This window comes from Mannheimia sp. E30BD (assembly GCF_041807785.1).
Classification (GTDB): Bacteria; Pseudomonadota; Gammaproteobacteria; order Enterobacterales; family Pasteurellaceae; genus Mannheimia.
The window spans coordinates 1-50,884 of the sequence record NZ_JBGTYX010000013.1 but is presented as its reverse complement, the minus strand read 5'-3'; the positions used below and the strand labels follow the sequence as shown (position 1 = coordinate 50,884).

43 protein-coding genes, 4 pseudogenes and 1 riboswitch are annotated in these 50,884 nt (G+C 38.6%); of the genes and pseudogenes, 28 read left to right on the top strand and 19 right to left on the bottom strand.

All coding sequences use genetic code 11. From position 1 onward, the window contains the following. Positions 1–69, bottom strand: a pseudogene (locus ACERCG_RS08405) (IS1595 family transposase); the annotation flags it as partial. 34 nt (positions 70–103) lie between these two features. Next, positions 104–278: riboswitch (Lysine riboswitch) on the bottom strand. A 230-nt stretch (positions 279–508) separates the two neighbouring features. On the opposite strand from ACERCG_RS08405, the pseudogene nagE reads away from it, so the two are divergent. Next, positions 509–1,957: pseudogene (nagE, locus tag ACERCG_RS08400) on the top strand (N-acetylglucosamine-specific PTS transporter subunit IIBC). A 68-nt stretch (positions 1,958–2,025) separates the two neighbouring features. On the opposite strand, the gene ACERCG_RS08395 reads toward nagE, so the two are convergent. Continuing rightward, positions 2,026–2,355 carry a DUF496 family protein gene (locus ACERCG_RS08395; protein ID WP_373611585.1) on the bottom strand — a complete coding sequence of 110 codons (330 nt, stop codon included), beginning with the start codon at positions 2,353–2,355 and terminating at the stop codon, positions 2,026–2,028. A 190-nt stretch (positions 2,356–2,545) separates the two neighbouring features. On the opposite strand from ACERCG_RS08395, the gene ppx reads away from it, so the two are divergent. The 6 genes from ppx (at position 2,546) to ACERCG_RS08365 (ending at position 8,067) form a co-directional block, all read left to right on the top strand. After that, on the top strand, positions 2,546–4,048 hold the full coding sequence (gene ppx, locus ACERCG_RS08390) for an exopolyphosphatase (protein ID WP_373611584.1): 1,503 nt from the start codon (positions 2,546–2,548) through the stop codon (positions 4,046–4,048). Between the two features lie 215 nt (positions 4,049–4,263). Beyond that, positions 4,264–4,728, top strand: a complete 465-nt coding sequence (gene nanQ / locus ACERCG_RS08385) for an N-acetylneuraminate anomerase (RefSeq protein WP_373611583.1) — start codon at positions 4,264–4,266, stop codon at positions 4,726–4,728. 9 nt (positions 4,729–4,737) lie between these two features. Next, positions 4,738–5,607, top strand: coding sequence for a MurR/RpiR family transcriptional regulator (locus tag ACERCG_RS08380; RefSeq protein ID WP_373611582.1), 870 nt, complete (start codon positions 4,738–4,740; stop codon positions 5,605–5,607). Between the two features lie 232 nt (positions 5,608–5,839). Continuing rightward, entirely contained in the window at positions 5,840–6,478 is a 639-nt protein-coding gene (locus ACERCG_RS08375) for a nucleoside recognition domain-containing protein (RefSeq protein WP_373611581.1), read from the top strand. Continuing rightward, positions 6,475–6,933, top strand: a complete 459-nt coding sequence (locus tag ACERCG_RS08370) for a YjiG family protein (RefSeq protein ID WP_373611580.1) — start codon at positions 6,475–6,477, stop codon at positions 6,931–6,933. Before ACERCG_RS08375 ends, ACERCG_RS08370 begins: the two co-directional genes overlap by 4 nt. A gap of 9 nt (positions 6,934–6,942) precedes the next feature. After that, entirely contained in the window at positions 6,943–8,067 is a 1,125-nt protein-coding gene (locus ACERCG_RS08365) for a M20/M25/M40 family metallo-hydrolase (protein ID WP_373611579.1), read from the top strand. Positions 8,068–8,139: 72 nt separating this feature from the next. On the opposite strand, the gene ACERCG_RS08360 is transcribed toward ACERCG_RS08365, so the two are convergent. Continuing rightward, positions 8,140–9,030: a LysR family transcriptional regulator gene (locus ACERCG_RS08360; protein ID WP_373611578.1), complete on the bottom strand. Its 891-nt coding sequence runs from the start codon at positions 9,028–9,030 to the stop codon at positions 8,140–8,142. A 129-nt stretch (positions 9,031–9,159) separates the two neighbouring features. Between ACERCG_RS08360 and topA the strand changes: the two genes are divergently transcribed. Further along, entirely contained in the window at positions 9,160–11,766 is a 2,607-nt protein-coding gene (topA, locus tag ACERCG_RS08355) for a type I DNA topoisomerase (RefSeq protein ID WP_373611577.1), read from the top strand. A gap of 83 nt (positions 11,767–11,849) precedes the next feature. Here topA and yvcK read toward each other — a convergent pair whose 3' ends face one another. From yvcK to ACERCG_RS08340, 3 genes are read right to left on the bottom strand one after another with little or no spacing between them, the layout of a single operon-like run. Beyond that, complete coding sequence (gene yvcK, locus ACERCG_RS08350; protein WP_373611576.1) at positions 11,850–12,785, bottom strand: uridine diphosphate-N-acetylglucosamine-binding protein YvcK; 936 nt, start codon at positions 12,783–12,785, stop codon at positions 11,850–11,852. Between the two features lie 15 nt (positions 12,786–12,800). Next, positions 12,801–13,877, bottom strand: a complete 1,077-nt coding sequence (locus ACERCG_RS08345; RefSeq protein WP_373611575.1) for an AI-2E family transporter — start codon at positions 13,875–13,877, stop codon at positions 12,801–12,803. 32 nt (positions 13,878–13,909) lie between these two features. Further along, complete coding sequence (locus tag ACERCG_RS08340) at positions 13,910–14,665, bottom strand: methyltransferase domain-containing protein (protein WP_373611573.1); 756 nt, start codon at positions 14,663–14,665, stop codon at positions 13,910–13,912. A gap of 140 nt (positions 14,666–14,805) precedes the next feature. Here ACERCG_RS08340 and ACERCG_RS08335 point away from each other — a divergent pair, with 140 nt between their 5' ends. Beyond that, the gene (locus ACERCG_RS08335) at positions 14,806–15,015 is read left to right on the top strand and encodes an alternative ribosome-rescue factor A (protein WP_373611572.1); all 210 of its coding nucleotides are present in this window, start codon (positions 14,806–14,808) and stop codon (positions 15,013–15,015) included. Between the two features lie 20 nt (positions 15,016–15,035). On the opposite strand, the gene bioD is transcribed toward ACERCG_RS08335, so the two are convergent. Together bioD and ACERCG_RS08325 are read right to left on the bottom strand one after the other, a co-directional pair. Next, positions 15,036–15,755 carry a dethiobiotin synthase gene (gene bioD, locus ACERCG_RS08330; protein WP_373611571.1) on the bottom strand — a complete coding sequence of 240 codons (720 nt, stop codon included), beginning with the start codon at positions 15,753–15,755 and terminating at the stop codon, positions 15,036–15,038. 52 nt (positions 15,756–15,807) lie between these two features. Further along, a complete protein-coding gene (locus ACERCG_RS08325) occupies positions 15,808–16,995 on the bottom strand; it encodes an ROK family protein (RefSeq protein WP_373611570.1) in 1,188 nt (395 codons plus the stop codon). A 133-nt stretch (positions 16,996–17,128) separates the two neighbouring features. Between ACERCG_RS08325 and rnd the strand changes: the two genes are divergently transcribed. The 6 genes from rnd (at position 17,129) to tsaB (ending at position 24,402) form a co-directional block, all read left to right on the top strand. Continuing rightward, positions 17,129–18,247, top strand: a complete 1,119-nt coding sequence (rnd, locus tag ACERCG_RS08320; RefSeq protein WP_373611569.1) for a ribonuclease D — start codon at positions 17,129–17,131, stop codon at positions 18,245–18,247. A 56-nt stretch (positions 18,248–18,303) separates the two neighbouring features. Continuing rightward, a complete protein-coding gene (gene lrp, locus ACERCG_RS08315) occupies positions 18,304–18,786 on the top strand; it encodes a leucine-responsive transcriptional regulator Lrp (protein WP_025236006.1) in 483 nt (160 codons plus the stop codon). 10 nt (positions 18,787–18,796) lie between these two features. Further along, the gene (locus ACERCG_RS08310; RefSeq protein ID WP_373611568.1) at positions 18,797–21,460 is read left to right on the top strand and encodes a DNA translocase FtsK; all 2,664 of its coding nucleotides are present in this window, start codon (positions 18,797–18,799) and stop codon (positions 21,458–21,460) included. Between the two features lie 162 nt (positions 21,461–21,622). Beyond that, the gene (locus tag ACERCG_RS08305; protein WP_373611567.1) at positions 21,623–22,462 is read left to right on the top strand and encodes a neutral zinc metallopeptidase; all 840 of its coding nucleotides are present in this window, start codon (positions 21,623–21,625) and stop codon (positions 22,460–22,462) included. Positions 22,463–22,544: 82 nt separating this feature from the next. Further along, entirely contained in the window at positions 22,545–23,633 is a 1,089-nt protein-coding gene (aroG, locus tag ACERCG_RS08300; RefSeq protein WP_373611566.1) for a 3-deoxy-7-phosphoheptulonate synthase AroG, read from the top strand. 70 nt (positions 23,634–23,703) lie between these two features. Continuing rightward, positions 23,704–24,402, top strand: a complete 699-nt coding sequence (tsaB, locus tag ACERCG_RS08295; RefSeq protein ID WP_373611586.1) for a tRNA (adenosine(37)-N6)-threonylcarbamoyltransferase complex dimerization subunit type 1 TsaB — start codon at positions 23,704–23,706, stop codon at positions 24,400–24,402. Here the strand turns inward: tsaB and ACERCG_RS08290 are convergent. After that, positions 24,379–25,194: a sulfite exporter TauE/SafE family protein gene (locus ACERCG_RS08290; RefSeq protein ID WP_159630227.1), complete on the bottom strand. Its 816-nt coding sequence runs from the start codon at positions 25,192–25,194 to the stop codon at positions 24,379–24,381. The genes tsaB and ACERCG_RS08290 overlap by 24 nt on opposite strands. Before the next feature lie 101 nt (positions 25,195–25,295). On the opposite strand from ACERCG_RS08290, the gene ACERCG_RS08285 reads away from it, so the two are divergent. The 4 genes from ACERCG_RS08285 (at position 25,296) to ACERCG_RS08270 (ending at position 30,578) form a co-directional block, all read left to right on the top strand. Continuing rightward, on the top strand, positions 25,296–25,847 hold the full coding sequence (locus tag ACERCG_RS08285) for a Crp/Fnr family transcriptional regulator (RefSeq protein WP_373611565.1): 552 nt from the start codon (positions 25,296–25,298) through the stop codon (positions 25,845–25,847). 141 nt (positions 25,848–25,988) lie between these two features. Beyond that, positions 25,989–27,680 (top strand): solute:sodium symporter family transporter, encoded by a 1,692-nt coding sequence (locus tag ACERCG_RS08280; RefSeq protein WP_373611564.1) that lies wholly within the window; start codon positions 25,989–25,991, stop codon positions 27,678–27,680. Between the two features lie 277 nt (positions 27,681–27,957). Then, positions 27,958–29,406 (top strand): sulfatase-like hydrolase/transferase, encoded by a 1,449-nt coding sequence (locus ACERCG_RS08275; protein ID WP_373611563.1) that lies wholly within the window; start codon positions 27,958–27,960, stop codon positions 29,404–29,406. Positions 29,407–29,459: 53 nt separating this feature from the next. Then, the gene (locus tag ACERCG_RS08270; RefSeq protein WP_373611562.1) at positions 29,460–30,578 is read left to right on the top strand and encodes an anaerobic sulfatase maturase; all 1,119 of its coding nucleotides are present in this window, start codon (positions 29,460–29,462) and stop codon (positions 30,576–30,578) included. Positions 30,579–30,691: 113 nt separating this feature from the next. Here the strand turns inward: ACERCG_RS08270 and ACERCG_RS08265 are convergent, their stop codons facing one another. Both ACERCG_RS08265 and zapB read right to left on the bottom strand, forming a co-directional pair. Further along, entirely contained in the window at positions 30,692–31,273 is a 582-nt protein-coding gene (locus tag ACERCG_RS08265; RefSeq protein ID WP_373611561.1) for a thymidine kinase, read from the bottom strand. Between the two features lie 53 nt (positions 31,274–31,326). Next, on the bottom strand, positions 31,327–31,545 hold the full coding sequence (zapB, locus tag ACERCG_RS08260; protein ID WP_188156326.1) for a cell division protein ZapB: 219 nt from the start codon (positions 31,543–31,545) through the stop codon (positions 31,327–31,329). A 195-nt stretch (positions 31,546–31,740) separates the two neighbouring features. Here zapB and glpX point away from each other — a divergent pair, with 195 nt between their 5' ends. Further along, on the top strand, positions 31,741–32,760 hold the full coding sequence (gene glpX, locus ACERCG_RS08255; RefSeq protein ID WP_373611560.1) for a class II fructose-bisphosphatase: 1,020 nt from the start codon (positions 31,741–31,743) through the stop codon (positions 32,758–32,760). A gap of 63 nt (positions 32,761–32,823) precedes the next feature. On the opposite strand, the gene ACERCG_RS08250 is transcribed toward glpX, so the two are convergent. After that, a complete protein-coding gene (locus tag ACERCG_RS08250; RefSeq protein WP_373611559.1) occupies positions 32,824–33,147 on the bottom strand; it encodes a transcriptional regulator in 324 nt (107 codons plus the stop codon). A gap of 220 nt (positions 33,148–33,367) precedes the next feature. Here ACERCG_RS08250 and pepP point away from each other — a divergent pair, with 220 nt between their 5' ends. From pepP to argA, 3 genes are all read left to right on the top strand, one after another. Continuing rightward, positions 33,368–34,690: a Xaa-Pro aminopeptidase gene (gene pepP / locus ACERCG_RS08245; RefSeq protein ID WP_373611558.1), complete on the top strand. Its 1,323-nt coding sequence runs from the start codon at positions 33,368–33,370 to the stop codon at positions 34,688–34,690. 194 nt (positions 34,691–34,884) lie between these two features. Beyond that, a complete protein-coding gene (locus ACERCG_RS08240) occupies positions 34,885–35,070 on the top strand; it encodes a DUF1508 domain-containing protein (protein WP_025217281.1) in 186 nt (61 codons plus the stop codon). A 130-nt stretch (positions 35,071–35,200) separates the two neighbouring features. Continuing rightward, on the top strand, positions 35,201–36,514 hold the full coding sequence (gene argA / locus ACERCG_RS08235) for an amino-acid N-acetyltransferase (protein WP_373611557.1): 1,314 nt from the start codon (positions 35,201–35,203) through the stop codon (positions 36,512–36,514). A gap of 49 nt (positions 36,515–36,563) precedes the next feature. Here the strand turns inward: argA and ACERCG_RS08230 are convergent. The 6 genes and pseudogenes from ACERCG_RS08230 to ACERCG_RS08205 form a co-directional block, all read right to left on the bottom strand. Then, positions 36,564–37,543: pseudogene (locus ACERCG_RS08230) on the bottom strand (IS3 family transposase). A gap of 102 nt (positions 37,544–37,645) precedes the next feature. After that, positions 37,646–38,137, bottom strand: a complete 492-nt coding sequence (gene ilvN, locus ACERCG_RS08225; protein WP_373611556.1) for an acetolactate synthase small subunit — start codon at positions 38,135–38,137, stop codon at positions 37,646–37,648. Next, positions 38,130–39,851: an acetolactate synthase 3 large subunit gene (locus tag ACERCG_RS08220; RefSeq protein ID WP_373611555.1), complete on the bottom strand. Its 1,722-nt coding sequence runs from the start codon at positions 39,849–39,851 to the stop codon at positions 38,130–38,132. Before ACERCG_RS08220 ends, ilvN begins: the two co-directional genes overlap by 8 nt. Positions 39,852–40,166: 315 nt before the next feature. Further along, entirely contained in the window at positions 40,167–40,847 is a 681-nt protein-coding gene (can, locus tag ACERCG_RS08215) for a carbonate dehydratase (RefSeq protein WP_373611554.1), read from the bottom strand. 124 nt (positions 40,848–40,971) lie between these two features. Then, complete coding sequence (pta, locus tag ACERCG_RS08210; protein WP_373611553.1) at positions 40,972–43,107, bottom strand: phosphate acetyltransferase; 2,136 nt, start codon at positions 43,105–43,107, stop codon at positions 40,972–40,974. 50 nt (positions 43,108–43,157) lie between these two features. Next, the gene (locus ACERCG_RS08205; protein ID WP_373611552.1) at positions 43,158–44,366 is read right to left on the bottom strand and encodes an acetate kinase; all 1,209 of its coding nucleotides are present in this window, start codon (positions 44,364–44,366) and stop codon (positions 43,158–43,160) included. Positions 44,367–44,606: 240 nt separating this feature from the next. Here ACERCG_RS08205 and cpdB point away from each other — a divergent pair, with 240 nt between their 5' ends. Next, on the top strand, positions 44,607–46,583 hold the full coding sequence (gene cpdB / locus ACERCG_RS08200) for a 2',3'-cyclic-nucleotide 2'-phosphodiesterase (RefSeq protein ID WP_373611551.1): 1,977 nt from the start codon (positions 44,607–44,609) through the stop codon (positions 46,581–46,583). Between the two features lie 72 nt (positions 46,584–46,655). Here cpdB and ACERCG_RS08195 read toward each other — a convergent pair whose 3' ends face one another. After that, complete coding sequence (locus ACERCG_RS08195) at positions 46,656–48,134, bottom strand: nicotinate phosphoribosyltransferase (protein ID WP_373611550.1); 1,479 nt, start codon at positions 48,132–48,134, stop codon at positions 46,656–46,658. 218 nt (positions 48,135–48,352) lie between these two features. On the opposite strand from ACERCG_RS08195, the gene ACERCG_RS08190 reads away from it, so the two are divergent. The 4 genes and pseudogenes from ACERCG_RS08190 (at position 48,353) to ACERCG_RS08175 (ending at position 50,742) form a co-directional block, all read left to right on the top strand. Further along, positions 48,353–48,640, top strand: a complete 288-nt coding sequence (locus ACERCG_RS08190) for a hypothetical protein (RefSeq protein WP_173632047.1) — start codon at positions 48,353–48,355, stop codon at positions 48,638–48,640. Between the two features lie 57 nt (positions 48,641–48,697). After that, positions 48,698–49,921: pseudogene (locus tag ACERCG_RS08185) on the top strand (phage/plasmid replication protein, II/X family); the annotation flags it as partial. Positions 49,922–49,950: 29 nt separating this feature from the next. Continuing rightward, positions 49,951–50,247 carry a single-stranded DNA-binding protein gene (locus ACERCG_RS08180; protein ID WP_005821707.1) on the top strand — a complete coding sequence of 99 codons (297 nt, stop codon included), beginning with the start codon at positions 49,951–49,953 and terminating at the stop codon, positions 50,245–50,247. A gap of 210 nt (positions 50,248–50,457) precedes the next feature. Further along, positions 50,458–50,742 carry a hypothetical protein gene (locus ACERCG_RS08175; protein WP_020824063.1) on the top strand — a complete coding sequence of 95 codons (285 nt, stop codon included), beginning with the start codon at positions 50,458–50,460 and terminating at the stop codon, positions 50,740–50,742. The last annotated feature ends 142 nt before the right edge of the window (positions 50,743–50,884 follow it).

Here is a 50,884-nt window from a genome sequence, read left to right as displayed (position 1 = left end):
GGTTACGCCTGCTACAAACAGCTCTATGAGTTTATGTTGTTTGTACTGACTTAGACGACTTTTTCTCATAAGGTTATCTTAACCTAAATGGAAGTTTTAGTCGTTATCTAGGACAGCCCCAAATATTAAATGACAGCTGACAGGATTCAACCTATGCAGCCGATGTTAATTCCATTCTAGTGAATTCACACCTCGGCAAGCACTCCCATCACTTAATTCTCAAACAGCCCTAGTTGCCTCAAATTAAGTTGCCTGAGTGTTGCGCCTCTCCCGTAGCAGAAGAGTCTGCTACTATTTTTCAATGTTTGAAAAACTTATATAGAAATACCTTCTTGTCGATGATTTGTCAATGAATATTTACAATATTGATATAGAGTTATTTGAACGAAATAATACTCCTAAATTATTTTTTGAAATGGATCACAAAATTCAAATTATTTTATTGTAGTGTTCTTGTGTTGTTCTATTCTTACTTTACTCATTATGAGGTAACTTAGGAGACAATATTATGAGTGTATTAACATATTTGCAAAAAATAGGGCGTGCCTTAATGGTACCTGTTGCGGCATTACCGGCCGCTGCATTATTAATGGGAATTGGCTATTGGATTGATCCCGATGGTTGGGGGGCTAATAGCCAATTAGCAGCATTACTGATTAAATCAGGTGCTGCAATTATTGATAATATGTCGATTCTATTTGCAGTTGGTGTTGCATTTGGAATGTCGATAGAAAAAGATGGTGCAGCTGCACTATCAGGCTTAGTGGGGTATTTGGTGTTAACGACCTTACTAGCTCCGGCTGCTGTTGCTCAGTTATTAGGCGTTGCTGTAGAAGAAGTACCTGCTGCATTCGGTAAAATCAATAATTAGTTTATTGGTATTTTGGTAGGGGTGATCTCAGCTGAACTTTATAACCGCTTCTACCAAGTGGAATTACCAAAAGCATTATCATTCTTTAGCGGTAAGCGTTTAGTGCCGATTGTGGTTTCTGTAATTATGATCGTCGTAGCATTTATCTTGCTCTATGTGTGGCCGGTTATTTTCGGTGGATTGGTTTCTTTTGGTGAATCAATCAAAGATATGGGGTCAGTTGGTGCAGGTATTTACGCTTTCTTCAACCGTTTATTAATTCCTGTTGGCTTACACCACGCACTTAACTCTGTATTCTGGTTTGATGTGGCGGGCATTAATGATATTCCTAATTTCTTAGGTGGAGCGAAATCGTTAGCGGAAGGCAAAGCGGTAGTAGGTGTAACTGGTATGTACCAAGCAGGGTTCTTCCCTGTGATGATGTTTGGTTTACCAGCAGCGGCACTTGCGATTTATCATAGTGCAAAGCCGGCTAAGAAAGCCCAGGTTGCTTCTATTATGTTTGCTGCTGCACTAGCATCATTCTTTACGGGGATTACAGAGCCGTTAGAATTTGCCTTTATGTTTGTTGCACCGGTACTTTATGTAATACATGCACTACTAACAGGCTTATCCGTTTATATTGCCTCATCAATGGAATGGATTGCAGGCTTCGGCTTTAGTGCAGGCTTAGTAGATTTAATCTTATCTAGCCGTAACCCTCTTGCTGTTCAATGGTATATGCTTATTGTGCAAGGTGTCTTATTTGCTGTTATTTACTATGTGCTATTTAGAACCGTGATTCGTTTATTTAACCTAAAAACGCCGGGTCGTGAAGATGAAGATAGTATCCAGGTGTCAGCTGAAACCTCTCGTAGTGAGCAGGCTGCAAAATTTATTGAGGCATTAGGCGGCAAAGAGAATATTACAAGTATTGATGCTTGTATTACTCGTTTGCGTTTAATTTTAGTAGATACAGCCAAAGCGAATGAAGCAAAATTAAAAGCTTTAGGTTCAAAAGGAAATGTAAAACTGGGCGAAAATGGCTATCAAGTTATTTTAGGACCTGAAGCAGAATTTATTGCAGATGCAATGAAAAAGCTATAATACCGGTTAGAAAATAGAAGTAAGCGGTCAGAATATTGTAATTTTTTGCAAAAATCTGACCGCTTGTTTTATGCCTTTTTATTGATTGGTGTGTGTTTATGGCTTGCCATTTTTTGACGAATTTCACGGCGTTGTTTTGAAAGTTCCGCGTTACGAATCATATAATCATCAACACGGTTTTCATAATCATAACGCATATTAGCAATAATTGCACGTACGTCTTCAATCGACATTTCATCAGTGATGTATTGAGTTAGATTATCTAATAACAACACACGTTTTTGGTTATCACGAATTTTGCGATCGTTATCGGCAGTTTCGCGATGTAATTTATTTTTTAAACGATAAAGATGTACATATTCCAACATATCGTGGAATGATTTATTCACTTCAGACATAGAAAATCCTCTTGGTTAAGTTGATTAAAAATAAGTAGATAAATCCTATTCTTTTTCTGCCAATTCGTCAAAAAATTTTGTGTTAATTTTATGATTTAAATCTATTATCAAAAAGTTCGTTAAATTTGTAGTGATATTTAGCTTAAAAATGGTAATATCTTATCATTTATGGTTATTAAGGGATTTTGTTATGTCATCAAATATCATTCCTCGTGAATTTGCTGCAATTGATTTAGGCTCAAATAGCTTTCATATGATTGTAGCCCGTATTGTGAATGGCTCAATTCAAGTCCTTTCTCGTCTTAAACGCCGTGTTCGATTAGCTGATGGGCTTGATGAAAATCTAATACTCAGCCAAGACGCTATCGACAGGGGTGTGGATTGCTTGGCATTGTTTGCAAAACGCTTAAAAGGCTTTTCGCCGGAAAATGTGAAAGTGGTCGGTACTTATACCTTACGCAGAGCTGCAAATAAGCAAGACTTTCTTGGCCAAGCAAAAGCGGTTTTTCCTTATCCAATTTCAATTATTTCCGGGCAAGAAGAAGCTCGATTAATTTATTCAGGTGTTAGCCACACACAGCCCGAAACGGGTAGAAAGCTCGTAGTGGATATTGGTGGTGGCTCAACAGAAATTACTATTGGCGATAACTTTAATCCAATTCGGGCAGAAAGCCGTCATATGGGGTGCGTGAGTTTTGCCAAGCGTTTTTTTCCAAACGGGGAACTGACTACCGAACTCTTTGATAGTGCTTATCAGCTGGCAATGGAAAAAATTGAAGACTTGATGTGGGAGTACCAAGAATTAGGTTGGGAACACGCACTAGGCTCGTCAGGCACAATTAAAACTGTTCATCAAGTTCTTATTGCTAACGGCTATCGAGATGGAATGATAACCGAGTCTCGCCTACAAAAAGTGATTGATTTATGTTTAGGATTTAAATCGTTGAATGAGATAAAAATGCGAGGATTACTGGAGGAACGAGTAGATGTGTTAGTTCCCGGTTTAGCTATTTTGTTAGCCCTTTTCCATACCTTCAAAATTGAAACCTTGCGCTATTCTAACGGCGCTTTACGAGAAGGCGTGATGTATGGCTTAGAAAAAAGTTTCCAAGTGGGCGATATTCGCCAGCGAACAGCTGAAGCCTTAGTGGAGCAGTTTGATTTAGATAAAAAGCAAGCTGCAAGAGTAGAGAAAACAGTATTTATGCTTTTTGATCAAATTCGAGGTTGGAAAAACCGTCGCCAAGTTGAAGATTTCCGCTCTATGTTGAAGTGGGCAAGTTTATTGCACGAAATTGGTATTGTTGTAAATCATAATAATGTTCATCGCCACTCAGCTTATTTGATTTCGAACCGAGATTTACCGGGTTTTGATTTTGAACAGCAAACGTTGTTAGCGGTTTTAATGCGGTATCATCTCAAAGGGTTTAAGCGTTCTGATATTCGTAGTATTAACCGCTACCAATATCGTGATATTTTGACCTTAGTTCGTTTATTTAGATTAGCGGTATTACTTAATCGTTCTCGCCAAGCAACGGTTGAACCGAAGCAGATTGTTCTTTCTATTGAAAATAACGATTGGCATTTAGCGTTTGACGAGGGATTTTTGAGCCAGAACCCATTAGCATTAGCTGATTTAGAAGACGAGCAAAAGATATTATCTACTGCAGATCTTAGTTTAACCATTTCTTAAAAGACAATCGCTATTCACTATTTTCATTAACGCTTAAAGGCGTTAATGATTTCCTTTCCAATAAAATTTGATCTACCTCGCATTTTTGAAATTTTCTTATTGAGATTATTCTATTAAGCCATTATTCTTTCTTTTATTGGAGTATATCTTCATAAATAGCTATTTATGGAGTGATACATCAAATTATATTAAAAAAATAGATTGAGGAAAAACCTATGTTATTAGCCGATTTATCAAGAGATGATTACGCAAAATCATTACCATCTCTATTTGCTCGCTTATGTGGGAAATTAAAAACTTTAGATTTAGCGAATTTAGAACTAGGTTGGCAGGATTTAGAAGATGGCATTCGTATGAATGTGATGTCGTTTGAAACCAGCCCTGCAGAAGGCAAAAAAGCGGAAATGCACCGTAAATTTGTGGATATTCAACTTCTTATTGAAGGCGAAGAGATGATCGAATATGGCTTAAGCCAGCCTGATTTAGCAAAATATGATGAATATCGTGATGAAGATGACTACCAGCTTACCGATGCGATTGATGATAAAAATGAAGTTATTCTTAAACCAAATATGTTTGCTATTTTCTTGCCTTATGAGCCACACAAACCGGCTAATTCAGTAAATGGCAATAAAGTATTGAAAAAATTAGTAGTAAAAGTTCCTGTGGAATTATTATAGGAGGTGGGAATGTCTGCTAGAGGAAAAATTCTTAATACAATCAGCTCACTACAAAATAGTTTAACTAAAACAGAAAAGAAAATAGCAGCAGTTATTTTATCTCAGCCGGAATTGCTTAGCCAATGTTCTTTATCTGAGGTTGCTAAACATTTAGATGTTGGTGAAGCAACCTTTATCCGTTTTTGCCGAACATTAGGCTTTAAAGGCTATACTGATTTCAAATTAGAATTAGCAATAGAACTTGCTACTCAAAATCAAGATAAACGAGTTTTATTGGATACGGATGTATCTGAAGGCGATACATCGAAAGACATTGCCAATAAGCTAAAAAATAGCTTGGATAGTGCAATTAGTGAAACTATTAATTTGCTTGATTTTGATGTGCTGGAAAAAGTTGTACAAGAGCTACGGAAGGCTAAAAGAATATTTTTATTTGGTGTAGGTTCTTCAGGGCTAACGGCAGAAGATGCCAAACATAAATTAATGCGGATTGGGCTGCAAACTGATGCAATAACTAATAATCATTTTATGTATATGCAAGCCGCTCTTGTTGAAGAAGGTGATTTAGTCATTGGTATAAGCCATTCAGGTTACTCTGAGGAGGTTGTGAAATCACTCCGTTTCTCTCGTGCAAATAAAGCCACTGCCGTTGCGATTACCCATAACTTACGTTCCCCTGTCACGGAAGAAGCAAATTATGTATTAATTAATGGTAATCGACAAGGTCATATGCAAGGCGATTCTATTGGTACAAAAATGTCCCAGCTTTTTGTATTAGATTTAATTTATACCTTGCTAGTAAAAGCTGAGCCTGAAAACGCTTTAAAGCAAAAGCAAAAAACGTTGAATGTAATTTTAGAGCAGAGAATTAAAAGCTAGTCAGAACATTGGTTTGTGAAAGCACAATCTGAGATTAATTTGTATTCATTTAAAGCAAGCAGTTATGAAAATAGCTGCTTGTTTTGTTTTTGGTGTTCTATTTCTTTTATTTAATTTGCAAATTATCAAGGAAATCTGACCGCTTGTTAGTATTTTTGCGAAGTAGATCACAGTGTTTTTTAGATACTCGTTATAGAATAAGCACTATTTCATTTTATCTTAAGGAGTATTTATGGGAGACAATGTAACAACGAAAAAGCTGATTGTCGGTACAATTTCATTGGCGTGTGCAGTCATTTTCTTTGGTGGTTTTGCTAAAGATATTGCAGGCGGCATTTTTGATTTTGGTAAGCTAACAGGGCAATTCCCTGAATGGTTAAAAACAGCAGGGGGAACAAGTACAAAAGGCGGCTTTATTTTTGCACTAACCTTAGTGCCTAGCGTAATGCTGGCACTTGGTTTTGTGGCAATTTTCGAACATTTTGGTGCTTTGGCTGCTGCTTCAAAATGGTTAAGCCCAATTTTAAGACCGTTAATGGGCATTCCTGGTAGTGCTTCAATTTCATTAATTGCTAGTACACAAAGTACTGATGCAGGCAGCTCAACCACCAAGTTCCTACGCAATGAAGGCAAAATTACTTACAAAGAATTATTAATCTTTGCCGCCTTCCAATTTAGTGCAGGTGCATTACTCACGAACTTCTTAGCCTCTTTTGCTCCATTGTTATTAATTTCAGATAAATCAGGTGCAGTTGCTCCAACCTCCATTGCAATGTGCTTAGGCGTGATTTTCCTATTCAAGATTTTCGGTGCTAATTTAATGCGTTTATATGTGAAAAAATTTGTGAAAGATACGGAGACAGAAGTATGAGTACGCAAAAGAAATTAATTACAGATATTTTTATTGATGGTGCACGCAAAGGTTGGGATATTGCCGTACATAGCACAATTCCTAATGTACTGATGGCATTTGTGATTATTTATATGCTTAATGCGTCTGGCTTACTGAAAATCATTGGGGAATGGCTTGGTTTTATTATGGCACCAGTTGGTTTGCCAGGAGAGGCGATCGCGGTATTTCTTGCTGCATTTCTTAGCTGGGGAGGTGCGGCTGGAGTATTAGTTGCGCTAGTCCAAGAAGGTGTATTGAATGTTCAGCATATTGCTATCTTGCTACCGGGTATGGCGTTAGTTGGTTCAACTGTGCAATATATGGGGCGTATTCTAGGCGTATTAGGCGTGCCAGGTAAACATTATTTAGTGCTATTTGGTATCTGCATTATCAATGCTTACCTTGCTATGTTTGTAATGCAATTTTTAATCTAGGAGGCTGTAGTGGAAAAACAAATCGTCGAAAAATTCTTAGCAGAATTAAAAGAAATTACGGATATTGAAAGCCCAGCAAATTCCATTGAAGGCGTTAATCAAGTAGCACAATGGTTTATTAGTAAAGCTGAAAAATCTGGCTTAGAGTATAAATGTTTACCAATGACGAGCGATAAGGTAGCAGAGAGCTTGCTGATTAGTAACGATCTGAATGCTTCGCAATATGATATTCTTTTTGTGGCTCATATGGACACAGTTTTCCCTGTGGGTACAAGTAAAGATGTCCCATTCACCTGTAAAGATGGAATTGTTAATGCACTAGGGGTAATTGATGATAAATCAGGTGCTCTTTTAACCTTCTATATTTTAGAAGAATTAGATTTAAGCAAGTTGAAAATTGCGATTTACCTGAACTCACACGAAGAAATTGGCTCAACTTATGCGAAAGAAAGCATTCGTGAATATGCCCGAAAATCAAAATATTGCTTTGTAATGGAGCCAGCCCGTGAAGATGGCTCAATGGTGGCAACTCGAAAAGGGGTCATTACCTATGATGTTGAATTTCACGGTGTGGCTGCTCACGCAGGGAATAACCCAGAACGAGGGCGTTCAGCATTAGTTGAAGCCGCTAATTTTATTGTGGAATTCTCTAAACTGAACGATTATCAAGTAGGACATACCTTTAACTGTGTAATGACGCACGGCGGCACTGCACATAATGTGATTGCTGATTATGCCAAATTAACCATTGAAATGCGTTATCGCTTGCCATCATCAAGAGAATATTTTGAACAGCAATTGCAACGAGTGCTAGACAACCCGCTCATAGAGGGGGTAACTTCAACTAAAACTTTGATAAATGATGAAGCACCTATGATTGATGAAGTTCATCTACCAAAAATCAAAGTATTATTTGATGAGGTAGGAAGCGAATTACAAACTGAGACTAAATGGGTTGATGCAGGTGGATTAAGTGATGGTAATATTGCATCTTCAGCAGGTTGTCCAACTATTGATGGTTTAGGTCCAACAGGGAGTAATATGCACGCTAAAACCGAATATTTAGTCGTGGATTCGATTATCCCGAAACGTAATTTAGTTGTTAGTGTGATTAAGCGGTTATTTAATCTCTAAAAACAGATACAAGCGGTCAAATTTCTACATTTTTTTGCAATTTAACGAGCTGTAGGTTACAGCTCTTTTATTTTATAGATATTGTTGTTGCTCTTTCATTAGTTGAGAGAAGAAATCAATCAGCACTCGCACTTTTGGCGAAAGATAACGGCGGTTTGGGTAAAGTAGGCTGATTTGCAGGGAATCTTGCTCTAAAAATGGCATAATCGGCACTAACTCGCCATTTTTAAGTTCTTCTTTTATCAAAAACTTCGGAATATTGATAATTCCTAGCCCTGCTTTTGCCATTTGTACCAACGCATAGCCATTATTACTGTAAATTTTCCCTTCAGGTTTAATGCTACTTTTCTGCCCTTGTTGCGTAAATTGCCATTGTGGGTGATATTCATAAAGCAAGCAGCCTCGCTTACTTAGTTCTTCAAGGCTTTGAGGTTCGCCATTTTGAGCGAGATAATCAGGTGAAGCAACTAGTACGAGGTGCGAGTCAGCAATTTTTTTCGCCACAATAGAGCTGTCTGCAAGGCTACCAATACGCAAGACTAAATCAAATCCTTCGGCAATCACATCAACTCGGCGGTCGCTAAATTCAATGTGAAGCTGTAAATTAGGATAGCCCTCCATAAACTTTCCTAAATAAGGGGCAATAAAGCGAGAGCCAAAATCCATCGGCACAGACATTGTGATTTTACCTTGTAGAGTTGAGCTGATGTTACTCACGCTCGCTTCTGCCTCTTTCAATTCATTCAATATAGGCAAACAGCGATGATAATAGAGTAGCCCAGCTTCCGTTGGGGTAATTTTACGCGTGGTGCGTTGTAATAAACGCACATTCAAATATTCTTCTAATTGAGCCACTAATTTACTTGCCATTGGCAGGGAGATTTGGGCTTGCTGAGCGGCTTGAGTAAAACTTTGCGTTTCAACTACTTTGCAAAATAGACTGATTGCGTTTAGTTTATCCATTTTCTCTCTTCTTTATATTGTAATTTCTGTTAAGGCTTGCTATCGTAAAAATAGTATATTGAAAAATCAATTAAAAAAGAAAGAATTTCAAGAAAATCCAAATAATTATTAAAAATTAGGTAATAAACTATGGGAAAATCACTTGTTATTGTGGAGTCTCCAGCTAAGGCGAAAAAAATTAATCAATATCTCGGTAGCGACTATGTTGTGAAATCAAGCGTGGGGCATATCCGTGATTTACCGAAAAGCGGCAGTGATGAAAAAACTGAAAAAGCGAAGCCGATTTCAACCAAAGGACTAAGTGCGAGCGAAAAAGCAAAAGTAAAAGCAGAAAAAGAACGTACAGCTTTAGTGAAACGTATGGGGATCGATCCGTACAATGGTTGGAAAGCAAACTATCAGATTATGCCTGATAAAGAAAAGGTGGTGTCTGAATTAAAATCGTTAGCGAAAAAGGCAGATCATATCTATCTCGCAACTGACTTGGATAGAGAAGGGGAGGCGATTGCGTGGCATTTGCGTGAGATTATTGGTGGCTACGATAGCCGTTTTAGCCGAGTGGTCTTTAATGAAATTACCAAAGATGCGATTAAAAAGGCATTTGAAGATCCGCAGCCGCTAAATATTGATCGTGTTAATTCTCAACAAACTCGCCGCTTTTTAGACAGAGTGGTAGGCTTTATGGTATCGCCATTACTGTGGAAAAAAGTTGCTCGTGGCTTATCCGCAGGGCGTGTGCAATCTGTGGCGGTAAAATTGCTCGTTGAGCGTGAGCGTGAAATTAAAGCATTCCAAAGTGAAGAGTTTTGGACAATTCAAGCCAATACGCAAATTAATCGTAAAAAATTACCGCTTGAATTAACCTCTTATAAAGGCAAAAAATTCGCCGCCAAGAATGAAGAGGAAGCCAATGTTGCGGTTCAAGCGTTAGAAAAAAGCGATTTTATCGTTTCTAATATTGAAGCGAAAGAAACGAGTTCTCGTGCCTCTGCTCCATTCATTACTTCATCGTTACAACGTACCGCAAGCACACGTTTAGGCTTCGGGGTAAAGAAAACAATGATGTTAGCTCAGCGTTTGTATGAAGCAGGTTATATTACTTATATGCGTACAGACTCTACCAATCTAAGCCGTGAAGCTCTAGCGATGGCTCGAGGTTATATTGAAGATAACTTCGGTGCAAATTATTTGCCTGAAAAAGCCAATGTGTATCGCAGTAAAGATAACGCACAAGAAGCCCACGAAGCCATTCGTCCGTCTGATGTAAACGTGAAAATGGCAGATTTAAAAGGTATGGATAAAGACGCAGAACGTTTATATGACCTAATTTGGCGTCGTTTCTTAGCTTGTCAGATGTTGCCTGCACGTTATGATTCGACTTCATTAACCGTTCGAGCTGGCGATTATGAATTAAAAGCAAACGGACGTGTAATGCGTTTTGACGGTTGGACAAAAGTATTGCCTGTGCAAGGGAAAAATCCTGAAGATCAAGAATTACCTGCAGTAGAACTTAACCAAAAACTCAACCTTGATGAGGTTGTACCAAGCCAGCACTTTACCAAACCACCAGCCCGTTTTAATGAGGCTTCTCTGGTGGCAGAGCTTGAAGAACGGAAAATTGGTCGTCCTTCAACTTATGCTTCGATTATTTCAACCATTCAAGAGCGTGGTTATGTTCGTACCGAAAATAAACGCTTTTATGTGGAAAAAATTGGCGAAGTGGTAACGGATCGTCTAAATGAATCTTTTAAAGATTTAATGAACTACGATTTTACCGCTAATATGGAGGAAATTCTCGACCAAATTGCGGAAGGCAATAAGAATTGGAAAGAAGAGTTAAATACATTCTTCAAACATTTCTCTGAAGAGCTAACCCAAGCGGAATTAGATGAGCTTGAAGGTGGAATGAAGCCAAATAGCCTTGTACCAACGGAGATTGATTGCCCAACCTGTGCAAGAAAAATGGCAATTCGTACCGCTTCTACAGGGGTTTTCTTAGGTTGTACAGGCTATGCTTTACCACCGAAAGAGCGTTGCAAAACCACGATGAATTTAATTCCAGAAGCAGAATTTTTCAATGTGCTGGATTCTGATTCCGAAACTAAGGCGTTAATGGCCCGTAAACGTTGCCCGAAATGTGATTCTGCGATGGATAGTTATGTAATTGATGCAGAACGTAAATTGCACGTTTGTGGGAACAATCCAAATTGCGATGGCTACATTGTAGAACAAGGCTCATTTAAAATTAAAGGCTATGATGGGCCTGTTGTTGAATGCGATAAATGTGGTGCGGATATGCACTTAAAACTCGGTCGTTTTGGTAAATATATGGGGTGTACAAGCTGTGATAACACTCGCAAAGTATTGAAAAATGGCGAAGTTGCTCCACCACGAGAAGAGCCTATCGCTTTCCCTGAGTTAAAATGCGAAAAAGCCGATGCCTATTTTGTCTTAAGAGATGGGGCGAGTGGCGTCTTTATGTCTGCCCACAATTTCCCGAAAGTGCGTGAAAGTCGAGCACCAAAAGTGGCTGAATTGGCAAAATTTCGTGAAAGATTGCCTGAAAAATTACAATATCTTGCTGATGCTCCACAGCAAGATCCTGAAGGGAATGAGGCGATTATTCGCTTTAGTCGTAAAGAGAAACGTCAATATGTTACTTCAGAGAAAAACGGTAAGGCGACCAAATGGATCGTTGATTACGTTGATGGAAAATGGGTAGAACACACAAAATAATAGATTAATTGATGTTACAAGCGGTTAAATTTCTCTCATTTTTTGCAATTTGCAAATTATAAAAGAAATTTAACCGCTTGTTTTTATAGATTTTGGATTAATTCATCAATCGCTTTACTTAATTTATTGCGATCGTGGCGGTAATAAACATCATCGGCTGATAAGTTTTTACGCAATGTCTGAATATGTGCTGGAAGTTCTGATTGTTCATCATCAGTGGTAATCACGCCATTTATGCGAGTTTGTCCGATACAGTTTTCAATCCATTCAATTCGTTGATTAAGCGATAAATTCCCTGCAGGGCCGTGTTCTTGCCCGATATTATCAATAAAAATAACCTTAGCTTGGCTTTGATGAATGGCTTGAGCAATATCCGAAACCAGTAAATTTGGCATAATACTGGTAAAAAAGCTACCCGGTCCGAGCAGTATTAACTCTGCTTCTTGAATGGCAGAAATCGCTTCTGGCGTACCTAATACAGGCGTATCTAGCTCTAAATGATGGGGTGTTTCAGCAAGTGCATCAATTTGAACCTCGCCTAATACTTTTGTACCGCATTGTAGCTGTGCAATTAAATGAACAGGCGTTTCTGACATCGGGATAAGTTTTGATCTAACGTGCAATAAATCTCGAACAAGGTTAATACCCTCAAGCGGTCTGATTTGCATATTTTCAAGGGCGGTAAGAATAAGATTACCGAGATTGTGCCCACCCAGTTCGCCAGTGCCGCCAAAACGATATTCAAATAGGCGAGAAGCAACCGTAGGCTTGACAATAATTTGATTTAAACAGTTGCGTAAATCGCCCCAAGCAATCACACCTTGTTGAGAACGAATACGCCCTGTTGAGCCGCCATTATCGGTAGTGGCAACAATGCCTGTCAGTCGTTCTTTTAAAAAAGGTAGGGCAGAGAGTAGCCGCCCTAAACCGTGTCCACCACCTAATGCAACAACAGTATTGAGTTGGTTTAGGTGATGATGGCGAGCGAGCTTTATTTGAGGTAGTTCTTGAGTGTCCATTCTTTGTTAAAACGCTTATTTCTCTAAAATAATTGCCTCTGTATGGCTAGATGGAATGGCTTGCACAACGGCTTTAACTAATGTTGCTAACGGAATTGCAAAGAATACGCCCCAAAATCCCCATAAACCGCCAAAAATCAGTACTGCAATAATAATAGTGAGAGGGTGCAGGTTTACAGCCTCAGAAAATAGATACGGTACAAGTAGGTTTCCATCTAATAATTGGCTGATGATAAAGGCGAGCATTATATAATAAAAATCAGACGATAAACCAAACTGGAATAAAGCAACCAACATTACGGGAATACTCACTAATACTGCACCGATGTAAGGAATTAATACGGAAATTCCTACTGCAACCGAAAGAAGTAATGGGTAGCGTAAATCAAAAAAGAGGAAGATAATGTAGGTTACCACCCCAACAATCACAATTTCCAAAAATTTGCCACGAATATAGTTAGCAATTTGTTGCTGCATTTCAAACCATACACGGGTTGCCAAGCGGCGATTTTGTGGTAAAACGCTGCTAAATGAACGCATTAGCACTAATTTGTCTTTCAATAAGAAAAACACCATTAACGGCACCAGGAAGGTATAAATACCTAAGCCAACCAAGCTAATAATAGAGTTGATAGAAATCGTTAAAAGTGATTCGCCCATACTCAAAATATTGCTTTTTACGGTATTCATAATGGAATCCACAGTAGCGTAATCCACTAATTCCGGATAATGCTCCGGAAGCCCTTGTAACCAAGCATTGAGCAAATTAAACATTGACGGCAAATCTTGAATAAAGGTTACCGCTTGGTTCCATAAGGTTGGTAGCAATACCACACCTAAGAATGAGAGCAAAGCGATAAAACTTCCTAAAATTAAGATAACGCTCAGTGTTCTAGGTAATTTCAATTTAACCGTTAAAAAACGAGTAGGCCATTCAAGTAAATAGGCAAATACAAGGGCAACTAATAGTGGCATTAATAGATCGCTGAAAAAATAAATAATACCGAACCCAATTAACAGAATGCCAAATAAAACCACTATTTGTGGGTCGGTAAATTTTCTTTGATACCACTCTCGCAACATTTGAAACATATTTTGTATTGCCTTTTTAACTCACTATAAAATTATTTTTGACTACAAACCGCAATAAACCCTAATTTTTGATCAGGATCGTTGAAAATTTTATACATTTTATTAAAGGTTTCACGATTTTCAGGTTTTAACGCATTTCCTACGATTTTCATTGCCCCTAACACACCTTCATCGTAAATTAACCCTTTCGGAGAGAGCAATGACATCTCACCTGAAAAAGTTTCTACATTTCTAAAACCACAATGATGGAATAGTGCTTTCCAATCTGGCTTTGTAAGTGGCGATACCGTAATATTAATCGCATTACGCAGTTCCGCTAATAATTCATCGGCATTGTCGGTGTTGAGCATAATATCGTGTGTAAGTAAAAAACCGTTTGGTTTTAACACTCGGAGATATTCACGAATTGCTTTCTCTTTAGCTTCTTGTGGAAGCATTGTCAGCATTGCTTCGTTAATCACAATATCAAAACTTTCATCTTCAAATGGCAGTTTTGTTGCATTCGCTCTTTGCACTTGAACTAAATGCTCAACTTCTTGATCTTTGATGTTTTCACGGGCTTTTTCAAGTGCTTCTTCGTCTAAATCAACGCCAATAATTTGGCATTCAAACTGTTTAGCCAACTGGATAGCGGTTGTACCCATATTACAGGCAACTTCTAATACTTTTTTATCTTTCGAAAAATCACCGCTTCCAATTAACCAATCCGTAGCAAGTTTTCCACCCGGACGTAAACGAGTTTTGCCTAAGCGAGCTAAAAAATGATGTCCAACTTCTTCTTTTTTCATAATAAAACCTCTGAATTTGCAAAATAATCTGAAAATATGACCGCTTGCATTGAAATTTTTACAATTATACCCAATTTTTATATACAGCGGCAGATGAATTTGACAGAATATTGCTTACTTTTTATGAAGAGGAAAATAGTATGACGAAACAAAATAATGGCTATCTCCATCAGCGAGGTGAAATCAAAGAAAGTGCAGTAAAAGCATTAGTTACAGATCCGCTTTTTAGACATAAAGTTGAAAAGAACCGTAAAGGTAAAGGCAGCTACCGCAGACACGAGAAGCATAAAAATGTGGCTTATGGAAAAAATGAAACCCCATTTAAAAATGTTCAAAGAGAGCCTTTTTAAATGGGGTTTTAATTTGAGTGTTACTTGCTGAAATAGTCAAATAAGGGGGCTGGGTTTTGAATATAAGTGGATAGCTGTTTTCGTTCCGGTTGCCCCATATAAGGGATCTGCCCTAATAATGGAGTATTAATTTTTTGCGTAAGTAACTCAATTAATTCGTGATAATGGCGTAAACCCGGATTAACTCGATTTGCTATCCAACCAATTAATTTTCCGCCACGTTGTAGAATTTCATTTGCCGTCAGCAAAGCGTGATTGACACAACCTTCTTTAATTCCCACCACTAATACCACTGGCATATCATTTTGAATTACCCAATCAGCAAAGCTGTAGTCTTTGTTGATCGGGGTTAGCCAGCCATAAGTGCCTTCAACCACCACATTAGGGAATTTAGCTTCTAGCCTAGCCAAATCACTATTCAATTTTTCTAATTGAATGTGATGAACGGCATCAAGTGCAGCAAAGACAGGTGTGCTGGAGTGAATAAAGGTATAGCTGTTAATATCACGATAGCTTACTTCTTTAGGGCAACTGTCTAAAATCGTCAATACATCGGAATTATCTTCCGCGGCATAATCATATTGAGTTGGCTCGGTTGGCAATGAATCATCACCACCGCATGCAATCGGTTTATAGCCAACTACAGGAAATCCTTGTTCAGTAAGTATTTGGATAATAGCTCTTGTAACAATTGTCTTTCCTACATTGGTATCTGTTCCAGTAATAAATAATGATGGCATTACAAATTCCTTTGACAAAAAATTTACGTTCTGTAGTTTAACCAAGAAAAAATTAATTTATACTGTCCTTGATCAAATTTCCGTTATAAATTCCTTGTTTTATGGCAGAACAAGCAATTAATGGGCTATTCCAATCATATTGGCTGGTTACTAAATCAATTTTCAGATCTTGTTGTAATAAATTTTTATGTAATTTTGCCGAAAGTTGGTCAAACAACGGCTCTTTTATCCGAAGTAGAGGAGAGTTGAACATAATTTTCTCACTCGAGAAAATATTGACTAAATTCATTAATGCATAGGCTAAATTGTCGGTAATATGCTCTAAAATAGTTAATGCAAGCGGTTGATTTTCCTCAATTTTTTGACAGAATAAGCTGATTTTTTGTTCTGGCGTGGCTAAATCATTTGGTAAATATTTATCAATTAATTGCACAATAGCAGGAAAAGTGACTTGATTAATCAGTTTATAACGATCGATCGCTTCCAACTCAGGAACGGTTTCATCACTTAATTGGCTAAATTTTGGCAGTTGCATATTATCCACATTCATTTTTGATTGTTTATGTAATAAATTACCGTTTAATAATACGCTTACGTTTATAGTGTCATCTAATTCAATGAAAATGACATTGTTTTGGCTAATCAAAGAGCCCACTGTCGATTCTGCCAATAGCCACAATTGAAAATGTTCACTTAATAAAATTGGACAATCAAATAATGAAGCAAGTTTAGGTGTGATATAGCAAAGCATATTATGATTACCTAATTGTATAATACTCCCTTTTTCCGCATTAATTCTACCTACAACACTTACCGAAACAGCAAGTAACTGTTCGTTATTGATAGTGTGAGCTTGCTGGAAATTGTCGATAAACTTCAAAATGTACTCATCTAATTGAGCATAGTTTTGAGGCGAGATTGTACAATCTTGCTTGCGGATTTGCTTACCATTTAATTGACAAAGCGAAATTTCAACCTTATGCGGTGAAACTGTTACGCATAATAATTGCCAAAAGAAATTCGAAACAGCTAAGCCAACAGAGGGGCGACCTCGTGCTAGGGTATTTTGCACCGTTCTTTCTAAAATAAAATGGCTATCTATCAATATTTTAGTCAGGTTAGTAACAGAAGCTGGAGCTAAGCCAGAGAGTTTAGCTAAATCAGTTCTTGAAATTAATTCAAATTGCTCGATGAGATAGTAAATTTTACCTAAGTGTAAGGCTTTGTTATCGGAAAACATTTAAAAATCCCTTTTATCATTTTGATGGCGGCAATTATTTTTTGATCTAAAAAAAATAACAATCTTTTTTTGTTTATAATGAGAAGCAGATCACAAATTATTTTATTCTTTGAAAAAATTACGGAAAACGAATATGAAATCTTTAATTCGCTATAACTGGATCGAGACAAACGAACAACTAGCGGCAGTATGCGAAGAGGCTAAAAAAGTAAATATCGTAGCTCTTGATACTGAGTTTATCCGCACCCGTACTTATTACCCTATATTAGGTTTAATTCAGTTATATGATGGTAAGCAAGTTAGTTTAATCGACCCTATGACGATTTCTGATTTCTCGCCTTTTGTCTCATTATTGGTAGACAAAAGTACAATAAAAGTGTTGCACGCCTGTAGTGAAGACTTAGAAGTTTTTGAGCATCAATTCAAACAATTACCAGAACCAATGCTTGATACGCAAATTATGGCGAGTTTTGCGGGAGTAGGAATATCAATGGGCTTTGCGAAATTAGTTTCCCATTATTTAGAAGTTGAACTGGATAAAGGGGCTTCTCGCACAGATTGGCTTGCTCGCCCCTTAACTGAGCAACAGTTACAGTATGCAGCAGCAGATGTGTGGTATCTATTACCTATTTATGAAAAATTGGCTGAGGAATTAGCAAAGGGCAGCTGGCAAAATGCAGTTAAAGAAGAGTGTGAGGCAATATCAGCTAAAATTAAGCGAGTTGAAGATAAAACCAAAGCCTACAAAAATATTGCTAATGCGTGGCGATTAAACCAGCAAGAGTTAGCTATCTTACAAGTTTTAGCTAAATGGCGGATTGATGAAGCAGAAAAACGAGATCTGGCGTTAAATTTTGTGGTAAAAGAAGCTAACTTATTTCAGATTGCCAAGATACAACCAAAACATACCTCTCAATTATTAGAATTTATGCACCCAAGTGAGGTTCGAATTCACGGCAAAAAAATTCTCTGGTTAGTTGAGCAAGGAAAATCGGTTAAGCCTGACGATTATCCTATGCTTATTCAGCGGTTAGTGGACGAAAAAGGCTACAAATATAGTATGCAAGCGATGTTGCAAAAATTAGCTGAAATTCGACCACTTGATCTTGCCCCAGAACTGATTGCCAGCAAACGCCAATTAAACCAATTATTTAAATGGTTTATTGATGACAAGCCACAAGAAAAAATGCCTGAATTGTTGATTGGCTGGCGTAAGCCCTTCGGCGAACAATTATTATCGATTTTATTGTAAAATTAATTAGGACTATTTGTATTTAGCACAGTATAATTGTCTAAAAAGGAGTAAATATGGAACATAAAAAACTACCTAAAGCACTAGATGCTATTGATTTAAAAATCTTAAATGAGCTACAGCGTAACGGAAAAATCTCAAATATTGAGTTATCAAAACGAGTAGGACTCTCGCCAACGCCTTGTTTAGAGCGAGTTAAACGCCTTGAAAAAAATAATGTGATTACAGGTTACAAAGCTTTATTAAACCCAGAATTGTTAGATGCCCCTTTATTGGTTATCGTGGAAATTACCCTTGTCCGAGGTAAGCCAGATGTATTTGAGGAATTTAATAAAGCAATCCAGCAGTTAGACGAAATTCAAGAATGTCATTTAGTATCGGGGGATTTCGATTATCTATTAAAAACCCGTGTGGCAGATATGGCAGCATATCGTAAATTACTGGGTACAACCTTATTACGTTTACCCGGTGTGAATGACACTCGAACCTATGTGGTAATGGAAGAAGTGAAACAAACTAACTATTTGTTGTTAAAGTAAGGAGAATTGAGTGTTAGAACAACTCAAACCACATTTAAAGGGTAAAGAGACGTTTATTAAATTCGTGCTTCTATTAGCCTGTCTATTTGGTATTTATTTATTAGTTGCGTGGGCAAGTTATAGCCCGTTAGATAATGCGTGGACAGCAGCAAGCACGCTTACACAAAAAACCTTAAATAAAGCAGGTGGTTTTGGTGCTTGGAGCATTGATATGCTTTATGCTATGTTTGGGAAAGTGACCGTGTTAGTCCCTTTTACATTAATCATTTCATCAATTTATGTGTTAGGAATGGGGCTAAGCTCTGAGATGAAATGGAAAACTTTTTGTTTTCGCTTAATTAGTTTTATCTTACTGATGGTTGGACTTTCAGGCTTATTTAGCGTGCTTTTCTCAAACACAGCTTACTATCTTTCTGGTGGGTTTATTGGCGGAATTTGGCAATCTGTGCTTTCTGAAGCGATAGGTCAGTTTGGTGCGTTATTGATTGCGATGATTTGTACTGTTGCAGGTTTATATTTCTGTTCAGCTCAATCACTCTTACCGATTTTATTGCAGTTCTATGATTGGTTGATGGCAAAAACAGACGATCGTAAGTCTGATGAAGCCTCGTACAATTTGCAAGATTCGGAGCAAAATCAACCGCTTTCAGTTGAACAAGAAACAGCTGCTGAGGTTGAGGAAGAAAAACAGCCGCAATTTACTGATATCTCAGCATTCAAACGCCCAAATATCAGCGGTTTAAGACAATCTACTACTGAAACAAATAGTAGTGAAATGTATGATATTGAGCAAGATTTAACATTCCCAACCATTAATATCAATACTCAACTTGAATCTAGTGATGAGGTTATTGAACAAGTTGAATCTGAAGAATTGGATTATCGCTCGCAGCATATTCAAACAAATGAAGTGCAAATGCCGACAATTCGTTTAAATACCGCAATTGAAAATGCGGTTGAGGCTACAACATCATTTACCGAGACAATTCAAAACGACGTAATCACGCCTCAAATCCAACTGGAAAATAGCATTGAGGAAGAGGTTGAAGAAGAAATTGATGATGTACGTGAAATTACGCCTGAATTTATGGTAGCACCACCGAAAGCAATGAAAGAGGTTACGGAACAGCCAAATTACCCGAAAGGTTATGGTGATACTTTAATTCACCCACTGTTACAACGAAAAGTAACTACTGAGAAACCAACAACCCCATTGCCAACATTAGATTTGTTAGATAAAGCGCCTGTGCAAATACAGCAAATTACCGAGCAAGAAATTCGTGATACTTCCGTGCGTTTAGAGGCGGAATTAGCCAATTTTGGAGTGAAGGCGACAGTTGAAGATGTATTAGTCGGTCCTGTAGTTACTCGCTATGAAATTCAACCTGCAGCGGGAGTTAAAGCTTCAAAAATTACTAATCTTGCGAGTGATATTGCTCGTGGTTTAATGTTTAAGGCAATTCGTATTACCGAAGTTATCCCAAATAAGCCTTATATGGGAATTGAAACCCCAAACAAACAGCGTGAAACTGTGTGGTTGCGTGATGTATTAGATAGCGATGAATTCCGTAATACCACCGCAACCTTGCCGATGGCGTTAGGTAAAGATATTAGTGGTGAGCCGGTTGTGGTGGATATGGCGAAAATGCCACACTTATTAGTAGCAGGGCAAACAGGTGGTGGTAAATCGGTTGGTGTGAATACAATGATTTTAAGCTTGTTATTCAAACTTACACCAGAGCAAGTTCGCTTTATTATGATTGACCCGAAAGTGGTGGAACTTTCTATTTACAATGATATTCCGCACCTATTAACGCCTGTGGTAACCGATATGAAAAAGGCAGCCAATGCGTTACGCTGGGCGGTGGAAGAAATGGAACGCCGTTATATTTTAGTCAGCCATTTACAGGTGCGTAATATTGAAGGCTACAATGCGAAAATTGACCAAGCAGCGGCAATGAATTTACCGATTCCTGATCCAACGTGGCGACCGGGTGACTCAATGGATAGCTTACCACCGCCACTACAAAAATTAAGCTATATTGTGTTAATTGTGGATGAGTTTGCGGATTTAATGATGTCTGCCGGCAAAGAAGTAGAAGAGTACATTATGCGAATTGCCCAAAAAGCAAGGGCGGTGGGTATTCACTTAATTCTTGCGACACAACGCCCATCAACTGACGTTATTACAGGGGTAATTAAGGCGAATATCCCAAGCCGAATTGCCTTTACGGTGGCGAGCCAAATCGACTCAAGAACGATTTTAGATTCTGGTGGTGCGGAAGCCTTATTAGGGCGAGGCGATATGTTGTACTCTGGAGCAGGCAGCCCTGATATTATTCGTGTGCACGGTGCGTTTATGAAAGATGAAGAAGTGCAACGTGTGGCGGACAACTGGCGAGCAAGAGGAAAACCTAACTATCTGGATAGCATTGTTGAGTCTAAATCAGAAGATAATAATGGTAAAAATGAGAATGCAGGAGGCGATTTAGATCCGCTATTTGATGAGGTAGTCGAATATGTAGTTGAAACAGGTTCTGTTTCTATCAGTAATATTCAACGTCGCTTCTCACTCGGGTTTAATCGGGCTGCGAGAATTGTGGATCAAATGGAAGCACAAGGCATTGTATCCGAACCAGGCAAAGGTGGAAAACGAGAAGTACTTGCAAGGTAAGCTTTAATAGCTATATAACCAAGCGGTTAGATTTTATTGGAATTTTGCAAATTTTGAGAAAAATCTAACCGCTTATTTTTATTTGGGCTAAATTAATCGTAGTATAAAGGGAGTCTTTGAGCTAAAATCAACCATAATTTCATTTATGGATTGGAGATAATTATGAAATTAGGTGGGTTAAGACGTAGTAAAAACGTGGAAGACAGACGTGCAAGTAGCTCAGGAAGAATTTCTGTTGGGCGAGGTAAAGGGGGTATTCTTACCTTTATCATCGTGCTAGTTGGGGCTTATTATGGCGTGGATTTAAGCGGTTTAATGGGCGGTCAGGAAAGTTATCAACAAGCCTCTTCAAAATTGGAAAGTTCCGAAGAAGCACATTTAGAAGATTTATCTTCTAAAGTGTTAGCCAGCACAGAAGATATTTGGAGTGCTTATTTCAAACAAAATGGTCTAACTTATAAAGAGCCTACCTTAGTGCTTTATCGTGGTGCAACTCAAACGGCTTGTGGTACAGGTCAATCGGCAATGGGACCTTTCTATTGCCCCGTGGATCAAAAAGTCTATATCGATTTATCATTCTATGATGATATGCGTAAAAGATTAAGAGCATCGGGCGAATTTGCATTCTCTTATGTGATTGCTCACGAAGTAGGTCACCATGTTCAGAATTTATTAGGCATTACAAACAAAACCCAACGTGAACAGATGAGAGCGAAATCTAAAGCGGCGGCAAATCAAATTTCGGTGAATGTGGAATTACAAGCAGACTGCTTTGCCGGCGTTTGGGGGTATCAACTTGCTCAACAAAACAGATTAGAGCAACGTGATATTGAAGATGCTTTTAATGCGGCTCAAGCAGTAGGCGATGATAGATTACAACAACAAAATCGAGGTTATGTTGTACCAGACAGTTTTACGCACGGCTCATCAGCTCAGCGTTTAGAGTGGTTCAAAAAGGGCTTAACAGCAGGTAATCCGTCAGTTTGTAATACTTTTAATTAAAAGTGAATTAAATTATTTGAAATCTCCTTATCATTGTACTATTATAATAGTACAACTTTATTTTTTATTCAGAGAGTGAAAAATGGCTTATACAGATACTAAAAATGATGATGTTAGAATCACAAATATTGAAGAATTATTACCTCCAGTTGCATTATTAGAGCGTTATCCTGCGAGCGATGTGGCAGCAGAAACGGTTGCGAAAACACGTAAAGAAATCCATAAAATTTTACACGGGGCTGATGATCGTTTGTTAGTGGTAATTGGACCTTGCTCAATCCACGATCCTAATGCGGCATTGGAATATGCACAGAAAATTAAAGAAATGCGTGCAAACCCTAAAATTAACCAAAATTTAGAAGTGGTAATGCGTGTCTATTTCGAAAAACCACGCACAACGGTGGGCTGGAAAGGGTTAATTAACGATCCATACTTAAATGAAACCTATGCGTTAAATGATGGCTTGCGTATTGCCCGTAAAGTATTATCAGATATTAATGATCTGACTGTACCAACGGCAGGCGAATTTTTAGATATGATCACACCACAATATATGGCAGATTTTATGAGCTGGGGAGCTATTGGCGCAAGAACGACTGAATCACAAGTGCACCGTGAGCTTGCTTCAGGTTTATCTTGTGCAGTTGGCTTTAAAAACGGCACAAATGGCGGTGTAAAAATTGCATTAGATGCAATTTCTTCAGCAAAATCGCCACACCATTTCTTATCGGTTACCAAATTCGGTCATTCTGCTATTGTAACTACTGCAGGTAATCCAGATTGCCATATTATTTTGCGTGGTGGCGATAAATGCACTAACTACGATGCAGCTTCAATTCAAGAAGCCTGTACTGCAATCGAAAAATCAGGCGGTCGCCCACACGTTATGGTTGATTTTAGCCACGCTAACAGCCAAAAACAATTTAAACGTCAAATGGATGTTTGTGAAGATATTTGTAAACAAATTGCAGGTGGTTCAGAATGCATTTCGGGTGTGATGATTGAAAGCCATTTAGTTGAAGGTCGTCAAGATTTAATTGAAGGCAAAGGGTTAGAAGCCTTAGTTTATGGACAAAGCATTACCGACGGTTGTATAGGCTGGGAAGATAGCGAAAAAGCACTATTTGCTTTAGCCGAAGCGGTGGAACAACGCCGTAGAAATCGTCCGTAAAATTTCAATTTTAAGCGAATTTTTATATAATGGCGTACGTCTAAACGTATGCCTTTTATTTTTTAGAGAGATTATGACAACAATTCTTGCCTTAGATACTGCAACAGAAGCCTGTTCGGTTGCTTTACTCAATAATGGAAAAATTTCCACTCTTGATGAAATCAGCCCTCGCTCCCATACACAACGTATTTTACCAATGATTGATGAGCTTCTCACGCAAGCAAAAATTCAAATCAAAGATATTGATTATTTGGTATTCGGACGTGGGCCGGGCAGTTTTACAGGAGTAAGGGTTGGCGTGAGCGTTGCTCAAGGCTTAGCAATGGGGGCAAACCTACCTTTAATCGCAATTTCTAATCTGAAAGCAATGGCAGAAGAAGCCTACCAAAAACTCGGTGCAGAAAACATCATTGCATTAATTGATGCCCGAATGAATGAGGTTTATTTTGCTCAATTTTCCAGAAATGGCGATGAGTGGAATGAAATAGTTGCCGAACAAGTCTGTTCGCCTGAAAAGGCAATTCAACAATTCCAAGTAAGTGAAAAGACGGTTGTAGTCGGCACAGGTTGGGCAGCTTATTCGCAATTTTCTGAACAAAATCTACCGCTTGTAGTCAGCGAAATTACCTTACCTTCAAGTCGATATATGTTATCCATTGCACACGCAGAAATTGCAAAAGGCAATGTTCAGTCTGCTCTTGAAATTGAACCTGTTTATCTCAGAAATGAAGTAACGTGGGAGAAGCTACCCCATAAAAAAGAATTGTAATATGCCCATATAACAAGCGATAGAAAATAGCACAATCCCAAGTAATTTAGTGGTGAGTTCAGCACTAATCAGATTACGTAATTTCATTGAGAAATAGACGGTACAGAGCGAGCTTACCACTACAATGCCGACAATCGCAAAATTCACATAGCCTGTTTGCCAAGTTGAGAGCGGCGAATCTATTAATGCAAATGGGCGTGATAAGTAGCCGTATAAATTCCCAATCCCACCAATAACCATCATATAATTTGTATAAACAGCAACTTGTTTAGGCGTAACTGAGCGGATTTGAGCCACGAGCGGTGCCATAATTGATCCCCCGCCAATGCCGGTAATACCGGCAATTAAGCCGCCTAATCCACAGCCTGCTATATTGCATATTGTTTCTTTATAAGCATAGAGCCGGAATTTGTTTGGTTTGGGCTTAAGGAAAAGGGTTTTGTATGAGAGGGTTAATAATGTGAAGATAAAGATCGCAATGATCATATTATCAGAGAAGAGAAAACTTAGTTCAAATCCAACTTGAACACCTACCATCATTCCTAATGACCATAACAATATGTTTTTTTTGCTAATTTGTATGTACTGGCGTTGGAATAGCATTAAATTGATGGTTGCTGTCCCCATTACAATCGTGAGTGAACAAGCGGCGACAACTTGTATTGGTAATTCAGGAAATAAAGAACGTAAAATCGGCACCATTAACACCCCTCCGCCTATGCCTAATAATGCGGAAATGATATTGACTACAGCACCACAAACGATCAAAATAATTACGGTTGTGATTGTCATAATTTGTCTCCTTAAAAATTGGAGCTAGTATGCTGATTTTTTTGATACAGAGTTATGATCGCAATCATATTGGGATAAAAATAGAATAATAAGGATACTCAATGGATAACTTTCCAATACCAGAACAGTTATTGTCTTGCCAATTATCTGTTATATCTGATTTAGAAAAAGGGGAAATGATCTACGCTCAAGGTCACCAAGCGAAGGAGTTTTATTTTTTAAAAAGTGGGTTGATTGGTTTATATCATATGCTTGAAAATGGAAAAGAAAGCCTAGTACGTATCTATAAAGCCCAAGATTATTTTGGCTTTCGAACGTTTTTTGGCGACCATACTTACCATTGTTCAGCGAGAGTATTACAATCTGCTGAAGTCATTAGAATTACACCATCAAATTTCACCGAATTTTGGTTAGAAAATACGACACTTATTACCTCATTACTTAAACAGCTCTCAACTGAGTTACAAGATGCTGAACACCGTCTTTCTATGGTTGCGTATCAAAAGACACAAGAGAGAGTATTCAGCAGTATTCATTACTTACATCACCACTACCCAAACTACCGTTGGACAAACCGTGAGATTGCTGAATTTGCAGGCTGTGAAACAGAAACTGCGATACGGGCAAGACGAGAATTGAAAAAAATCCGCTAAAAAAAGCGGATTTTTTTGATACTGTGATCATTATCACATCTGAATTATGATAAAAATCATATTCTATAGTTCAAAAGAAGATTTATGCTATTGCTGTCTCTAATGGGATATTAGTCTATATCAATCTTATTGAGGTGATGTATGTTATTAACAATAATTAGCTTTCTTGCTGTTACCGCATTGATCGGGTATATCTCGTGGTTGAAAACCCGCAATGACGATCTTTCCACCTCCAAAGGCTACTTCTTGGCAGGGCGTGGATTAAGTGCAGTCGTGATAGGTTGTTCAATGGTCTTAACTTCGCTCTCCACCGAGCAGTTAATCGGGGTAAATGCGAACTCTTATGCAGGTAACTTCTCCATCATTGCGTGGACAGTACCGGCGGCGATTCCGCTCTGTTTCTTGGCGTTGTATCTGTTACCAAAATATATCCGTAACGGTTACACCACCATTCCGGAATTTTTTGAAAACCGTTTCGACCGCCAAACTCGTTTGATTATGTCCGGTCTGTTCTTGGTGTTCTATCTTTTTATCGTGATTCCGACCGCACTTTATACCGGTGCGATTGCCTTTAACAAAATTTTCAGCTTAGAAGCCAACTTCGGTTTAAGCTACGGTGAAGCGATTACTTATACCGTGGTTGCGATTGGTATCATCGGGGCGATTTATGCGATATTCGGTGGCTTAAAAGCGGTTGCCGTGTCTGATACTTGGAATGCGGTGCTGTTAGTGATCGGGGCGTTACTTGTACCTGTATTTGCTTTAATCCACTTAGGTGATGGCAGTATGGCGGAAGGGTTTAAAACCATTACCACTACCCATGTGGAAAAATGGAATGCGGTGGGGGCATCGGGCGATGCTGTGCCGTGGCCGACTATCTTCACGGGTATTATGGTTGTTCACTTCTTCTATTGGACAACCAACCAAGCGATTGTCCAACGGGCATTGGGTGCAAGAGATTTAAAAGCAGGTCAAAAAGGTATCTTAATTGCGGCATTATTCCTGTTATTCTTGCCGTTAATCCTAAACTTACCGGGCTTATTGAGCTTCCACATTTTAGGTGAAGGCTTAAAACCGATTGATGTCTCTTACCCTGAATTAGTCAATAAAACCTTCCCAACTTGGTTACAAGGCTTCTTTATTGCCGCACTGTTCGGGGCGATTTTAAGTACCTTCAACTCATTCTTAAACTCAGCCGCAACGATCTACTGTAAAGACTTACTGCCGTCTATCAGCAAAAAACAGTTCAGCGATGGCGAGCTGATTAGCTATGCGAAAAAAGTCTCTGCGGTGATGGCGGTGATTACGATGATCTGTGGCCCGTTACTGATGTTCGGTACAGACGGTATCTTCCTCTTAACCAAACGCTTTGCGGGTTTTGTGAACATTCCTATCGTGGCACTGTTTGCGGTCGGCTTATTCAACAAAACCGTCTCTGGCTTAGCAGCTCGTATCGCTCTATTAGTACACGTTATCCTTTACTTCTCAATCGTTTGGGTGTTTGATGTTAAAATCAACTTCGTGTATGTGCAAGGTGGCCTGTTCCTGTTTGATGTGATTTTGATGTTAGTCTTAGGCACATTCTTAAGAAGAGCAACTCCGTATGAAGATAACAAAACCAATCACGCGAATATGGATTTAACTGCGTGGGAACACGCACCGTTAGCGGTTGCGTCTATCGCGTGGGGCTTAATCTGTATCTATGCGTTACTCTCACCACTGGGTTTAGCCTCACTCGAGGGCCGCCCAAGCACCGTATTGACCGTCTATGCGGTAGTACAAGCGGTGATTATTGCCTTCTTTTTTGCAAGAGCGAAAGGGAAAAAGGCCTAAATAAGAAAGGTAGGGGAACACCCTACCTTATTACTATTTTTAGTGATCTGATCCCTCTTTCTTAGCAAAGCAGGGGTTGTCAAATTCTAAATAAATAATGATTGTGTGTAGGGGCGGGTCCTGTGCCCGCCCGTATTTCACATTGTATTTTCGGGCGGGCACAGGACCGCCCCTACGAATATTAAGAAAGAGCCTGCCCCCCTACTTTGCTAAAGAGGGGAGTTTGATCACTGGTTCATAAGCTATCAGCTATACACTTCATAAAAAGAGGTCATCTATGAACAACATCATCTACATTCTTCTCGACCAGGTCCGCAAAGATATGCTAGGGACTTACGGTCATCAAGTGGTGAAAACGCCGAACCTCGACCGTTTAGCGAAAGACGGGATCCGTTTCAACAACGCTTTCACCCCTGCTTCTGTTTGCGGGCCGGCTCGTACCTCACTTTTCACCGGCTTAATGCCGTCCAGTCACGGGATTATCAAAAACGGGGAAAAGGGCGGGATTGGGGAAATTCCACAAAACAATCCGAACATTGCAGGTGTTGAGGGCTATAACTCGTTTGTGATCGGCAAATGGCATGTCGGCACTAAATCCGTGCCGGAAGATTACGGCATTGCTGGACATAACTTTGACGGCTACGGCTACCCGGGCAGCCAAGTGTTTAAAAATCTAGTCTTCAACCAACCACCGACACACTCCAACCGCTACAAAGAGTGGCTGGTGGAAAAAGGCTACGATGCCCCAGAAGTGAGCCGAGCCTACTTCGGTGATAACCCGCATTTGCAGGTACAAGAGCTGTGTGGCTTGCTATCGGGAACCAGAGAGCAGACGATTGAGTGGTTTATCATTGATGAGGCGAAAAAATACATTCAATCGTCCTTAAACGAAAATAAACCGTTCTTTGCGTGGATCAACTTCTGGGGGCCGCATACCCCGTGTGTCGTGCCTGAGCCGTATTACTCAATGTACGATCCAAACCAAGTGGTGCTGGACGAAAGTTTCTTCAAACCGCTGGAAGGCAAGCCGAACCACTACCGCACCATTTCGCAAATGTGGGGAATGTGGGAAGCGGGCGAAGAGCGATGGAAAGAGGTGATTTCTAAATTCTGGGGCTACATCACTTTAATTGATGATGCGATTGGCGAGCTGTTCCGTTTCTTAGAGGAAAACAACCTCTACGATAACACTTTCCTTGTGGCGACCGCCGATCACGGCGATGCGATGGGGGCTCACCGAATGATTGAAAAAGGCGAATTTATGTTTGAAACGACCTACAACATTCCGCTGATTATCAAAGATCCGCAATCGAAACGGGTGAATGAAGTTGATGATAACCTGGTCTATCTTCACGACCTCACCTCCACCGTGTATGATGTGGCAAATCAGCCTGTGCCTGAGGCATTTCAGGGCGAAAGTATCCTGCCGATTACCCGTGAAAGCCGAGAAAACGACCGTAAAGGCTTGCTATGCCAGTTAGCGGGGCATTTCGTCTATTTCGAACAGCGAATGTGGCGGCGTAAGGATTACAAATTAGTCTTCAACGCCACCGACCGTTGCGAGCTGTACGATGTCCACAAAGATCCGGAAGAGATGCACAACCTCTTCTATGATGAGGCTTACAAAGCAATCAAAAAAGAGCTGTTGGAAGAGATGCGTCAAGAGATGAAACGCCTAAACGACCCATTGGAAAACTGGGTATGGCGGATTATTGATGAGATATAATCATTGGTAGGGGCGTATGACATACGTCCCTACAAAAATGCAGAAGGAGATGAATGAACACCGCCCCCTTTCACCTGATGGCAAAACCGAGTAGCTTTCACTGTAATATCAAGTGCGAGTACTGTTTCTATTTAGAAAAAAAGCATTCCATTCCCAAAGAAAAAACGCAATTTATGAGCGAAGCGACTTTGGAGAATTATGTTCGCAACTACATTCAATCAAGCCAACATCATCGGGTGGAATTTGTCTGGCAGGGTGGCGAGCCGACTTTGCTTGGGCTGGATTTCTATAAACAAGCGGTCAAATTTCAGCAAAAATATGCAAACGGCAAAACCATCAGCAATGCAATGCAAACCAACGGCATTGCTCTGAACCGCCAATGGGCAGCCTTTTTCAAAGAAAATCAGTTCCTGATTGGCTTATCCATAGACGGGCTCAGTGATATTCACGACCGATACCGCATTTCGGTAAACGGCAAGCCAACCTATGAAAAAGTCAAAAGTGCTGTCGAATTATTGAATGAATTTGGCGTAGCATTTAACACCCTGACGGTGGTGAATGACCGCAACTGGCAGCTCGGCAAAGAGACCTATCACGCCCTCAAACAGCTCGGCAGTCGTTATATGCAGTTCATTCCGGTGGTGGAGCATAATCACGGCAAACTGCAACCATTCTCCGTGCCTCCACACGGCTACGGCAAATTCTTAGTTGATGTGTTTAATGAATGGCTACCCGATAGGGGGCAAATCTTTGTGATTGAGTTCGATAACCTACTCGGGCAGTGGCTCGGCTATCCGTCCAACAACTGCGTTTTCCGCCCGACTTGTGGGCAATCGCTAGTGGTAGAATCCTGTGGCGATGTGTATAGTTGCGACTATTTTGTCTATCCCGATTACAAAGTCGGCAACCTGAATCAGCAATCAATGGCGGACATTGTCTTATCGCCCCAACAACTTCAATTCGGCAACAACAAGCGGGATAAACTCTCCGAACTTTGCAAATCCTGCAAATTTCGCATTCTCTGTCACGGCGGCTGCCCGAAACATCGCATCATTCCGCAGGCAGAGGGCGAAAAGCATAACTACCTCTGTGCCTCTTACCAACACTGGTTTGCAGAAACTTCCACCGCAATGCGACAGATGAGTGAGCAGATTAGGTTTGCGAGTAGATAATTAAAATAAACAAGCGGTTAAATTTCTTCAATTTTTTGTAAATTTTTAGAGAAATTTAACCGCTTGCATTGGTCGTATTTATAGAGGCTAATTGCAATTAGCCTCTATAAATATTATAGCTTTCCTAGCTTTTCTTTGTAGTGATAGCGACAAACAGAGAGATATTTATCATTACCACCAATTTGGATTTGCTCGCCATCTTTAATTGCTTCACCTTTTTCATTAAGGCGGACAACAAAATGCGCTTTTCTGCCACAATCACAGATAGTTTTTAGCTCTTCCAATTCATCAGCCCAAGCTAATAGATATTTGCTTCCTTCAAACAGTTCTGATTGGAAATCGGTTCTTAATCCATAACAGAGGACAGGAATTTTTAATTTATCTACTACATCGGTTAATTGGTAAACCTGAGTTTTTGTTAAAAACTGAGCTTCATCAATTAAGATACAGTGTAACGTTTCTTGTGAATTTAATGCTTTAATTTCCTTGAATAAATCGGTTTCTGCATTGAATAATTTAGCTTCTTGTGAAATACCAATACGAGAACTAACTTTGCCAACGCCAAATCTATCATCAATCGCTGCAGTATAAACGAGCGTATTCATTCCGCGTTCTTGGTAATTGTGAGAAGATTGAAGCAGGGTGGTTGATTTTCCTGCATTCATTGAAGAGTAGTAAAAATAGAGCTTTGCCATAATATAGAACAATAAAAAAACGGCTAATAATTTAGCCGTTTTTAGCTTAAGGATTAAACGTTGTCGATTTGACCTAAAAGTGAACGTAAACGATCTTGGAAATTTTGTTGTTCCGCTTTTAACTGCTCGTATTCGTTGCGTAAAGTTTCATTTTCTTGTTTAGCTGTATCATTTTTACCTTTTAGCTCTTCAACTTCTAATTGAAGTAATTGGATTGTTTCAACAGCTTGTTTAATTTTTTCTTCTAATTGGTCTAAAACCGATAATGACATAATAAATTCCCTCTAAATGATTGTAAAACTTATAAAGATTATACTCTAAATCAGACTTTATTTTTATAAAAAAGTTTGGTTATTTATGAATTTTTATTCAAATGGTGATTTTTTAGTAACGTAATTTTTCAGTTACTGTTAAAATGTAATCTCACTTCTTTTAAAGTTTTTCTTTCAAGAAACTAAGGAATAAAAATGAAACGAAATCTCTCTTTTGAATTTTCTCGTGTAACAGAAGCGGCTGCACTTGCGGCGTATTCTTGGCTCGGGCGTGGTGATAAAAATGCGGCTGATGAAGCGGCTGTTAAGGCAATGCGCTTTATGCTTAACCAAATGGAAATTCGTGGTGAAGTTGTTATCGGAGAAGGGGAAATTGATGAAGCTCCTATGCTCTATATTGGGGAAAAAATCGGTTTGTCTCGTTTGGAAGACGATGAAATTGCCATTGCAGTTGATCCGATTGACGGTACACGCATTACAGCAATGGGGCAAGCAAATGCACTTTCTGTTCTTGCAGCAGGTGGTAAAGATACATTCTTAAAAGCACCTGATATGTATATGGAAAAGCTGGTAGTAGGCACTGAATGCAAAGGAATGATCGATTTAAACCTCCCGCTTGAACAAAATCTTCGCCGTGTTGCTTCTAAAAAAGGCAAATTACTTTCTCAATTAACTATTGCTATTTTAGCAAAACCTCGCCACGAGCAAATTATTGCTGATGTGCAAAAACTCGGGGTAAGGGTAATTGCAATTCCTGATGGCGATGTGGCAGCTGCAGTGCAATGCTGTTTACCTGATGGCGAATTAGATCTGCTTTATGGCATTGGTGGCGCACCTGAAGGTGTTGTAGCAGGTGCGGCAATTCGTGCTTTAGGTGGTGATATGAATGCTCGTTTAATTCCTCGCAACCAGGTAAAAGGGAATACCCCTGAGCACTTAACTGCAACAGAAAAAGAGCTTTCTCGCTGTAAAGAGATGAACGTACCGATTAATACGGTGCTGAAATTAGAAGATTTAGTGCGTGATGATAATCTCGTTTTTGTCGCAACGGGTATTACATCGGGGGATTTATTAAAAGGCATTAAGCGTAGAGGCAATATTGCCAGCACAGAAACCCTATTAATTCGTGGTAAATCAAGAACTATCCGTAAAATCCAATCTGACCATTACGTTGATCGTAAAGATAATGAACTTCTTTCATTAATGGATTTATGATTTTCTCCATAAAGTCGGGCAATATGCCCGATTTTTTTATACCTTTCCAATACGTTGTAACGATTATTCTGTTTGATGGGTATTAATTGCACATAAATTAAACCCTAATGTTTCTGCAACTACACAAATTGTCTGAAACTTCACTTGGCTTGGGTCTTTAAATAAACGTTTAAGCGTAGAGCTAGAAACCCCTGTTTGCATTTCAAGCGTAGTGAGTTCAACCCCTAATAGTTTCCTTTGAGCATTTAATTGCTTTCCAAAATGCTCCAAATCATTAATTTTATTCTTCTCAAATAATTTCCGCTCTTCTTGTTCTTGCTTCAATGCCTGTTTTCGCAATTGGTTTAACTGGTTAATCTGATTTTGTAATTCTGCTGATAGCTTCATAATTACCTCTGTTTACAATTGGTCTTTTTTGATCAGAATTCTATTTTTATGGGTCAAATACAACCTTTGCATTATCTCAAGGTTTATATTTAATCTTAAATTATTTTTAGGTGGTGTTCAATATATCAAATATAAACCGTAATGAAATTAAGCCTGATTAAAAATATGGAATTATTTATGTTAGAATAGCCACACTAAAATGATATAAAGAGAGGAAGTTATGGATCTCGCTTATTTGGCAAAAATGCCGCAAGAGGAATTTACCGCACGCCGTGAGCGTGTATTTGAGCAAATGCAAGATAATTCAGCATTATTGGTGTTTACTGAATCAGAAAAACGCCGTAACAGTGATTGCGATTATCTATTTAGATCTGATAGTTACTTCTGGTATCTCAGTGGATTTGCTGAGCCAAAATCGGCGATATTATTGGTTAAGCAAGACGATAAAGCAGAGAGTATTATTTTTGTGCGTAAAAAAGACTCGTTAATGGAAACTTGGAATGGCAGAAGATTAGGTGTTGAAAATGCACTAAAAACGTTACACTTTAACGAAGCTTTTGATATCGATGAAATTCAAGTGATACTTGCAAAAAAATTAGTAAATTTAACCGCTTGTTACTATGTATTTGGTATGCAAAAGTGGGGGGATGATATTCTTTTCTCTACATTTAATGAGATGAAAGCCAATCGTCAGAAAACCCCTACTATATTAATCGATTGGCAGCCTATGCTCTCTGAAATGCGTTTAATTAAATCGGATTTAGAGGTTGCTCTCATTCAACAGGCTTGCCATATTTCTGCAATGGCACATATTCGAGCAATGAAACAAGCACGTCCGAATCGTTATGAATTAGAAATTGAAGGGGAGTTGCAATATGAATTTACTCGCTTTGGGGCACGATTTCCTGCTTATAATTTTATTGTGGCGGGAGGGGAAAATGCTTGCATTTTGCACTACAATGAAAATGACCAAGTGCTAAACGATGGAGATTTATTACTCATTGATGCAGGGGCAGAATTTGCTCATTATGCAGGGGATATTACTCGCACTTTCCCAATAAACGGCAAGTTTTCTGAGCCACAAAAAGAGCTATATGAATTAACATTAACAATGTTGAAAGAGGCAACTAAGCTACTTGTGCCGAACAGTTCTATCAAGGCAGCTAATGACAAAGCGGTTCAAATTCTCACAGAAGGCTTAGTACGTTTAGGTATTTTAACGGGGAAGGTCGATGAATTGATTGAGCAGAAGGCGTATCGTCAATTCTATATGCACGGCTTAGGGCATTGGTTAGGGTTAGATGTACACGATGTGGGCGATTATGGCACAGAGCGAGATCGCCCATTACAGATTGGTATGGTGCTAACGGTTGAGCCGGGTATCTATATTCCGAAAGAAGCAAACGTACCCGAGCAATATAAAGGTATTGGTATTCGCATTGAAGATAACTTGCTGATTACCGACTACGGTAATAAAAACTTAACCAGCGGCTGCCCGAAAGAAATTGCGGATATTGAGCAGTTAATGCAATCGGCTCAATAATTTACAATGTTTTGTAAAAAATTATTCACAATCCTTGTAAGTATTGTTCACAGCATCGCTGCCGTTGGTAAAGCTAACGTTCAAAAAGTGATACTTTTTGTGACCGCTTGCTTTGATATTTTTCTGAATTTCGCTTAAGCTAACTAAACCAAATGCAGTGTTTGGGGTATATAGTACATTAAGGAGTGTAATATATGTATTTTGAAATTTATCAAGATGCTAAAGGCGAATACCGCTGGCGTTTAAAAGCAGGTAATCACGAAGTGGTTGCAACTGGTGAAGCGTATAAAACCAAACAAGGTTGCCAAAAAGGTATTGAAGCCGTTAAAAAAGTAACCGCAGAAACAGAAGTTAAAGATTTAACAAAAGCGGAAGCATAATAAATGAAGCCCTGATATTTTTAATATCGGGGCTTTGTTATTTATGCAAAAAATATGATTAATTATTCAATTTAATGGTTGCGGATTTTTCTAAAAAAGCTAATATAGTGGCTATTATTATGAGGAAATTATGCACAACACAGAATTAGCTTTAGCCCAATGGTTTAGACAATCTACGCCTTATGTCAATATGCACAGAGGAAAAACCTTTGTCATTATGCTTGATGGCGATGTTATCGAAAGTCCAAATTTTATTAATATAATCAATGATATTAGCTTACTACACAGCTTGAATATCAAATTAGTAATTGTGTTTGGAGCAAGACCACAGATTAATCAGCTCTTAACCCAAAATAACATTGAGCCTGAATATTACAATAATATTCGAATTACAAATCTGCAATCACTAGAGTATGTTAAACAGGCGGTAGGGAAAGTCCATTACGACTTATTTGCCCGCCTTTCGTTGCGTTTACCGCATTCCGAAGTGATTAATGTAGTGAGCGGTAATATGATCTTGGCTCAGCCAATTGGCGTAGTTGATGGGGTAGATTATGCCTTAAGTGGCAAAATTCGCCACATTAATGTGGAGAGCATCAAACAGCAGCTTGCACAAAATTCAATCGTATTACTTGGACCTATAGCGCCTTCTGTAACAGGAGAGATGTTTAATTTACCGTTTGAAGATATTGCCACTCAAGTTGCAATTAAACTTCGTGCCGATAAATTAATCGGTTTTTGTGAAGAGCAGGGTATTTTAGATGAAGCAGGCAATGTCATTTCGGATATCTTGCCACAAGATGCACAAAAGGTGCTGAACAATTTAATCGAGCAAGGGCAGTATCATACAGCAAAAGCCCGTTTTTTACAGGCAGCGATCAGTGTTTGTCGAGAGGGGGTAAAACGTTCCCATTTACTGAGCTATAAAGAAGATGGCTCACTACTGCAAGAGTTATTCTCTCGTGATGGTATCGGTACACAGTTCTCAATGGAAAACTCGGAAAATATTCGTATTGCTACTGCAAGATATATTCCGGGATTACTGGATTTAATTCGTCCTCTTGAACAACAGGGCATTCTGGTTAAACGCTCTCGTGAACAGCTAGAAATGGAAATTGCTAACTATACCATTATTGAGCGTGATGGCGTAGTTATTGCGTGTGCGGCATTGAATGTCTATCCGGAAGAAAAAATGGCAGAAATGGCTTGCGTGGCAGTTCACCCGGATTATCGAGATTCCTCAAGAGGCGATATTTTATTGGAGAATATCCGCAAACGGGCAGAGCAGTTAGGAATGGAAAAGCTCTTTGTGCTAACCACCCGAACTACTCAATGGTTTCAAGAACGTGGTTTTAGATTAGCAGATGCTCAAGATTTACCTCGTTATAAGCGAGAAAATTATAACTATCAACGCAGATCAAAAGTATTGATATTGCCACTCTAAGATAAGAAAATCCCTTTATCTTTGATCTGACCCAAAAAGTTAGACTGCTCTAATTCAAGGACTGAGTTCTGTACTCCACAGGGCTCAGTCCTTTTAGCTTCACTTGAATACGCTCATTATTGTAGTAATGAATGTACTCTTGAATAGTTTGTTTAAGCTCAGCAAGCGTGTTAAACCGCTTACCAAAATAACACTCCGTTTTGAGTCGCCCGAAAAAGCTTTCCATTGCACTGTTATCCAAGCAATTTCCCTTTCTTGACATACTTTGTCTAATGCCATTTTGTTAGCAAATTGTCTGAAAACCTAACATTTGATATTGCCAACCTTGGTCGGAATGTAATATCGGTGTTGAACCGTCAAGCCTTGCCACCGCTTGATTCATCATTCGAGTTATCTGCCCAAAATTCGGGGGTTCTGCCAAGTCATAGGCGATAATTTCGCCATTAAATAAGTCCTTAATCAGTGATAAATAAAGTTTACCTTCCGCACATTTGAACTCGGTTATGTCTGTGCCCCATTTCTCATTGGGTTTTGTTGCATTAAAATCTTGCTGTAAGCGATTTTCTGTAATCCGACCCACTTCGCCTTGATACGAGCGATATTTTCGGTACTTGCATTTCCCTTTCAACCCCAATTTTTGCATTATCGCTTGGACTTTTTTATGGTTAATTGTCCATATTTTTCTCAATATTTTAGGTAATAAGCCGTTTATACCCTGTTTCTCAAAGGCTTGCAACCATTGGCTGATAAGAGCAGGGGAAGGAATGCCAAAATGCAAAGCGACTTTTTTGTAGAAAATTGCTCGTTTTTAACCGCTTGTATCACAGATAATTTGAATTCGGAGGAGTAAGTTTGCTTTTTACCTAAAACAGCTAACACATTGAAACCATAATGATAATATTGGTTAATCCAAAGTCGTAATGTGCTTTTCTCTAGCTGAAAATACTGACGAGTAAGCGAGTGATTTTTCTCGGTTTGAAGGTAAAATTCGATCACTTGTTGTTTGAAAGATTGGTTGTATTTAGTCATAAAAATCTGCACCTTAGTCAGTTGGTTATTTAGTCCAACTTTTGGGGTGCAGTTCACAATAAAGGGATTTATTTTTGCAAATTTTAACGAAAATCTAACCGCTTACAGAGCGTTTTTATCGCCACGAGAGAGGCTAATAACGCCAGAGCGTACGATTTCAACAATTGAGGTTTCTTCCTTCACAGCGTCAATAAAGGCATTGAGTTTCTCGCTTGATCCAGCTAATTGAATGGTGTAAAGCTTTGGTGTTAAATCCACGATTTGCCCACGATAAATATCCACCATACGTTTTAATTCATCACGAGATGAGCCTGTGGCACGCACTTTTACTAATAACACTTCACGCTCAACGTGCTCGTAAGCACTTAAATTGCTTACTTTAAATACATCGACTAATTTGTGTAATTGTTTTTCAATTTGCTCTAATACCTTTTCTTCGCCTTGTGCGACAATTGTCATTCGTGAAAGGCTTGGATCGTCGGTTGGAGCAACGGTTAAACTTTCAATGTTAAAGCCACGTTGTGAGAACAAGGCAACCACACGAGATAACGCCCCTGATTCGTTCTCTAATAATACTGCTAATGTTCTACGCATTTGTTCTCTCCGTTTTACTTAACATCATTTCATTCATTGCACCGCCACGAATTTGCATTGGGTAAACGTGCTCTGTTTCATCAATCAGAATATCCACAAACACCAATTTATCTTTAATACTAAAGGCTTGTGTTAATTTTTCTTCCAATTCAGATGGGTGATCAATTTGAATTCCAACGTGTCCATAGGCTTCGGCTAATTTAGCGAAGTTTGGCAGAGAATTCATATACACCTGTGAATGACGACCTGAATAGATAATATCCTGCCACTGCTTTACCATACCTAAGAAGCGATTATTTAAGCTGATAATCACAACCGGCGTATCGTATTGTTTAGCCGTTGAAAGCTCTTGAATATTCATCTGAATACTGCCATCGCCCGTTACACAAATAACCGTTGCCTCTGGGTGAGCAAATTTAACGCCCATTGCAGCAGGTAAGCCAAAGCCCATTGTGCCTGCACCGCCTGAGTTAATCCAACGGCGTGGTTTATCAAAACCATAATGAAGGGCTGCAAACATTTGGTGTTGTCCTACATCTGATGCCACATAAGCCTCTCCATTTGTGAGTTTGTGGATCATTTTAATGACTTGTTGTGGTTTAATTACTTCTGAACTTTCTTCAAAAGTAAGACAGTTACGAGCTTTCCATTCATCAATTTGCTGCCACCAAGCGGTCAAATCTGTCTGACTTTTTGCAAGATTTTCATCATCAAGCAATGATAAAAATTCGTCCATTACATTTTTCGCACTGCCTACAATCGGAATATAGGCAGGTACGGTTTTAGAAATAGAGGCTGGGTCAATATCAACGTGAATAACTTTAGCGTTAGGACAGTATTTCGCTAAATTATTTGTTGTACGATCATCAAAACGTACACCAATACCTAAAATCAAATCACTTTCGTGCATAGCATTGTTTGCTTCATAAGTGCCGTGCATACCAAGCATTCCTAAGAATTGTCTATCAGAAGCAGGGTAAGCACCTAATCCCATTAATGATGTTGTAACGGGAAGGTTTAATTTTTGAGCAAACTCCGTTACTTCCGCAGAACATTCTGCACTAATCACGCCACCGCCGATATAGAGGATGGGCTTTTTCGTTACCAATAAAGCTTTTAATGCTTTTTTGATTTGACCTTTATGACCTTGTACCGTTGGGTTATATGAACGCATTGGCACTGATTTTGGATATTCATACGGATATTTATTTAGTGGGTTTACCATATCTTTTGGAATATCAATCACTACAGGGCCGGGACGACCAGTTGAAGCTATATAGAATGCTTTTTTAATTATGTGGGGAATATCTTCCGTTCTTTTTACTAGGAAACTGTGCTTTACCACTGGACGAGAAATACCTATCATATCGCATTCTTGGAATGCATCGCTTCCAATAAAGCTAGATGGCACTTGCCCTGATAAGATTACCATTGGGATAGAATCGGTATAAGCAGTTAAAATACCTGTAATGGTATTAGTTGCTCCTGGTCCTGAAGTGACCAATACACAACCTACTTTACCTGTAGAGCGAGCATAACCGTCTGCCATATGCACAGCCGCTTGCTCGTGGCGAACAAGAACGTGGTTTAAGCCAAGTGTATGAATAGCATCATAAATATCAAGAACAGAACCGCCCGGATAACCGAAAACGTATTCTACGCCTTCGTCCTTGAGCGACTGTACAACCATTTCTGCACCAGAAAGTTTTTTCATTAAATCCTCCAACCAAATAAAATCCTGTTTTAGATAAGATAGAGCGATTTTGCAACAAAACTTGAGTGCTGTCTAGCCGGAAAGGATTAAACTTTATTGCATTTTTATGGTTTTATCTGTTTTTAAATTTGATTCATCTGGTTTTTTATAAAAATAAATCCAATAAAAATTGGATTTATGATTTTATATTCTATATTTTATGCTTTAGGCAAAATTTAAAACTTTCTTACGAAAACGTTTTCTTTGCATAAAAAATATACTACAGAAAGGTTTTATGATTTGCAAAAAATTTAGCAAATTTAACCGCTTGTATGGCTAATTTTCCTCAAGTAATGCCAGCTTTTCATTGGCATCGGTAGTAATTTTAGCAATCGCATTGCGGTAGGTAATTTCTAAAGTTTCTCGGCTGGTCGCAATTACACCTTGATCGAGCAAGAAACCATCTTTGACATCATAAACCCAGCCGTGTAATGAGAGTGATTTGCCTCGTTCCCAAGCAGCCCTGATAATAGAAGATTGTCCTAAATTATACACTTGCTCTGCTACATTCAAACGAGTTAGTACATTTGAACGCTCTTCATAAGGTAGCTTTCCTAATAGGTAGCTATGCTTAAGCCAAATATCTCGAATGTGGAGCAGCCAATTGTTAATTAAACCAAGATCGCTTTGTGCCATTGCAGCATTAATGCCACCACAATTGGTATGCCCACAGATGATAATATGTTCAATTTCGAGTACATCAACAGCATACTGTACGACTGATAAACAGTTTAAATCAGTATGAATAACCATATTAGCTACATTTCTATGTACAAATAATTCACCCGGTTCTAGACCCGTTAATTTTTCAGCAGGCACACGGCTATCCGAGCAGCCAATCCACAAATAGGTCGGCTTTTGATGTTCGGCTAATTTTTTAAAATAATCGGATTGTTCATCCTTCATCTGAGTTGCCCAAGCGTGATTATTCGCAAATAGGCGTTCAATTTTCTCCATAAATTCTCCTTTTTATGCTCTATTTTTATCCGACTAAGATTATATGATTAAATTGGAAAGTAGGGTAGGCAAAAATAAAAATGCCCTTTGCGTGAAGGGCATTTATTAGTCAATAATAAGTCAATTATTGTGTTGCTTGAATAGCAGTTAATGCGATTGTATAAATAATGTCATCAACTAAAGCCCCACGAGATAAGTCATTTACAGGTTTACGCATACCTTGCAACATCGGACCAATAGAGACTAAATCGGCAGAACGTTGTACTGCTTTATAGGTGGTATTACCAGTGTTTAAATCTGGGAATACAAACACCGTTGCTTTACCTGCTACTGGCGAGTTTGGTGCTTTTGAGCGAGCAACGTCTTCCATAATCGCCGCATCATATTGTAACGGACCATCAATCACTAAGTCCGGACGTTTTTCTTGTGCAATACGAGTTGCTTCTTTTACTTTCTCTACATCTGCGCCAGAGCCAGAAGTACCGGTAGAATAGGAGATCATCGCAACACGAGGCTCAATACCAAATGCTTTCGCTGATTCAGCGGATTGAATTGCAATTTCAGCTAATTGTTCTGCGGTTGGATCTGGGTTTACTGCACAGTCACCATATACCAATACTTGATCAGGTAGTAGCATAAAGAAGATTGAAGAAACAATTGAGCTGCCCGGTGCAGTTTTAATGATCTGCATTGGCGGACGGATTGTATTTGCTGTTGTATGTACAGCACCTGAGACTAAACCATCAACTTCATTAGCTTCAAGCATCATTGTACCTAATACTACATTGTCTAATAGCTGTTCACGGGCAACAACTTCAGTCATACCTTTTGCTTTACGCAATTCAACTAAACGATCAACATAGTTATCACGAATACTTGCAGGGTCAATAACCACAACACCTTTACCTAATACAACCCCTTGTGCTTCTGCAACACGTTGTACATCGGTTGGATTAGCCAATAAGATACATTCTGCAATACCACGTTCAGCACATAATGCTGCCGCTTTAACAGTACGGGGTTCATCACCTTCGGGTAATACAATGCGTTTTTTCGCTTGGCGAGCATATTCAGTTAATTGATAACGGAATGCTGCAGGAGAGAGGCGACGAGTACGAGTGCCAGCCTTAGACATTTCATCAATGAAGTTCACATTAAATTGACTTGCCATATACTCTTTGATCGCGGCGATACGCTCTTTATCATCTACAGGCACTTCTAAGCTAAAACTTTGCAAGCTCAATGCCGTTTGCCAAGTGTTTCCTTCAATACGGAATACAGGAACACCTGTTTCAAAGGCTTGTTGGCAAAGTTTGCCAATGATGTTATCAATTTTGTAACCGCCTGTTAATAAAATAGCACCAATTTTCACGCCATTCATCACAGCAAGTGAAGCAGCAACTAATACTTCTGGACGATCTGCTGAAGTCACCAATAAACTCCCTGCTTTAAAGTGATCCACCATATGTGGTAAGCTGCGGGCACAGAAAGTAACACCACGAATACGGCGAGTTTTAAGTTCGCCCTCATTGATAATAGAAGCACCTAAATGTTTAGCAACATCAATAGCACGAGTAGCAATCAGCTCTGCTTTCCAACCGATACAACCTAAGAGTTCAATTGGGCTTTTCGCAAAGAGATTTTCTACTTCAGCTACATTGTTGTTAGAGTGTTGGAATGAATCGAAAATTTCAGTTAAATCTGGGCGAGTTCTACCAGAATCATCAACAGGTGCATTGAATTTATTGATAATAACACCTAATAAATTCGGATTGTGGCGACCACCAAACTGTGAAGCCGCGGCTTCAATACGCTCTTTTAATTGAGCAGGCGTATCTGAAGCTGGAGCTGCGACTAACACGATCTCAGCATCAAGCGATTGTGCAATCTCATAGTTAATGCTGTTAGCATAAGAATTTTTACGGGTTGGAATTAAACCTTCAATAATGATAATTTCATTATTTTTAGATAGTTTTTGGTGGCGTTCTACCACTTTTTCCAATAACACATCAGTTTGGTTTTGACCGATTAACGCTTCCGCTTCGCTAAGCATAAATGGCTCGCCAACTTCTGTGGTTTGGTCTGCACGAATAATAGTGGTTGAGCGGTCTAAGGTATCTTCGCCACTAATAGGCTGGGCAATTGGTTTTAAGAAGCCAACTTTAGAACCTTTTTGCTCTAGTGCGTGAACTAAGCCTAAACTTACGCTTGTTAAGCCAACACCCGTTGAAACAGGGATAAGAATAATTGTTCTAGACATAATTATTTCCAATTAGAAAGTGAAAGGGCAGAATATCTGCCCCTGTATCATTATAGTGCTAATTTAGCGGTATCTTGTGCAATTACTAACTCTTCGTTAGTTGGGATTACAACTGCTTTGAATGCTGAGTCATCAGTTGTAATTACCCCATCTTTACCAAAACGAGCAGCTAGGTTACGCTCTTTATCTAGCTTAATACCAAATAATTTTAAGTGATTTAAGGTTAATTCACGCACTAAACCAGAGTTTTCGCCGATACCGCCTGTAAAGGCAATAGCATCTAAGTGATCAGAACCTAAAATCGCCATATATGAACCGATATATTTAGCTAAACGGTAGCTATAAACATCTAAAGCACGTTTTGCTTCTGGTTTAGATTCATCACTGTAGTTATCTTCAGAGTAACGGCAGTCGCTGGTTACACCTGTTAAGCCTAAAAGACCTGATTGTTTTACTAGAGTATCATCAATCTCTTTCATTGACATACCTAAGTTGTTGTATAAGAAAGAGATGATGGCTGGGTCTAAATCACCAGAACGAGTGCCCATTACTAAACCTTCTAATGGTGTTAAACCCATTGAAGTGTCAATACACTTACCGTTACGCACAACTGATACAGAACCACCATTACCTAAATGGCAGATAATTGCGTTTGTTTGATCTACCGGTTTATCTGCTAATTCAGCAATTTGTGAAGTGATGTAGAAATGACTGGTACCGTGGAAACCGTAACGGCGAATACCATTTTCTTTATATAATTTGTATGGGAGAGCATATAAGAATGCCTGTTCTGGCATTGTTTGGTGGAACGCAGTATCGAATACAGCCACGTTTTTATCTTTTAATTCAGGGAAGATGCGGAATGCTTCATTGATACCGATTAAATGTGCAGGGTTGTGTAGTGGTGCAAATTGGCTTGCTTCTTCAATACCTTTAATCACTTCATCTGTAATAACTACAGAAGAGGTGAATTTCTCGCCACCGTGAACAATACGATGACCAATAGCACCAATGTTTTCTTTTAATTCATTAGGTAATAATTTTTCAGCAATAAATGTAAGTGCTTCGCTATGTGCTGCACCTGCGCCTAAATCGGCATTACCTTTCTCTCCATTTAACTTCCATTTGATACGAGCATCTTCTAAATTAAATGCTTCAGCCAGACCAGATAACTTTTCATCACCAGTTTTCGGATCTAAAATGGCAAATTTAAGAGATGAACTACCACAGTTAAGAATTAAGATTAAGTTTTTAGACATGGTCAAATTACCTTATTTTTGAAATGACGTTGAATAAAATACAAATTTTTACTTGTATATTCGGGCATAAAGGATACACCTTTCAGCCATTAAAATAAATGCTTGAAATAAAAGAAAGGCAAAAATGTGCTTAAAATTTGATATAATAAGGTATAAATGTGAAAAAACATAGCAAACAAGCGGTTATTTTTTTAAAATATTTTGCAGTTTTCTGTTTTTATTTCATTTGGAGATTCATTTATGCTAAATAGAAGAAAGTTTATTCAACTTGGTGCAAGTGCGATGCTTATTTTAGGCACTCAACCCTCTGCTTTTGCCCAAAATGCTCAAAATAAAGCCTCATTACGTGTGATTGCAACAACAGATATTCACAGTTTTTTAACCGATTTTGATTATTATAAAGATGCACCAACCGAAAAATTTGGTTTTACTCGAGCTGCAACCTTAATAAAACAGGCTAGAGAGCAAGTAAGAAACAGTGTTCTAGTTGATAATGGTGATTTAATCCAAGGTAATCCTATTGCCGACTATCAATCTACTAAGGGCTCAAAAGAGGGCAGAGCAGAGCCTTCAATTATGGCATTAAATGCGATGCAATATGATGTTGGGACATTAGGTAATCACGAATTTAACTACGGGTTAGCTTATTTGGATAGTGCAATTAAGCAGGCTAAATTCCCTATCATTAATGCCAATATTGTAAAACCGGGAACTGATTCGCCATTCTTCACACCTTATATTATTCAAGAGAAAAAAATCATTGATGAAAATGGTAAAGAGCAAACCATCAAAATCGGTTATATCGGTTTTGTGCCTCCACAAGTAATGGTGTGGGATAAAGCAAATTTGGAAGGACAGGTTGAGGCAAGAGATATTGTTAAAACTGCACAAAAATATGTTCCTATGCTAAAAGAAGCTGGCGCAGACATTGTTATCGCACTTGCTCATACAGGGCCATCAGATGAGCCTTACCAAGAAGGAGCGGAAAATTCAGCATTCTATCTTGCTGATGTAAAAGGACTTGATGCGGTTGTTTTCGGACATTCGCACCGATTATTCCCAAATAAAGAATTTGCTACGTCTCCAAATGCAGATATTGCAAAAGGTACAATGAAAGGTATCCCGCAAAGTATGGCTGGCTATTGGGCAAACAATATTAGTGTAATTGATTTAAATTTGGCTCAAAATAACGGCAAATGGGTAGTTGTGGACGGTAGAGCAGAGTTACGCCCGATCTATGACAATGAAACGAAAAAAGCAACCGTTGAAAACCACCCGGAAATTGCAGCGTTATTAAAAGAAACACACGAAGAAACCCGTAAATTTGTGGCTCAACCAATCGGTAAAGCAACAGATAATATGTACAGCTATCTTGCTTTAGTTCAAGATGACCCAACCATTCAAATTGTAAACCAAGCACAAAAAGCCTATGTAGAAAACGTGGTTAAAGGCTTGCCTGAACTTGCAGAGCTTCCTATTCTAAGTGCTGGAGCCCCATTTAAAGCGGGTGGTCGTAAAAACGATCCAACAGGCTATACCGAAGTTGATAAAGGCGAATTAACCTTCCGTAATGCGGCAGATTTATACCTTTATCCAAACACCTTGGTGGTAGTTAAAGCCAGCGGTGCAGAATTAAAAGAGTGGTTAGAATGCAGTGCTGGAATGTTCAAACAAATAGATGTAACGAGCGATAAACCACAATCCCTACTGGATTGGACAGGATTCCGCACCTACAATTTTGATGTGATTGATGGGGTAAGTTATCAATTTGACTTAACGCAACCTGCTCGTTATGACGGCGATTGTAAGTTAATCAACGAAAATGCTCATCGTGTGGTTAATTTGACTTTTGAAGGAAAACCAGTCGATCCAAACCAATCGTTTTTAATTGCCACTAACAACTACCGAGCTTATGGTGCGAAATTCCCAGGAACAGGCGATAAACACATTGTTTTTGCAGCCCCTGATGAAAATCGCCAAGTATTAGCGAATTATATTACCGCAGAAAGTAAAACTCACGGACAAGTAAGCCCGAAAGCAGATAACAACTGGCGAATTGCACCAATTAATTCAACAGTAAAACTTGATGTTCGTTTTGAAACCTCACCAACGGAAAAAGCAAAAGCCTTTATTAAAGAGAATGCTCAATATCTGATGGAGTATGTTGAAAACGATGAAACAGGCTTTGCGGTGTATCGTATTGATTTAACGAAGTAATATAAAATAACAAGCGGTTGGATTTTCTAAATTTTTGGCAAAATTTTTATAAAATTCAACCGCTTATTTTAACTAGAACTGTTCAGCAATATTTTGACGAATTTCATCAAAATTAGTTTCTTTAACCAATTTACCATTTTCAAAAATCACTTCTAAAAGATCATCAGAACAATCATCTAGGGCAGTTAAACCATCGATATAGCTCTCTAAAGTCGTTACCTTTACTCGGCCTTTTTGCGATTTTTTCAAGCCATCATCGGTTTTTGGAGCTTTGAAAATAGCTTTCTCAGCGCCATTAATGGTGATGGAAGTCGCTTTAATCGCAAAACCAAGCGTATCTCTTGTATTGCGTTGATAGGTTTGAGCCCCAACACCAAATATAATATTGCTTGAAGCAAAACCTTTCGCTTCCAATCCCTCCAAAATTTTAACCATTTTTTCATAGGTTACACCATCGCCATAAATAGCCCCAATATGCGAATTAAGCACTTTATAGCCTTTGTTATTGATTGTTCCACCGAAAATATCCCATAAACACTCAATTAATCCTTTGCGTTCGTGTTCGGTTCCGGCGGTAACATCGCCACAAATAATGGTAAAAAAGTCGCCACTATCAGGGCGAATAACAACTTTTGCTGATTCTGGACGAGCTAAAATTTCCTCTTTGAGTAATGGCAGATTTACCGTGATGTTATGCCAAAAATCGGTAGTATCCGCTACAATAGAGAGCATATTATTCGGATATTTATTCATTAAATAGCGGAAGGTTGGCAATTCATCAACCCCGTGCGAACTCATTACAGAATGCTCGGAAGCTGGAATTGATGTACCGATTAAATTTTTAGAGCCATAATAGGCCTCCACAAATGAAATGGCAGGAATGGTATCTGTACCTAAAAATGAGGTTAAATGCCCAGCTCCAGAGGTTTCAGCTGATTCTAATGAACTCATTCCACGCATTGAAAAATCGTGCGATTGGAAGGGTAGATGGCGATGATCATCGCAGGTTTGCTCGGAAAACTGCATTAATGTTTTACGATAAGCAAAAGCAATAGAGGCTGATGTTATCGGCTGCCATAACGAAACATTAATCAACGTTTCCAAATAATTGGTAAGCCAAAAGAAATCAGGATGCGTGTTTTCAATAGTCATCATCGGCACTTTAATTGCCACTGATTTACCTTCAGGAATAGCTTTAATTCTAATTGGCAAATAACCTAATTGATGTAATTGTGCGATATGTTCGCCAGAATCTTCAATGTGTAATGTATCTGCAATAAATTTCGTGTATTCAGTCACAACTTCAGATTCTGAACGAGAGAAAAAATTATCATTAAAATAATGAATTAAGTATTTCATAATAAAGGCTTGAAAACCAAATGAAACAATACGATGCAGAAATGGAGCCTTTGCATTACTACGAGGTGTAAAGGTGCTATATAAAAATTGTGAACCTTCTGGATATTGTATTCTGTGCGAGGTTTTGTAAAAATCACATAATAATGATGGGATTGCAGTAGATTTGATTTTTTTATCTAATATGCTATTCATTTGGCAAATTCCTTATGTCATTTTAAGTTGCTAAAGCCTAACATAACTTAGTTTAAAATGGAAAGTATTTATTACAAAATGAGAATGAACCCCAAATAATAACCCTCAATAAAAATTCGCATAATGGCCTACAGGTTATGTTACAATTCGAGTGCAGTATAATTGGGCTTGCCCCTACTGCACGAGAATTTACACATAACCTGTTGTTATGCGAAATTATGGCTAATATTACCTTATCTCATCTTACACCAAAGCATTTTTATGAAACGGTCAAACTACTTAAAACGACCGAACACCGCATTTATATAGGTGTTAATTCCATTGAAGTCCGTTTTAAACTTGATAATAATGAAAGTAAAACCGACACAGACAAACGTTTTGACCAATTAGAGCATTTTATGCTGTTTTTGCAGGAACTTGTTAATTCTAATGTACCAATAGATCTTGATGAATTTGTAAAAACTTACAGTAAAAGTCCAAGATGTGGGTATTTTAGAGGGCGGTGATATGACCTTTTAGGGGGAAAATGGAGTTGTTAGGGCAGTGGACTACCCTATAATAGTCCACTCATCGTCTGTAAGGACGGTGAGACCTCCTTTTTGAAAGAGACTTTGATAGAAATTGCAAGAAGAACAGGAATAAAACTGAAATCATCAAATGTGACTTTTGAAATAGACGGAGATCTTGATGTTCAAGAGCTATCTCACCCTTATGAATCTATTCCTAGCCATTTTTCTTCATTGGCGATGAAAATCTTTAATGGTAGTGACAGAATGAAAACACCGCCTTATGTTGAGTTGAAAGCAAGCCCTGCAAAATTATTGCAAGGACACAATGTTTTCGGCTCAACAAACCTAGAAATCTGTGCTTTTGTAATGTTGAGTTCATTCATCAAAGCAATGCCAGAGCTTTATGAAATGGTTGATATAGAACAAACGTCAGTTGATTGGATTGATGTAACTTATTCAGCTCATATTGATTCGGAATCTATCCAAAAACAACTTATCTCTTTTTTCCAAAACATCCATTTAGGACAAACACGCCGCACAAGACATAACAAAGAATATGATACAACGGCTGAATGGAATTCAGGTTCAGAACACCGTATTTTAAAAGTCTATCTAAAAGGTAATGAAGTTCAAAAAAGACTACAAGAAGCCCAGCACGACTTCAAAAAATCACCAAGTAAAAAGTATCTGCAAAACTCAATTCAAGTATTAAGTAATCCAAATCTCATTGAATTTTCAAAAAAATGTGTTCGTTTTGAAGCAAGATTAAAACAACGTTATTTAGATAAACATCAAATCCCACGCAATTTATTTGACTTAATTAACTATCAGAGAGATTACGAAGAGCAGGGTAGAAGCCTGATTAAAGACCTATGGCAAGACGCATTCAAAGACATTATTAAGGCTGTCGGGGAAAGCAATATGAATATTTACAACAGAGATCAAATTCAGCGTTTATTACGGAAAAATTATTTTTCAATCACTCCAAAAGGAAATGTGAGCTATGCGAAAGCTGATCGTTTATTCAGTTTTTATAAGAATTTACTAAGTGATGGCTATAGGGAAACCTTAGACGCTATGCCAAGAAACACATTTTGGAGATATGAAAAGGATCTTATTGCTATTGGTTTGACCAAAGCTCAGTTGCAAAATCTAAAAGCTCACGAACGTCATAACATCATTCCATTGATGAAACTTGTTGAAATAGACTTTAGCTGTCAAAGACCTGACTGGTATATAGAGCCGACTTTAGATGATTTTGAATTATTAGCCGCATAGATTTTTAACCCAACCAAAAGGAAAACATTATGAGTAATCAAGACATTAAACAGTATCTTTTGAAAGTTCAAATTTTCCCTACATCTCGAATTGATGAACGTTCAGGCAAAAGTGAAAAAACGGGCAAAGATTGGTTTATCCGCACTCAAGAAGCTTATATTGACTTAGGCGGTCAATTTCCAGTGCAGTTTAAAGTGCCATTAGCTAAAGATCAAATTCCTTATGGTGCAGGTAGCTATTATGTACATCCAAAATCATTTAAAACAAGCGGATACTTTGATTTGCAAGTTGGCGATGTAATTTTAGTTCCTGCTGAAGATAAGTAATCTTAGATAAGGATATTTTCCTTTAAAATCAAATGGTTACAAACGTTAAGATGAAAGTATCCTTATAAATCAATTGGTTACACCCTATTTATTCGCATAATGACTTACAGATTATGTTACAATTCGAGTGCAGTATAATAGGCTTGCCCCACTGCACGAGAATTTACACATAATCTGCTGTTATGCGAAATAATGACTCTCGAGGTCATTATGGCAAATATTACCCTTTCTCATATCACCCCTAAACACTTCTTTGAAACTGTTAAGCTCTTAAAAACAAATAACCACCGCATCTATTTATCAGTTAATACGCTGGAAGTCCGCTTTCAATATGATTTAAGTGAGAGTAGAGAAGTGAGTGATAAACGTTTTGAGCAACTGGAGCATTTTATGTATTTTCTGCAAGAGTTGGTTAATTCAGATATTCCTATTGAGCTTGATGAGTTTATTAGGACTTATCGTAAATCGCCTAAAAGTCGATTTTTTCGCCGTTGAGGTGGTGTGTGTTTTTTGCTCAAAAAAGTTCGGGAGTTCTGTAACACCCGAACTTTGGTGCCAACTTTGGCACTTTTTTAAAATTCGGAAGCTGTATTGCGTGGTTTTATATACAGCATTATTGTTTATTGAGAGCATACTT

Coding starts and splice junctions, on each gene's coding strand:
- ACERCG_RS08395 (WP_373611585.1), bottom strand. CDS start 2,355: ATGTCTGAAGTGAATAAATCATTCCACGATATGTTGGAATATGTACAT.
- ppx (WP_373611584.1), top strand. CDS start 2,546: ATGTCATCAAATATCATTCCTCGTGAATTTGCTGCAATTGATTTAGGC.
- nanQ (WP_373611583.1), top strand. CDS start 4,264: ATGTTATTAGCCGATTTATCAAGAGATGATTACGCAAAATCATTACCA.
- ACERCG_RS08380 (WP_373611582.1), top strand. CDS start 4,738: ATGTCTGCTAGAGGAAAAATTCTTAATACAATCAGCTCACTACAAAAT.
- ACERCG_RS08375 (WP_373611581.1), top strand. CDS start 5,840: ATGGGAGACAATGTAACAACGAAAAAGCTGATTGTCGGTACAATTTCA.
- ACERCG_RS08370 (WP_373611580.1), top strand. CDS start 6,475: ATGAGTACGCAAAAGAAATTAATTACAGATATTTTTATTGATGGTGCA.
- ACERCG_RS08360 (WP_373611578.1), bottom strand. CDS start 9,030: ATGGATAAACTAAACGCAATCAGTCTATTTTGCAAAGTAGTTGAAACG.
- topA (WP_373611577.1), top strand. CDS start 9,160: ATGGGAAAATCACTTGTTATTGTGGAGTCTCCAGCTAAGGCGAAAAAA.
- yvcK (WP_373611576.1), bottom strand. CDS start 12,785: ATGGACACTCAAGAACTACCTCAAATAAAGCTCGCTCGCCATCATCAC.
- ACERCG_RS08345 (WP_373611575.1), bottom strand. CDS start 13,877: ATGTTTCAAATGTTGCGAGAGTGGTATCAAAGAAAATTTACCGACCCA.
- ACERCG_RS08340 (WP_373611573.1), bottom strand. CDS start 14,665: ATGAAAAAAGAAGAAGTTGGACATCATTTTTTAGCTCGCTTAGGCAAA.
- ACERCG_RS08335 (WP_373611572.1), top strand. CDS start 14,806: ATGACGAAACAAAATAATGGCTATCTCCATCAGCGAGGTGAAATCAAA.
- bioD (WP_373611571.1), bottom strand. CDS start 15,755: ATGCCATCATTATTTATTACTGGAACAGATACCAATGTAGGAAAGACA.
- ACERCG_RS08325 (WP_373611570.1), bottom strand. CDS start 16,995: ATGTTTTCCGATAACAAAGCCTTACACTTAGGTAAAATTTACTATCTC.
- rnd (WP_373611569.1), top strand. CDS start 17,129: ATGAAATCTTTAATTCGCTATAACTGGATCGAGACAAACGAACAACTA.
- lrp (WP_025236006.1), top strand. CDS start 18,304: ATGGAACATAAAAAACTACCTAAAGCACTAGATGCTATTGATTTAAAA.
- ACERCG_RS08305 (WP_373611567.1), top strand. CDS start 21,623: ATGAAATTAGGTGGGTTAAGACGTAGTAAAAACGTGGAAGACAGACGT.
- aroG (WP_373611566.1), top strand. CDS start 22,545: ATGGCTTATACAGATACTAAAAATGATGATGTTAGAATCACAAATATT.
- ACERCG_RS08290 (WP_159630227.1), bottom strand. CDS start 25,194: ATGACAATCACAACCGTAATTATTTTGATCGTTTGTGGTGCTGTAGTC.
- ACERCG_RS08285 (WP_373611565.1), top strand. CDS start 25,296: ATGGATAACTTTCCAATACCAGAACAGTTATTGTCTTGCCAATTATCT.
- ACERCG_RS08280 (WP_373611564.1), top strand. CDS start 25,989: ATGTTATTAACAATAATTAGCTTTCTTGCTGTTACCGCATTGATCGGG.
- ACERCG_RS08275 (WP_373611563.1), top strand. CDS start 27,958: ATGAACAACATCATCTACATTCTTCTCGACCAGGTCCGCAAAGATATG.
- ACERCG_RS08270 (WP_373611562.1), top strand. CDS start 29,460: ATGAACACCGCCCCCTTTCACCTGATGGCAAAACCGAGTAGCTTTCAC.
- ACERCG_RS08265 (WP_373611561.1), bottom strand. CDS start 31,273: ATGGCAAAGCTCTATTTTTACTACTCTTCAATGAATGCAGGAAAATCA.
- zapB (WP_188156326.1), bottom strand. CDS start 31,545: ATGTCATTATCGGTTTTAGACCAATTAGAAGAAAAAATTAAACAAGCT.
- glpX (WP_373611560.1), top strand. CDS start 31,741: ATGAAACGAAATCTCTCTTTTGAATTTTCTCGTGTAACAGAAGCGGCT.
- ACERCG_RS08250 (WP_373611559.1), bottom strand. CDS start 33,147: ATGAAGCTATCAGCAGAATTACAAAATCAGATTAACCAGTTAAACCAA.
- pepP (WP_373611558.1), top strand. CDS start 33,368: ATGGATCTCGCTTATTTGGCAAAAATGCCGCAAGAGGAATTTACCGCA.
- ACERCG_RS08240 (WP_025217281.1), top strand. CDS start 34,885: ATGTATTTTGAAATTTATCAAGATGCTAAAGGCGAATACCGCTGGCGT.
- argA (WP_373611557.1), top strand. CDS start 35,201: ATGCACAACACAGAATTAGCTTTAGCCCAATGGTTTAGACAATCTACG.
- ilvN (WP_373611556.1), bottom strand. CDS start 38,137: ATGCGTAGAACATTAGCAGTATTATTAGAGAACGAATCAGGGGCGTTA.
- ACERCG_RS08220 (WP_373611555.1), bottom strand. CDS start 39,851: ATGAAAAAACTTTCTGGTGCAGAAATGGTTGTACAGTCGCTCAAGGAC.
- can (WP_373611554.1), bottom strand. CDS start 40,847: ATGGAGAAAATTGAACGCCTATTTGCGAATAATCACGCTTGGGCAACT.
- pta (WP_373611553.1), bottom strand. CDS start 43,107: ATGTCTAGAACAATTATTCTTATCCCTGTTTCAACGGGTGTTGGCTTA.
- ACERCG_RS08205 (WP_373611552.1), bottom strand. CDS start 44,366: ATGTCTAAAAACTTAATCTTAATTCTTAACTGTGGTAGTTCATCTCTT.
- cpdB (WP_373611551.1), top strand. CDS start 44,607: ATGCTAAATAGAAGAAAGTTTATTCAACTTGGTGCAAGTGCGATGCTT.
- ACERCG_RS08195 (WP_373611550.1), bottom strand. CDS start 48,134: ATGAATAGCATATTAGATAAAAAAATCAAATCTACTGCAATCCCATCA.
- ACERCG_RS08190 (WP_173632047.1), top strand. CDS start 48,353: ATGGCTAATATTACCTTATCTCATCTTACACCAAAGCATTTTTATGAA.
- ACERCG_RS08180 (WP_005821707.1), top strand. CDS start 49,951: ATGAGTAATCAAGACATTAAACAGTATCTTTTGAAAGTTCAAATTTTC.
- ACERCG_RS08175 (WP_020824063.1), top strand. CDS start 50,458: ATGGCAAATATTACCCTTTCTCATATCACCCCTAAACACTTCTTTGAA.